Here is a 55,610-nt window from a genome sequence, read left to right on the forward strand (position 1 = left end):
GCCCTCGCTCGGTCCGACGATCTCGCGGGACTCGAGCAGGTCCATGAGGCGGCCGGCCTTCGCGAACCCGACGCGCAGCTTGCGCTGCAGCATCGAGGTCGAGCCGAACTGGGTGCTGACGACGAGCTCGGCGGCGGCGAGGAGCAGCTCGAGGTCGTCGCCGATGTCGGCGTCGATCTGCTTCTTCTCGGCCTGCACCGCGACGTCGTGGCGGTACTCCGGCCGCGCCTGCTCCGTGACGTGCTTCACGACCGCCGCGATCTCGGCCTCGGTCACCCACGCGCCCTGAGTGCGGATGGCCTTCGACGCCCCCATCGGCAGGAACAGTCCGTCGCCCTGCCCGATGAGCTTCTCCGCCCCCGGCTGATCGAGGATGACGCGGGAGTCGGTCATGCTCGAGACGGCGAAGGCGAGTCGGGAGGGCACGTTGGCCTTGATGAGCCCGGTCACGACGTCGACCGAGGGCCGCTGCGTCGCGAGCACGAGGTGGATGCCGGATGCCCGCGCGAGCTGCGTGATGCGCACGATCGAGTCCTCGACGTCGCGAGGGGCGACCATCATCAGGTCGGCGAGCTCGTCGACGACGACGAGCAGGTACGGGTAGGGACTCAGCACGCGCTCGGAGCCCGCGGGCAGCTGGATCTCGTCGGCGAGCACGGCCCGGTTGAAGTCGTCGATGTGACGGAAGCCGAACGACGCGAGGTCGTCGTACCGCATGTCCATCTCCTTCACGACCCACTGCAGCGCCTCGGCCGCCTTCTTCGGGTTCGTGATGATGGGGGTGATCAGGTGCGGCACGCCCTGGTAGGCAGCGAGCTCGACGCGCTTCGGGTCGATGAGCACCATGCGCACGTCCTGCGGCTTCGCCCGCATGAGCACGGAAGTGATCATCGAGTTGATGAAGCTCGACTTGCCGGAGCCGGTGGAGCCGGCGACGAGCAGGTGGGGCATCTTCGCGAGGTTCGCGACGACGAATCCGCCCTCGACGTCCTTGCCGAGCCCGATGGTCATCGGGTGGGTGCTCTTGATCGCGGCGTTCGAACGCAGCACGTCGCCGAGCGACACGATCTCGCGGTCCTTGTTCGGGATCTCGACACCGATCGCGCTCTTGCCCGGGATGGGCGAGAGGATCTGCACCTCGTTGCTCGCGACGGCGTAGGAGAGGTTCTTGCTGAGCGCCGTGACCCGCTCGACCTTGACGCCCTGGCCGAGCTCGATCTCGTAGCGGGTGACGCTCGGACCCCGACTGAAACCGGTCACGCGCGCGTCGACCCCGAACTGGTCGAGCACGTTCGTGATCGCCGCGACCACCTCGTCGTTGACGGCCGAGCGCGACTTGGGGGGGGTGCCGGGAGCGAGGATGGCGGCCGACGGGAGCCGGTACGGCGGCAGGGCCCGACCGGGAGCCGGCGCCGGGGCGTGCTCGTCGAAGTCGCCCGCCGCTCCCCGCTCGCTCGCGGCCTCGTGGAAACCGGGCAGCAGGCCGGGTCCGTCGTCGCGCAGGCCGGTCGCCGCCTGGTCGACCTCGCCCGTGAACCGCTGCACCGCATCCTCGGCGCGGGTGAGCTCCTCGAGCAGTTCCGTGCCGAAGCGCGGCTCCTCGACGGGAGCGGCGACGACCTCGGTGGGCTGCTCGCGACCGATGACGGGCGTGTCGAACGCGGGGTCGCCCTCGCGGGGCGTCTTGCTGCGTCGCCACCAGGGCAGCGCGGCCGGATCGGAGTCGGCGTTGAGGTCGTCGATCGTGCCGAACTCCGAGGTATCGACCTTCTTCTTGGGCTCCGCGGCCTCGGCGGGCAGCTCGGCGCCGAACAGGTAGGCGTAGAGCTCCCGCAGCCGCTGCGGCACCCGGTTCGGCGGGGTCTTGGTCAGGATGAACACGCTCAGCACGAGCAGCAGCGAGACCACAGGGTAGGCGAGGTAGACGGTGCCGACCGCGACGAGCGGTGCCGCGACGACCCAGCCGACCATGCCGCCGGCGCGGGCGAGCACCTCCATGCCGTCGGCCGGTCCGGGCTGACCGCCCGCGAGGTGGCAGAGCCCGCTCACGCTCACGAGCAGCACGACGAGTCCGATGCCGAGGCGTCCGTTGTCGTGCACGCTCGAGGGGTGCCGGAACAGCCACGCGGCGAAGATCACCATGATCACGGGGAGGGCGTAGGCCACCCGTCCGAGCAGTCCGCCGAACGTGTACGAGTCGAGCGCGATCGCGACCGGGTCGTTCGGGTTGAACCACTCGACGACGACTCCGGCCACGGCGAGGAGCACGAGCAGGAAGGGCACGCCGTCGCGCCGTTCCTCCTTCGCGAGGGACTCCTTGCCGAACAGACGGAAGGCGCCGCCGACCACGTGGGCGAGACCCAGGTACGCCTGCGCGAGCAGCCCGGGACCCTCCGGCTTGGGTACCGGTTTGGCTGCCGGCAGGCGCTTGGTCGTGGCTTGCGTGCGCGACGACGCAGCGCGCGAGCGCGACGGGGTCTTGCTGCTAGCCGGCATGGGCCCTACCGTACCCGCCGGTACCGTCGCGGCCCGGGCATCCGCCCCCGCGTGTTCAGTAGCGGATCGCGTCGATGACCTTGACGCGCACGGCCACGAGGGCGGGCAGCAGTCCGGCGAGCGCACCGACGACCGTGGCCGCTCCGAGACCGATGAGCGCGGCGTCGACGGGGAACGGCGGCACATCCTGCAGCCCGGGGGCGACGAGACCCTGCACCCAGTCGCTGCGCACGATGAGCACCGCGGCCGCGACCCCGACCGCACCCGCCACGACGGTCGCGACGACGCTCTCCATCATGACGGCGAAGAACACCCGCCCGGCCGTCGCGCCGAAACTGCGCCGGATGCCGATCTCCCGGATGCGCTGGCGCACCGTGACGAGGGAGATGTTGACGAGCCCGAGCGCTCCGAGCAGCAGGATCAGCACCGCGACCCCGGTGAGCCCGATGCGGATCGGTTCGAGCGGGTCGCCGCTGCCCCAGGCGAGGTAGTCCTGGCGGTTGATGTCGATCTGCCAGCCCTCCCCCATGCTGCCGGTGATGTCGCGGCGCACCAGCTCGGTGAGGGCGTCGGCGTTCTCCGGCGGGATCCACGCCTCCACCTGGGGCGGACCGAAGCCGAAGGCCGGGTCGAGCGCGCCGAGGGCGTCGTTCGCCTCGGTGAGGATGAACCCGCGCGGATAGTCGTCGAACGGGCCGGACGGCACGACCCCGGCGATGACCGCGGTCGTGTCCTGCTGGCCCTGCAGCACGACGGAGGGGTGCTGGGCGAGATCCGGCGAGCCGATCGACGCCATGAACGCCTCGTTGACCACGAGCAGCGGCGCGAGCCGGTCGGCGTCTTCGGGAGTGAACCACCGCCCGTCGGCGAGCTCGATGCGGTGCATCTCGCCGTAGGGCGCGTCCACCACCTGGAACTCGACCTGCTGCACACCCCCGGGCAGCTGCACGCCGCGTGTCGCCCACCCGGAACGGGTCCAGTAGCCGATGCCGTAGCGGTCCATCACCTCGCCGACCACGGTCATGAACTCGTCGGTCTGAGCGGTGCGACCGTTCGCCGGGTCGTACGGGGCGCCGATGTACAGGGTGGCCGGTCGCCCGGAACCCCGTTCGAGCTGCTCGATCTGCGCCTGCTGGGCGACACCGCCGATGCCGACCACGCTCGTCAGAGCGCACACCGCGATCGCGACGCCGATGAGACTCAGCAGCACGCGGGTGCGGTGGATGCGCAGTTCGCTCCACGCCTCGAGCAGCGACCCGACGAAGCCGGTGCCGAAGGAACGGCCGTCGCGGCGCGGCGTCCGCGCGGGAGCCGGAGCCTCCGTCGGAGCGGGCGTCGGGGACTCGAGGGTCATGCCGTCACCCCGACCCCGCCGGAGACCGCCTGGGTGAGCACGCCGCCGTCGAGACGGTAGTGCCGTCGGGCGAGCGCGGCCACGTTCGCGTCGTGGGTGATCGTGATGAGCGCCGCGCCGGATTGCTCGGCCACCTCGTCGAGCAGCGCCATGACGGTGCCGCCGGTCTCCACGTCGAGGGCGCCGGTCGGCTCGTCGGCGAGGATGAGCCGCGGTCCGCGCACGAGCGCGCGGGCGATCGCGACGCGTTGCTGCTCGCCGCCGGAGAGCCGGTCGGGGGTGGACTGCAGGCGGTGCCCGAGCCCGACGCGTTCGAGCATCGCCGTCGCGATGCTCTCGCGGCGCCAGAACTGCCGACCCCGGGCGTACAGCAGCGGGGTCATCGCGTTCTCGAGCGCCGTGCGACCGGGCAGCAGGTTGAACTGCTGGAAGATGAAGCCGATGTCGCGACCTCGCGTGCGATCACGGCGTGCGCCCGACAACTGCTCGAGCGGCTGGTCCTCGAAGAAGATCCGGCCTGAGGTGGGGGTGTCGAGCAGTCCCAGCAGGTTGAGCAGGGTCGACTTGCCCGATCCCGACCTGCCGACGATGCTGACGTGGTCGCCGACCTCGACCTCGAGGTCCACTCCGCGCAGGATGTCGAGCCGGCCACCATCGGGCAGTTCGACCGACCGGGTCACCTGGTCGAGGGTGAGCAGCGCCATGCGCTCAGCCCGCCACGACGAAGCCGCCGGGCATGCCCTCCTCGGGCGATGGTGCGGGCGCCCCGGGCACGAACTGCAGCACCGTCTCGCCCTCGGCGAGTCCCTCGGTGACCTGCACCATGGTGCCGTCGTTGAGACCCAGCTTCACGGGACGCAGTTCGGTGGACCCGTCCTCGAGTCGCAGATGCACGTTGCCGGTCTCGGCGCCGCCCTCGACCGCGGTGGTGGGGATGACGATGACGTTCTCGGCGATGCCGGCCGGGATGGTGACCTCCGCCGTCAATCCGGCGAACACGCGCACGTCGGCCGGCACGGCGCAGCGCACCGACGTGCCCGACGATCCCTCCGTCGGCATCCCCTCCGGTGTGGTGCCCGGATCCGCCGCCGCACCACCGGTCGAGATGGTGAGGTTCGTGCAGGTGAACGGGGCGGGACCGCCGGTGATCGTCACCTGCGCCTCCGTCGGCTGGGTGAGCAGGCGGTACTGCTCCTGCGGCGTCAACGACGCCGTGACGTTGAAGCTCGGCGGTGCGATCTTCGCCGCCGCCTCACCGACCGACACGGTCTGACCCTTGATGACGGAGAGCTCGGTGATCGTGCCCGAGACGGGGGCGGTGACCTTCTCGGTCTTCACCTTCGGCGAGCCCATCGTGCCGTCACCGAGGATCTCGCCGGGCGTCTCGGAGCGGATGGTGAACAACACCGCGCCGGCATCGACGTGCTGCCCGGCCGCGACCGGAAGTTCGCGCACCTCGCCGGCGAGGGTCGCCTTCACGGTGGCCGGGGCATCCGCGTTCACGGTGCCGTCGAGCACGACGTCGTTCTTGATGGTGCCGAGAGCCGCGGCGACGGTCGGCTCCTCGATCTGCCCCGTCGGCACGGCCCCCGACTGCTCGGGCGAGGTCGCCCCGTCGAGGAACGCGATCTTGACCAGCGCCACGGCGATCGCCGCGAAGATCACCAGCCGGAGGATCGGGAACACCCATTTGCGCGTGACACCCACGGCGCCTCCTGTCGCTGCTGCGACCGGGCGGAGGGGACGACGCCGGCCGAGGAAGATTGGCGCGGGACGACCGGAACCCGCCGTCCACTCCCTCTTTGGACGGCGGCGATCGCCCCGCTGCGCACCACGATAGTGGCCGCGAAATTCCCTCGGCATCCGTCTGAGGGACGATTTGCGATCGCCCTCGACGAGGTATCGGACCCGGTGCTACGCCTCGATGACGACGGGCACGATCATGGGCCGACGACGGTGCTGTGTGTTGACCCAGCGACCCACCGTGCGCCGCACCACCTGGCTGTAGGCGTGCTGGTCGCGGGTGCCGTTGGCGGCCGCCTCGCCGAGCGCCTTGATGATCTGCGGCTTGACGGCGTCGAACACCGACTCGTCCTCGGCGAACCCGCGGGACTGGATCTCCGGACCGACGATCGGGCGTCCGGTCTGCATGTCGACCGCGATGAAGATCGAGATGAAGCCCTCCTCAGCGAGGATGCGCCGGTCCTTGAGGTCCGCATCCGTGATCTCGCCCACACTCGAGCCGTCGACATACACATGGCCCAGGTCGAGCTGACCGGCGACACGGGCGACGCCGTCACGCAGGTCGAGCACCATGCCGTCCTCACCCACGAAGGTGTTCTCGGCCGGCACACCGGTCTCGATCGCGAGCGCCGCATTGGCGGTGAGGTGCCGGTACTCGCCGTGCACGGGCAGCACGTTGCGCGGCTTGAGGATGTTGTAGCAGTAGAGCAGCTCCCCCGCCGCGGCGTGACCGGATACGTGCACCTTCGCGTTCGCCTTGTGCACGACGCGCGCGCCGAGCTTGGTGAGGCCGTTGATGACCCGGTACACGGCGTTCTCGTTGCCGGGGATGAGGCTCGAGGCGAGGATGATCGTGTCGCCCTCGCCGATCTCGATCTGGTGCTCGAGGTTCGCCATCCGCGCGAGCACCGCCATCGGTTCGCCCTGCGAACCCGTGCTCATGTAGACGATGCGGTCATCCGGCAGGTCGGCGGCCTTCTTGGCGTCGATGAGCACGCCCTCGGGCACCCGGAGGAAGCCGAGCTGCTCCGCGATGGTCATGTTGCGCACCATCGAGCGCCCCATCAGCGCGACCCGACGACCGTTCGCGACCGCCGCATCCAGCACCTGCTGCACGCGGTGCACGTGGCTCGAGAAGCTCGCCACGATCACCCGCCGGGGTGCCTTCGCGATGACGGACTCGAGCACCGGTCCGATGTCGCGCTCGAGCGGGGTGAAGCCGGGGACGTCGGCGTTCGTCGAATCCGGGAGGAAGAGGTCGACGCCCTGCTCGCCCAAACGCGCGAACGCGCGGAGGTCGGTGATGCGGTCATCCAGCGGCAACTGGTCCATCTTGAAGTCGCCGGTGTGCAGCACGGTGCCCGCGGTCGTGCGGATCGCGACGGCGAGGGCATCCGGGATCGAGTGGTTCACCGCGACGAACTCGAGCTCGAACGGTCCGAGGTTCTCGTGCTGTCCCTCGCGCACCGTCAGCGTGTACGGCGTGATGCGGTGCTCCTTGAGCTTCGCCTCGACGAGCGCGAGGGTGAGCGTGGAGCCGATGAGCGGGATGTCCTGCTTGAGCTTGAGCAGGTATGGGACCGCGCCGATGTGGTCTTCGTGACCGTGGGTGAGCACGACGCCGACGATGTCGTCGAGCCGGCTGCGGATCGGAGCGAAGTCCGGCAGGATCAGGTCGACGCCGGGCTGGTGCTCCTCGGGGAAGAGCACACCCGCGTCGACGATGAGGATCTTGCCGTCGATCTCGAAGATCGTCATGTTGCGGCCGATCTCGCCGAGACCGCCGAGCGGGATGACGCGGAGGGTGCCCGGCTCGAGCGGGGCGGGGGCGAATACTGGTGTGGCCATGGGGTCCTAGCTGGGGATGGATCGGAGGGGCCGTGAGCCCCCGGTCTAACGAGTGGTGCCCGCGACCTTCGGCAGGGCGCCGCCTGCGGCGGCGTTGCGGTCGGGACGGAAGTTGCGGAAGTCGACGCCGGGCACGTCGCGCACGAGGGCGATCTCGTCCTCGATGAGGGCTGCCTCGTGCTCCTCCGGTCCGACGAGCGGCAGCCGCACGCGCGGGGAGCCGATGCGGCCGAGGCCGTGGAGGATGTACTTGGTCGCCACGGTACCGGGCACGTGCGTCATGGTTGCGCGCACGAGCGGTTCGAGCTTGCGGTGCGCATCCGTCGCCGTGTGCAGATCGCCCGCGTTCACCGCGTCGATCATGGTGCGGTACGGGCGCGGCGCGATGTTCGCGGTCACGCCGATGAGTCCGGTGCCGCCGATCGCGAGGGTCGGCAGCGCGTTCGCGTCGTCGCCGGCGAAGTACATGAGCTCCGTCTGGTTGAGCACGCGGCTCACCTCGCTCAGGTCGCCCTTCGCATCCTTCACCGCGAGGATGTTCGGGTGCTTCGCGGCGCGCAAGATCGTCTCGTACCGGATCGGCACCCCGGTGCGGCCGGGGATGTCGTAGAGGATGACCGGCAGATCGGTCGCGTCGGCGACGAGGCGGAAGTGGGTGAGGATGCCCGCCTGCGTGGGCTTGTTGTAGTACGGGGTCACGACCATGACGCCGTCGGCGCCGGCCTTCTCGCTCGCCCGGTAGAGCTCGATGGCGTGCGCGGTCTCGTTCGACCCACCGCCGGTGATGATGCGTGCGCGGCCCGCGGCGACGTCTTTGCCGACCTCGACGAGGCGCACCTTCTCGGGGTCGGTGAGCGTGCTCGTCTCCCCCGTCGTGCCCGTCACGACGATGCCGTCGGCTCCCGCCGCGATGACGTCGTCGATGTGCTTCTCCACGCCGGGCCAGTCCACTTCGCCGTCGGCGGTGAAAGGCGTGACCAGGGCGACCAGCACCTGGCCGAACGGGTTCTCGGGGTTCGACACGTGCTCCAGGGTATCGGGCGACGGCGGGGCGGCGCTCGGTGGGGGTTCGTGGGCGGGGTCGGCCCGGGCCGCGGTGGGCCGCGGCCCGGCGTTCCCGTCGTGCTTCGTCCGTCAGGGGCGGCGTCCGTCCTGCTCCGTCCGTCCTGCTTCGCGGCACTGAGAGCGGATCCCGCGGGCGACACGCCGCGTGCGGCATCCGCCACGCCGACGCGGCGCGATCCGTTCCGCGCTCAGTGCCGCCACCGGTGCAGGCCCAGGTCGATGTAGCGCCGCACGGCGGCGACCACCGAGTCCGGATCGAAGAGGATCTGCGAGTAGTCGAAGCGGAGCGTCACGAACCCGAGCGCCGCGTTGTCGGCGTCGCGTCGCAGGTCGCACACGCGATCCCCCGCCTCGTGGTGGGTGCGGCTGTCGCACTCGAGAAGCAGCCGGTCGCCGACGAGGAGGTCGGAGCGCCGTCCCCTGCCGAGCGGGGGCTGCACGCTCACCGCGATGCCCGATCGCACGAGGAGGACGCGCACGATGCTCTCGCTGCCCGACTCCGAGCGCGGGTCGACGAGGTCGCAGAGCGCACGGTGCCGAGCCGGCAGTGACCGGGCGAAACCGTCGAGATCGAATGCCGAATCCAGCCGGAAGACCGAGTCGATGGTGGCGATCGCGTGCTCCGCCGGCTCCGTCGTGAGCACCTGACTGAGCACGGTCGGCAGCGGCGCGACACCGAACGACTCACGCCTCGGCAGCCGCTCGGCGGTCCAGCGCACACGCACCTGCCCCGGTGAAGGACCGAGAGGGGTTCGGAAGTCATCCGGGTTCCGCAGCTGAGTGCCGTGTCGGGCGACCTCGACCACGAGCTCATCCTCGGGCGCGGCCCACAGCCCAAGCGCCCGCGCCGCCGAGCGCCCCGCGAGGCGTCCGCCGACCCGCGCCGCTCGCACCACGGCCGGGTCCGCATCCGGCAGCGCGTAGATGCCCGCACGCACGCGGAGCAGCGCACCGGCCGCGCACAGCCGAGCGACGCGATGTGCGCCCACCCCGGCGCGGTCGAGCGTGCTGACATGGGCGAGTCCGTGTCGCCAGGACACGTCGGAGAGCGACGCCATGCGGCGAGGATCCCGCGGTCGGGCGCTGCGGTCGCCGCTGGATTATGCCGCTGAGGATGCCCGCGGGGGTCGACGTGGTGGGGAGGAACGGCAGCGAGCGCGGAACTTCCGGGGGACACGCCGTCGAGAGACGAGCGGCACGCGACGGCCGGCCCGGATGTCCGCTCTCGCTGCCGCTCGCGGGGCGACGGAAGTCCGCTCGGGCCGCCGGCTCCGCTCCCGCTGCCGCTCGGTGGCGGCGGAGGGACCGCCGGCACTCGCCCCGGCGCGGTTCAGCGGCGCCAGGTCGTGCGGGGCTCGAGTCCGAGTCCGCGGGCCTCGAGGGACTGCGAGACGCGGGCGGAGCGGCGGATGCACGACACCAGCAGCCCGAACGCCGCCGCGGGGAACGACCCACGCCGCGGCCGACCGCGCCGGTCGAGCGGTGCGCGCACGGCGTGCGCCGCCCGGATGGTCGCCCACTCGGCGGGGAGCTGCTGCAGCATCCGTTGGCCCGCGAGGATGGCGAACGTCACACGCGCCGGGAGCCGCAGGTCCAGGTGCAGGCTCGTCATGAGGGCGACGGGGTCGACCGCGCGCAGGAAGGCGACCGAGAGGGTGCCGAGCGTCAGCGTCCGGAAGGCGAGCGCGGCGCCGACGGCGAGGCCCTCCTCCGTGACGCGCAGAGGGCCCGCCGACACGAGCAGCTCCCCCGGCCGGCTCACGGCGTTCACCAGCAGGATGCCGACGGCGAACCCGAGGAACGCGAGCTGTGCCCGGCCGAGTTCGCGCAGCGTGAGCCGGGCGCCCACCGCGCACACGGCGAGCGCCGCCACGTGGACGCCCGCGGCGACCAGCGGGTCGAAGACGAACATGAGCGCCGCGGACACGACGAAGAGCCCGATGAGCACGGCGGACGGGTTGCACCTCGACAGCGGGCTCACGCGATCGCCGTCCTCATCCGGAAGTACTCCTCGGCCGGCCCGTCGTGCACGATGCGCCCGCCGCCCAGCTCGATCACGCGGCTCGCGTACGCCTCGACGAGCGCGAGGTCGTGACTGGAGAACATCACCGCCGCGGGCGACGGCCCGCGCGTCGTCTGCAGGAGCGCGTCCATGGTCGCGAGGGCGTCTCGGCGATCGAGCCCGAACGTCGGTTCGTCGGCCAGCAGCGTCGGCCGCCGATGCACGAGCATCGCGGCGAGGCTGAGCCGGCGCTTCTCCCCTCCCGACAGGCGGTGCGGCGACCGGTCGGCGACGTGCCGCAGCCGGTGTCGTTCGAGGGCCTCGTCGACGAGTGGGCTGTTCCGTGGGAGACCGTGGGCGATCTCGTCGCCCACGGTGTGCGCGACGAACTGGTGGCCCGGATCCTGGAACACCATCCCGGGCCGCGGGCCGGTGACCGAGCCCGAGAGGGGGCGGATGAGGCCCGCGAGCGTGCGCAGCAGCGTCGACTTGCCGCATCCGTTCGGTCCCAGCAGCGCGACGAGCTCGCCGGGGTGGAGCGCCAGGGACACTGCCCCCACGACCGGCGCCGGTCGTCCGTCGCGCCGTCGTCGCGGAACGGAGGGGTGCACCTCGAGCGCACCCACGACGAGCGCCGGTGCGTCCGCGACGCGGCCACCCCACCGCCGCGCGAGACGCGGAGCGTGCGGCAGCCAGCACCCCGCCTCGGTGAGCGCGGCGGAGTGCTCGGCGAGCACCCGCTCGGTCGGGCCGTCGGCGAGGATGCGGCCCGTCCCGGTGAGGGCGATCGTCCTCCCCGGCAGTTCGCCGAGCTCGTCGAGGCGATGCTCGACCATCACGACGGCGACGGATGCGGGCAGGTTGACGAGTGCGTCGCGCACGGTCGCGACTCCCGCGGGATCGAGCATCGACGTGGGCTCGTCGAGCACGAGCACCCGCGGCCGCGCGGCGAGCGCCGCCGCGAGGGCGACCCGCTGCGCCTCCCCGCCGCTCAGCGCATCCGTCGACCGGGTGCGCAGGTGGCGGCACCCGGCCGCGGTCAGCGCCTCGTCGATGCGTCCGTCGATCTCGGCCGGGTCGACGCCGTGGTTCTCGAGCACGAGGGCGATGTCCTGTTCCACCGTGGGCAGCACGACGGCGGCCGACGGATCCTGCGCCACGAATCCGAGGGTCCGGGTGCGGGCGACCACCGGGGCGTCTGCGACGCCGCCGACGACCACCGAACCGGCGAACTCCGCGTTGACGGAGAAGGGCACGGCCCCGGTGAGCGCGTTGAGCACGGTGGACTTGCCCGACCCGGACGGGCCGATCACGAGCACCCGCTCGCCCTCGGCCACCTCGAACGAGACCTCGCCCAGCACCTCCCGCCCTCCGAACCGCACGGTCACGCCGTGCAGGGAGGCGACGGTCACCCGCGCGCCGCCCGGCCGATCGCGAAGTCGTCGACGGCTCCCGTGCGGGCGAGACCGGCGACGATCACCTTGGCGAGGAGCCCGCCGAGCACGATGCCCGAGACGACCTGCAGGACGAGGCGCACCCAGAACAGGTCGGTGTCGTACCAGCCCGAGCGGAACGCGGAGAAGAAGAACACGAGCGCCGCCCCGAGCGCCCCGGAGAGGGCGTACCGCAGCCAGCCGAAGCGCCGGTAGCGACCGAGCGCGAACGGGATCTCGCTGCCGACCCCCTGCAGCGCCGCGGCGACGATGAGCATCGGCCCGACCGCGGAGCCGAGGAAGACGACCTCGATGACCGACGCGATCACCTCGGCCGCGACCCCGGCACCCGGTCGACGCACGATCGCGAGCGCGATCGGCGCGACGAGGAGCCAGCCGCCCAGCAGCACGTGCTGGGTGAGATCCCCGAGCGGTCCCGCGGCGACGGAGAGGGCGAGCCAGCCCTGCACGAGCGCCCAGTAGAGGAAGCCGAAGACCACGCCGAGCGTGACCAGCAGCACGATGTCCTTGAGGTCCCAACGCGCGCTCCCGCGCGTCCCGACGGCGCTCACGCGACGCTCGGGCTGTTGAGCGACACGGTGAGGTGGCTCGTCACGTGCGGCACGGTCCGCCCGACGAGCACCCAGCCCGCCGCGGCCGTCGCGATGACGTCGGCGAGGTCGCCGCGCAGATTGGTGACGAAGTGCTCCGACCCGGCGAAGGTGCCGAGCTCCTTCGCGTGATCGATCGCCGCGTAGATGTCGCGCATGTGGTCGGCGCTCGGCGCGTCCGAGAGCGGATACAGCGCCCACTGGGCGAGCGCGTCCCGACCGACGCGCTCGACCGACGGCACCTCGGAGGCGCGGGCGACGGTCGGGCTGCAGGCGACCTCGCCGGGGCAGCCCCTCGAGAACGTGATCGTCGCCGACACGTGCGCCCCGCTCGCGGCGGCACGACCGGTCAGGTCGACGAGGAACCGCACGATGCTCTGCTCGTCGCCGCCGACGAACGTACTCACCGGGTCGGTGGCGACGGTGAGTCCGGAGACGTCGGTCGCGCGCAGCGCTCCGAGGATGACGTCGACGTAGTCGTCGCGCATCACCGCGAGCGTGACGCGCGCGCCGACGCCGAACTCCTGCGGAGTGGGGGCCGCGACGGGCGCGGATGTGGTGGTTGTCATGCTTCGTGCCTTCCGTAGACGGATGCACGGGCGGGCGCGCGGATGCGCACTCCCGAAGAGAAGCCTCCCTGCGCTGGCATGATCCAGATCAGGTTCGACGGTCGAAGATTGGGGATCTTCCTCTCAGCCCGGCCTACCGGACTCCCGCGTTCGAGCACGACACTAGCGCACCGTCACGCGCCGCCGGGAACCGCCCGACGAAGGCGCGACGACCGCTGCGGGCACGCGCTGACGCTACGGGGCGACGCGACCGTTCTTCTCGAAGGCGGCGTGCGTGAGGGGCATCAGATCGGCCCAGAACGTCTCCATCTGCTCCGCGACGAGCTCGATCTCGCGCTGCGGGAAGGACGGGAAGTGCGAGTCCTCCCGCTTGGTGCGCAGGGAGAGGAAGTTCATGAGCGAGCGGGCGTTGACGGTGACGTACATCGACGAGTAGATCGACAGCGGCAGCACGGTACGGGCGACCTCGCGCGCGATGCCGGCTTCGAGCATCCGCTGATACGACTCGTAGGCGTGCGTGGCGACGGCCTTGCCCTCCTCCACGGCGAGCGCGGTCTGCTCGGGGGTGCCGTCGAGGAACTCGTACGCGCCGGCCTTGCCGACCTGCACGAGCTTGCGCTCGGGGCCGGGCACGTAGAACACCGGCTGCAGCTCGCGGTAGCGGCCCGACTCCTCGTTGTACGACGCGATGCGGTGGCGCATGAACTCGCGGAAGACGAAGATCGGAGCCTGCACGTAGAAGGTCATCGAGTTGTGCTCGAACGGCGACCCGTGACGGTCGCGCATGAGGTAGTTGATGAGACCGCGGTCGCGATCGGATGCCTCGACGCCGGTCTGCGCCGCATCCAGGGTCTTCTCGCCCTGCGTCGACACCCGCGCGGCGAACAGCACATCGGAGTCGTGGGCGCTCGACCGCACGAGCTCCACGGTCATGTCGGAACGGAACTGGATCTCGCGGGGCTCAGGCACGGCCACCACCCTAGCGACGGCCGCCGGCATCGCGGGTGCGACAAGCGGGCGCCCCGCACGCTCGCCGAGGGAGTGCCGGGTGACCGTGGATTCCCCCTGCCGACCGTCAGACTCGGGCGCTAGGTTGGGCAGCGGCGAGAAGGAGGCCGACGATGGCAGTCACAAGCGAAGCAACCACCCTCTGGTTCGGAGACCTGAAGAGCGGGAAGGGGACGACCTCCCTCGACTCCTCGGACGCCGCCGAGTTCGAGGTCACCTGGGCCGCCCGGTCCGAAGGGGTCGCGGGCAAGACGAACCCCGAGGAGCTCATCGGCGCCGCGCACTCCGCGTGCTATTCGATGGCGTTCTCGAACGCGCTGGCGGAAGCGGGGACCCCGCCGGAGAGCCTGCAGGTCACCGCCGCGGTCACGTTCGTGCCGGGTGAGGGGATCACCGGCAGCCACCTGCTCGTGAGCGCGAAGATCCCCGGCATCAGCGAGGAGGACTTCGCCCGCCTCGCCGAAGAGGCGAAGGCGAACTGCCCCGTCTCGCAGGCCCTCGCCGGCATCGACATCACCCTCGAAGCCAGCCTGGCCTAGTGACCTCCGCGCACGCGCCCGGGAGCGAGGGGCGCCTGCGCGTCCTGGTCTCCGGCGCCTCCGGCCTCATCGGCACCGAACTCGTGCGTCAGCTCCGCGGGGAGGGGCACGAGGTGGTCCGTCTCGTACGCCGCGCGCCGCGCAGCGTCGACGAGGTGACCTGGGCTCCCGAGTCGCGCACGATCGACGCGACGGCGCTCGACGGCGTGGACGCGGTCGTCAACCTGTCCGGCGCCTCGCTCGCGCGCCTGCCGTGGACGGCGAAGTACCGTCGGGAGCTGCTCGCGTCGCGTGTGCAGGCCACGACGACCCTCGCCGAGGCGATGAGCACGGCGGCCACTCCCCCGCGCGTGTTCGTCAGCGGCTCCGCCGTGGGCTTCTACGGCGACCGCAGCGACGAGAGCCTCACCGAGCAGTCGGCGAAGGGCGACGGCTTCCTCGCCGACCTCGTCGAGCGGTGGGAGGCGGCGGCGCACCGGGCCCCGGAGGGCACTCGCGTCGTGACGGCTCGCACGGGCATCGTGATCGGCAAGGGCGGCGTGTTGAGCCCGATCGTTCCGCTGACCACCGTCGGGCTCGGCTCCCGCTTCGGTTCGGGCCGCCAGCACTGGCCGTGGATCAGCCTCCACGACGAGGCGGCCGCGCTGCGCCACCTGCTCACCGCATCCGCCCTCGAAGGACCGGTGAACCTCGTCGGTCCCACCCCCGCCACGAGCGGACGGATCACCGAGTACGTGGCGCGTCGCCTGCACCGCTGGCACGCGTTCGTCGTGCCCGGCCCGCTCATCCGCTTCGCCCTGCGCGACGCCGGTCGGGAGCTGCTGCTCGCGGATCAGGAGGTCGTGCCCGAACGGCTGCTCGCCGACGGCTTCCGATTCCGTCACGAGCGGGTGGAGGACGCGCTCGACGACTTCGTCGGTCGGTGACCGCGGAACGGTCACCGGGCGCAGGTCAGCGCGCGCGGCTCACGCGGATGGCGCGACGCGTCGCCCAGCGGGCGCGCCGGCGATCGCCGGAGGCGTCGTAGGCGAGCGCGAGTCGGAACCACGCGGCCCAGTCGTCCGGAGCGGCCTCGACCTCCGCCTGGTACTTCGGGAACAGCGCGTCGGCGGCCTCGCGGTCCGGCCGCCCGCTCGGTGAGAGCGGCACCTCGTCCTGCGGCACCCGGCCCTCCCGCTCGAGGCGCGCCGCGAGCCCCTCCGCCCGGAACGCGAAGAGCAGTTCGGCCACGAGCGCCCAGAGCCCGATGACCGGCAGCACGAGCAACGCGGCCCCCATCACCTTGGCGATCGGCTGCGGGTCGAGCAGCAGCCGCAGCGCGTACTGCGCCACGAACACGAGGTACAGCAACAGCAGCGCCGCCATGAGCAGCGCCGGGATGCGTCTCATCGGGTGCCGAGGTCGATGAGCTGGTCGAGTCCGATGGTGACGCCGGTGCGCTCCACGACGGCGGCGAGGGCGAGCCGGATGCCCGCGGCGTAGGCGTCCTCGCCGAACGCCTCGTGATCGAGGGTGAGCCGCTCCCCGGTGCCGCCGAAGTACACCGTCTGCCGGGCGCTCACGCCGGCCATGCGCACGCTGTGCACCGGCACGCTCGAGACCTGCTGGCCCCGGGCCCGCTGGTCGACGTGGGGTGCCTCCACCGGTCCGAGTTCGGCACGCGCCGCGCCGATGAGCTCGGCGGTGCGCACCGCCGTGCCGGACGGCGAGTCGACCTTGCCGGCGTGGTGCGCTTCGACGATCTCGATGGAGTCGAAGAACCGCGCCGCCGTGGCGGCGAACGAGCTCGCGAGTACCGAGCCGATCGAGAAGTTGGGTACGAAGATGATGCCGAGTTCCGGGTCGGCGGTGACGCGGGCCTCGACCTTGGCGATGCGGTCGCGGGACCAGCCGCTCGTCCCCACGAGCACGCGCATCCGGGAGCTCAGCGCGAAGTCGACGACGGCGGGCGAGACGGCGGGCACGGTGAAGTCGACGAGCACGTCCGCGCCGGCGGCCTGCTCGAGGGCGTCGTGGGATCCGATCCGGGAGTGCAGCTCGAACCCGTCGAGCTCCTCGACGATCTCGCAGGTGAGGCGGCCCATCCGGCCGTGGGCTCCGACGACGGCAACGCTGGTCACCCGTCGACCCTACACGCGGCCTACGCTGGCTTCATGGCGACCTGGCGTGAGGCTGCAGTGACGGATGATGCGGCCCTGGCGCTGCTGACCGAGTACTTCTCGGCGCGCGCGCAGGAGTTCCCCGCCGACCTGGGCGAGTACCGCACCGTCTTCCCCGATCCGGCGCAGTTCGTTCCGCCGCGCGGGGTGTTCCTCATCGTCGAGGGTGACGACATCGCCGGGGAGGCGGCGGACATCGGGTGCGGCGGCATCCGGGAGCTGCCCGTCGACGGCGACGCGCGCCGGTTCGAGGTCAAGCACCTCTGGATCCAGCCGCATGCGCGCAAGCGCGGCCTGGGACGGGCGCTCCTGGCCGAGCTGGAGCGCCGGGCCCGCGAGTTCGGGGCGACCGAACTCGTGCTCGACACGAACGCGAGCCTCGAGGCCGCCGGCGCGCTCTACCGTTCGAGCGGCTACGCGGAGGTGCCGCCGTACAACGACAACCCGAACGCGACCCACTGGTTCCGCAAGCCGCTCGACTGATCCTTCAGGCGGGGCAGATCAGTAGGGCTGCTCGACCGACATCCCCGTGCGGAGCTCGACGGGCAGGTGCCCGAGGTCGTTGAAGGTGATGAGCACGGGCGGCTTGGAGGAGCGCACCCGGATGATCGTCAGGCCGCAGTTGGCCTGGTTGATGCCCATCCAGCGCCACCGCGCCGCCCCGAAGGTCTCGCGCACGAACCAGCCGATCACGAAGTTGTGCGTGATGAGCAGGTCGTGCCGGTCCTCCATCGCCGGCGTCATCCACTCGGCGACCGCGTCGGCCATCTGCGCTTCGCCGGCCTCGATCTGCTCCGGGGTGACCGAGCCGAAGAACGACTCGAACGCGTGCGGCATGTCCGCCGTCGGGCCCGACGGGATGCAGTCCATGAGCAGGGCGGAGGGCTGCGGCTCGATCGAGGGCATCCGCTCGGTCATGATGTTCGCCGTCTCCATGGCGCGTTCGAGCGGAGAGGTCCAGGCTCCGGTGAAGGGCACGCCGCTCAACCGGTCGGCGATCGCGTGCGCCTGACGACGGCCGCGCGGGCTCAGCGGCCCGTCGGGGACGCCGTACTCGGCGTCCTGTTGTTCGCCATGGCGGACGAGGTAGAGGTAGTGGGGCATGGGTCCGTTCCTGTTCAGGCCGCCGGGCGCGCGTCATCGAGCGCAGCGAACACCGAGTCGTCGACGGCACCGACGGCCGTCGCGGAGAGGGGGCGGGCGCGCAGCTCCCGCGCGAGCTCGCGCACGTCGTCACGGGTCACGGCGTCGAGTCGGCGCAGACCCTCGTCGAGATCCGTGTACTCGCCGAGGGTGAGTTCGCTGCGGCCGAGTCGCGACATGCGGGTGTCTGAGTCCTCGAGCGCGAGCGCCGAGGCCCCGGCGAGCTGGCCCCGCACGCGGCGGAGTTCGTCGGCTGTGATGCCGGAGTCGGCGAGCCGGTCGAACTCCTGCAGCAGGAGGGACGCGACCCGCGGGGCGTTGGCGGGTGAGCAGCCGGCGTAGAGGCCGAGTACCCCGGCGTCCGAGTAGCTCGGCGCGAACGAGTAGACGGAGTAGGCGAGGCCGTGCCGCTCGCGCACCTCCTGGAAGAGCCGGCTCGACATGCCCCCGCCGAGCACCGCGTTGAGCACCGTGAGCGCGGACCGGCGCGGATCCGCCGCCGCGAGACCGGGCACACCGATCAGCAGGTTGGTCTGCTCGAGCGGTCGTTCGATGAGCTCCACGCCGGTGGGGGCGCCGAACGACACCCTGCCCGGCGCGCGGCGCGGCACGGGAGGAGCAGCGACGCCGAGGTCCCACCCCGCCCGCTCGAGCGCCCGCGAGACGGCGGCGACGAGGAGGTCGTGGTCGACCGCCCCGGCGACGGTCACGACGAGGTCCTGCGGACGGTAGTTCGCCCGGTAGTGCCCCCAGACCGCATCCCGCGTGGCGGCACGGATGGCCGCGGCGTCTCCGCCGATGGGCCGGCCGAGCGGATGGTCGCCGAACACCGCCTGGAAGAACTTCTCGCCGGCGACGTCGGCCGGGTCGTCGTCGGCCATCGCGAGCTCTTCGAGGATGACGCCGCGTTCGGTCTCGAACGCGTCGGCGTCGATCGTGCTCGAGGTGAACATGTCGGCGAGCACGTCGATCGCCATCGGCACGTCACGGTCACGCACCTTGGCGTAGTAGCAGGTGTACTCCTTCGCCGTCATGGCGTTGTGCTCTCCGCCCACCTCGTCGAAGGCCACGGCGATGTCGAGCGCCGACCGGGTCGTCGTGCCCTTGAAGAGCAGGTGTTCGAGGAAGTGCGTCGAGCCGAAGGCGGGGGCGACCTCGTCACGCGAGCCGACGGCGACCCAGAAACCGAGCGTCGCACTGCGTGCGGCCGGGACCTGCTCGCTGAGCACCCGCACGCCGCTCGGCAGAACGGAGCGTCTCACGACCGCACCATCGGACGCGGTGAAGGAGAGGTCGGCGAGATCGAGCGGAAGGTCGACGGCGCCGGTGATCACCGGTCGAGCCTATGCCATGCGCCCGACCGCTCCGCGGCGTGATGCACAGCGTCCCGGTGGCATCGTTTGTACCCCGAATGCAGCGGCGTACCCCGAGATCACCGCGATATGTGGCGGAATGACCCCCGTACTGGGGTCGGCGGAAGTGCGGACAAACAGACGAGTCTGTCTGTCCGCAGTGGTAACCTATGGATCACGACGCTCCGCAAGAACCCGATCGAAACGGAGCGTCGGGCACGGGCACCCGAAGCCCGTGTCGACGTCTTCGACGGGTGCACCCGCAGGGTGCACGAAGGACTCGCGGATCCCCCCGTCCGCGATGGACCGGATCCCCCCATCCGGTCGCTCCACCGGCTGTGAGGACACCTAGCCCGAGCAAGCCCGAAGGAGCCACGCTGTGTCGGTCGTTTCCCCCCATCTGACTGCACAGCGTGCTCCCGGGCCGGGGGCCAAGGCCCGCATCCTCGAGACCGTGCTCGACCTCTTCTACGAGGAGGGGATCCGCTCCGTCGGCGTCGACCGCATCATCGCGCGCGCCGCGGTGACGAAGGCCACCTTCTACAAGCACTACGGATCCAAGGACAACCTGATCCTGCAGTACATCCGCGCACGCCACGAGGCCATGCGCGACCACCTCGACGGCCTGATCGCCTCGGCCGACGATCCCGCCGACGCCATCCGCCGCCTCGTGCGCGAGACGGCGGCCGAGATCGGCCGCACCGGGTTCCGCGGCTGCCCGTTCCTCAACGCCGCCGCGGAGTTCTCCGACCCCCGCCATCCGGTGCGCCAGGTCATCACCGCCCACCGCGACTGGCTGACCGATCGGCTCGCCGACCTCCTCGCGGAGACCGGACACCGCATGCCGGGCGACGGCGCCGACGATCTGATGCTCGCCCGCGACGGCGCCTTGAGCGGCGGCAACGCCGGCGATCCCGTCGCAGCCTCGGCCGCTCTCACGCGCGTCGCCGAGCGGGTGCTCGCCGCGCGCTGACGCCGCAGCCCTCGACGCGAGGCGACCGGACTCAGTCGCTCGCGCGGTCCAGTTCGACGACCTGTTGCCGAGTGAGTCGCAACTGGGCGGCCGCCATCAGCTCGTCGACCTGCTCCGGCTCGGTCGCGCTCGTCACCGGCGCCACCACGAGCGGCTTCGCGAGCAACCAGGCGATCGCGATCGTCGCGCAGCTCACGCCGTGCGCGGCGGCGATGCGGTCGAGGGCCGCGAGGATGCGCAACCCGCGCTTGTTCAGATGCGGGGCGATTCCCGCCGCGCGGGCGCTCCCGTCGAGGTCGTTGCGTGAGCGGTACTTGCCGGAGAGGAACCCACTCGCGAGAGCGAACCGGGGCATGACGCCGAGTTCCTGCGCCCGCGCGATGTGCGCGAGGCCCTTCTCGTACTCGCCGCGGTGCACGAGGTTGTAGTGGTTCTGCAACGCCACCATGGGGGCGACACCGAGCATGGCGCACGCGACGCGGGCCTCGATGAGCCGGTTGCCGGTGTGGTTGGAGGCCCCGAAGTAGCGCACGGCGCCACTGCGGATGAGCTGGTCGACCGCCATGAGCGTCTCTTCGAACGGCACCTGCTCGTCATCGACGTGCAGGTAGAGCAGGTCGATGCGGTCCGTGCGCAGCCGGCCCAGCGACGCGTGCACCGCATCGACGACAGCCCGCGACGAGAGTCCGGGATGATCGGCGCTCTTGCCGATCTTCGTCGCGATGACGAGGTCGTCGCGACGCCCGCGTCGACGCAGCCAGTTGCCGATCATGATCTCGCTGCGACCGCCTGCGTAGGAGTCGGCGGTGTCGATGAAGTTGCCGCCGAGGCCCGTGTAGCGGTCGAGCACCGCGTCGGTCGCCGTCGCATCCGCTGTCCAGCCGAAGACATTCCCGCCGATCGCGACGGGGTACACCTTGAGGTCGGACTGCCCGAGTCGGCGCAGCACCGGAGTCTGCAGGGGCGCGGTGGCCGGCAGGGTGGGAACCGGACGTTCAGCGACGATGTCCGTGTCGGTCATTCCGCCTCCCTTCCACACCGAGACGACGCGCGGCCGAGACCGTCGGGTGCGCGTGCTCGAAGACTACGACCGACCTGTGACTTTCGCGCGCACGACCCTCCCAATCGTTACCTTTCGTTCATAGACGGCGTACCGTGGCGCCCGCCCGCGACGAGGACCGATCCGCCGACGAGAGGACGACCGTGGTCAACCACCCCAATTGGCGCCTGCCCGAGGTGCCCGCTTTCGAGCTGACCAGCCCCGACTTCCGCGACGGCGGCATCCTGCCGATCTGGGCTCGCGCCGCCGACGCCGGCGGGGAGGACCGCTCCCCCACCCTGCACTGGACCGGAGCGCCACGGGAGACGCGGAGCTACGCACTGACGGTGTACGACCCCGACGCGCCCACCGGGAGCGGTTTCTGGCACTGGGCCGTGTACGACCTGCCCGCCGAGGTGGAGTCGCTCCCCGCGGGAGCGGGCGACCCGCAGAACGGGCGACTCCCCGCCGGGGCGGTCACCCTTCCGAACGAATACCGCCAGCCCCGGTTCACCGGTGCCGCCCCGCCCGCCGGACACGGCGAGCACCGTTACGTGTTCACCGTGAGCGCGCTCGACGTGCCGCACCTCGACGTGCCGGCCGACGCGACCCCCGCGGTGCTGGGCTTCCTCATGCGCGAGCACGTCCTCGCGCGCGCTCAGCTCACCGGCGTGCAGGAGACGCCTTCCTGATGCGCGAGCCCGACCCCACACGCGTGACGGATCAGGCGGCGCTCACCACCGCATCCGGACGCACCTGGCTCGTGGTGGGAGGCATCACCGCGGCGATCGCCGTCATCATGCTGATCGCACTGCGCGACCTGCGTCCGGCCGGCGCCGCGACGACCGGCCTCGTGGCCGTGGTGACGCTCTTCCTCGCGATGGTGGCCGTGCGCTACGGCGTGCCATCGGGGCGAGTGCGGCTCGCCCTGCTCGCGGCGCTCACGATCGCGATCTTCCTGGCATTCGCCGTCTGCGCGGGCACGATGGTCGTCGTCGAATCCACGGTGCCGCTGCCCGGTTGAGCGTCAGGCGGCCGAGACCTCGTCGAGCCGCCGCACGTCGTGGCGGGTGAGAGTGAGCCGCGCCGCGGGCAGCAGCGAGGCGAGCTGCTCGCCGTCGCGCGCGCGGACGATCGCGGCGGTGACGCCTGGCCTGCTGAGCACCCAGGCGAGCGCGACGGCCCCGGGGGTGGTGTCGTGCTGCTCGGCGATCTCATCGAGCACCGCGAGGATCCGGGTGCCCCGACGCCCGATGTGCTGCGCCGCGGCGGCGAACATGACCGATTCGGGAACGGTGTCCCGCGTGCGCATCACGCCGGTGAGGAAGCCGTTCGCGAGGGGCAGCCGGGCGAAGAACCCCATGCCGAGCTCGCGTGCTGCCGGCAGCACGTCGCCCTCCGCCGGCTCGCGTCGCATCAGGTTGTACTCGAGCAACGCCGTCTCGAAGCGGGGGTACGCGGCCGGCTCGGCGACCGACCGGAACTCCCGCAGTCGGGTGCCCGTGTAGTCGGAGGCGGAGAGGAAGCGCACCTTGCCGGCCCTGATGAGCCGATCGGCCGCCTCGAGGCTCTCGTCGGCCGGCGTCTCGGGGTGATCGCCGTCGAAGGAGAGGAAGTCGATGTAGTCGGTGCCGAGGCGCTCGAGGGAGGCTTCCGCGGCACGCACGAGGGCGCGGGCCGAGAGGCCGGGGTTGTCGGGGTGACGTCCGACCTTGGTGGCCACGAGCACGCGACTGCGATCGAGCAGGGAGCGCAGCCAGGTGCCGATCATGACCTCGCTGCGGCCACCGCTGTAGTGGTCGGCGGTGCTGACCAGCGTGCCTCCGGCATCGGTGAACTCGTTGAGCACCTCCGCGGTCGCTTCGACTCCCGCGGCCCAGCCGAACACGCTGCCATCGACACCGACGGGCATGGTGGTGAGTCCGGTGGATCCGATGGCCCGGCGAGGCAGCTGCTCCGCGGATGACGTCATGTCCACCACGTGCCCCCTCTGGCCTCACTTCCTCGACGACTGTCCTCTGTCACCCTAAACGACCCCCGCGATCGACCACGGGGCCTTGCGCCGGCCGTCGGGAGCGGCTATGCGGAGCCGACGACGAGGTGCTGGATGGCCGTGGCGGCCGCCCCACGCGACCAGCGGTCGAACCCGGGAGGGGAGATGCGCACGTCGACCGGCGCGGCATCCGGATGCCGGTATTCGGTCGTTCCGGCGGCGACGACCGGTCGCATCGCCTCGGCGAGCGCCACGCCCTCCCCCGCGAGCACGACCGTGTCGACGACGGCCAGGGAGGAGACGAGGCCGATGAGCCGTCCGAGACCCCGGGCCGGTGTCTCGAGCGCGGCGCGGGAGGCCTCATCGCCGCGCGCGGCGGCCTCCATGACGTCGTCGTAGCCGATGTCCACGCCGAGCGCGTCCCGCGCCCGTCGTTCGATGGCGCTCGACGACAGGAGGGTGCCCGCGCAGCCGCGGTGACCGTGGTCGCACGGGGGCTCGTCGGCATCGAGGGGCACGTGACCGGCGAGACCCACGCCCGCGTCCGGGCGGTCGACGACGCGATCGTCGATGACGAGGGCGTACCCGACGCCGACGCCGATCGTGATGACCGCGAGGTCGCGACGACCGCGGCCCTCCCCGAACCAGTGTTCCGCTCGGGCGAGTGCGACGACGTCGTTCTCGACCACCACGGGGACCCGCAGCCGCTCGCCGAGCAATCGCTGGAGCGGCACGTCGGTCCAGCCGAGGAACGGCGCCTTGCGCACGACGCCGTGACGGTCGACGCTGCCGCCGAGGCTCACACCGACCGCGTCGACGGGCCTGTCGCCGGATAGTTCGGACACGACACGGGCGATGGTGTCGACGGTCGCGGCGACACTGCGGCCGCCGAGCGGGCGGATGGCCTGCGCGCGCGGATCGGCGCGCAGGTCGGTGAGCACGCCCGAGACGTCGTCGCCCGAGACCTTGAGACCGACGACACGCGCGGTGTCCGCGCGGACCGCGAGCGGACGGGCGGGTCGGCCGTTGCCGGTGCCGGCACGGGACTCCTCGACGAGGAATCCCGAGGCGAGCAGCGGTTGCGCCAGCCGGGTGAGACTCGCGAGCGACAGTCCGAGGCGCCGGGCGAGTTCACCTCGCGAGAGCGGTCCGTGGACGAGCACCTCTCGGGCGAGTGCTCGCGACGAACCACCGGTGATCATGCGGTCCATTCTGACCTGCCTCTTGACTCCGCGTTCCTTCCGTCACAAAAATATCGGCATGCAGCGTTGCACGGCGGACCGGTCTGTCTCCCTGAGTGGTCGCCGACCGCGCTTTACGAGGTCGCGCCTGCCGGTGTTGTATCCGGGAAGCAGCGTGCTGCGGCGGTCCCGGCTCGAGCGCGAGGAGGCGCGATGACCATGCCCCGACCCTTCCGACGCGCCGCGACGGCGGTGATGGCGACGGTCCTCATCGGCGGCGTGCTGAGCGGATGCGCGGGCAGCGGCGGCGACGGGGAGGTCGTGACGCTCGACTTCTTCCAGTTCAAGCCCGAGGCCGTGCAGGACTTCGCCGACATCATCGACGACTTCGAGGCCGAGAACCCGGACATCCGCGTCGTACAGAACGCCGTGCCCGACGCCGACACCGCCATCCGCACCCTCCTCGTGAAGGACAAGGTGCCCGACGTCCTCACCCTCAACGGGTCGGGCAACTTCGGCCGGCTCGCTCAGGCCGGCGTGTTCCACGACTTCACCGGTGATCCGCTCGTGGACGAGCAGAACCCGGCCGTGCTCGAGATCCTCGACGCTCTCGGCACCTATGAGGGCGAGGAGATCAACGGCCTCGGCATGGCGAACAACGCCGACGGCATCATCTACAACAAGCAGATCTTCGCCGAGCAGGGCCTGACCGTGCCGACCACGTGGGACGAGTTGATCGCGGTGTGCGAGAAGCTCGAGGCCGCCGGGATCCCGGCCTTCTACGGCACCCTGACCGACGCGTGGACGGCCATCCCGGCATGGAACGCCCTCGGCGGCCAGCTGCAGCCGGAGGACTTCTTCGACCGGATGCGCGAGGAGGGCGGAGACGTCGGTCCGGACGCGGAGGTCTCGTTCAGCAAGGACTACCCGGAGGCGATGGACAAGCTCCAGCAGCTCTACTCCTTCGCCCAGGACGACTATCGCAGCCGCGGATACGAGGACGGCAACCTCGCGTTCGCGAACGGGGAGTCCGCCATGTATCTGCAGGGCATCTGGACGATTAACCCCATCCTCGCCAACAACCCCGACATCGAGCTCGGCGTCTTCCCCTACCCCGCGGGCGACGACCCGGCGGATGTGCGACTCACCTCGGGCGTCGACGTCGCGGTCACGATCGGGCGCACGACGCCCCACCTCGAGGAGGCCAGGCGCTTCGTGGAGTACCTGCTCTCCCCCGAGGTCGTCGACGCGTTCGTGGAATCCCAGGTGATGTTCTCCACCCTCGCGGACGCGGCGCCGAACCCGAATCCGGTGCTCGCCGAGCTCGTGCCCTACTTCGAGGAGGGCCGCCTGATCGGGTTCATCGACCACCAGATCCCGCCCAGCATCCCGCTGCAGCCGATCGTGCAGGAGTTCCTGCTCGGCGGCTCGCCGGAGGCGGCGCTGCGGGAACTCGACAACGAGTGGCGCAAGGTCGCGCTGCGCACGACGGTACGGGAGTGACGCCATGACGACATCCACCGCCGCCCCGAAGGCCGCCGCCCCGGCGACCCCGGCCGGGTCGCCGCCGACCGTCCGCCGCAAGCGGTCCCGGCTCGGACGCACCCCGGCCGCGCACTACTGGATGGTCGTGCCCGCGCTCGTGCTGTTCTTCGTGCTGCACACCGTGCCGGTGATCGTCGGCGTTTTCTTCAGCTTCACCGACTACGCCGGATACGGGGTGTGGGACTTCGTGGGGCTGCGCAACTACGGCGCACTGTTCCAGGACGACCGGGTGATCGAGGCCTACGGGTTCACCTTCGGCGTCGCGATCGCGTGCACGGTGCTCGTGAACGTCATCGCGCTCGGCATCGCGCTCGCGCTCAACGCGAGGATCAAGTTCCAGGCGCTGTTCCGCGGCATCTTCTTCGTGCCGTACGTGCTCTCGATCCTCGTCGTCGGCTACGTGTTCCAATACATCTTCGCCAACTCGCTGCCGCAGCTGTTGAACGGCATCCCGGTGTTCCGCGACAACATCCTCGCCAATCCGGACTGGGCATGGACGGCGATCGTGTTCCTCACCGTCTGGCAGGGCGTGGCGTTCTCGACCATCCTCTACCTGGCCGGGCTGCAGACCATCCCGCAGGAACTGTACGAGGCGTCCTCGATCGACGGGGCGAGCAAGCGGCGGCAGTTCGCCTCGATCACCTTCCCGCTCATCGGCGCGTTCTTCACCATCAACATGGTGCTCGCGATGAAGACGTACCTGCAGGTCTTCGATCAGATCATCCCGCTCACGAACGGCGGGCCCGGCACCTCGACCGAGTCGATCACGCTGCTCATCTTCCGCGGCGGGTTCCAGGGCGGCGAGTACGCGTATCAGACCGCGAACGCGGTCATCTACCTGATCGTGATCATCCTGGTCTCGATCTTCCAGTTCAAGGTGCTCTCTCGTCGGGAGGCGGAGTTCTGATGGCGATCTCGACCCAGGGCGCGACGACCGCGCGCGCCGCCCTGCCCCGCACCCGGCGCTCCCGCAGCGGGATCGGCGAGGACAGCCGGCGGGTGAACTGGTGGCTCACGGCCCTCATCGCCGTGCTGTCGCTCACCGTGCTCATCCCGCTGTACTTCGCGATCGTGACCGCGCTGAAGACCCCGGACCAGTTGGCCGGCACCGGATTCGAGCTGCCCGCCCCGGTGGACCTGCAGAACTTCGCCGACGCGTGGAACCTCACCGACTTTCCGCGCACGCTCGCCAACACGGCGTTCATCACGGCCGGCGCGGTCGTGCTCACGCTGCTCACGAACTCGCTCGTGTCGTACGCGGTGGCCCGGAACATGCACAAGCCGTTCTTCAAGGGCGTGTACTTCTACGTGCTCACGGCCCTCTTCGTGCCGTTCCCGATCATCATGCTGCCGGTCGTCAAGGAGACGGCGGTGCTCGGCCTCGACAACCAGGCCGGGCTCATCCTGCTGTACACCGTGTACGGACTCTCGCTCAACGTGTTCATCTACGTCGCGTTCATCCGCTCGATCCCGATCGAGCTGGAGGAGGCCGCCCGCACCGACGGCGCGGGCACGTGGCGGGTGTTCTGGCGGGTCGTGTTCCCGCTGCTCGGCCCGATGAACGCGACGGTGGGCATCCTCACGTGCGTGTGGGCGTGGAACGACTTCCTGCTGCCCCTCGTGGTGCTCTCCGACCCGGCGGCGCGCACTCTGCCGCTCGCGCAGTACATCTTCCAGGGGCAGTTCAACACCGACTACACGACCGCCTTCGCCTCGTACCTGATGGCAATGGCACCGTTGCTGCTGGTCTACGTCTTCGCGCAACGCTGGGTGATCTCCGGCGTCATGCGCGGCTCGATCAAGTAGCCGCAACGCCGTTCCGACGCCCCGGAACGACGGATGCCCGCCCCGCGCGAGCGGGACGGGCATCCGGAACCGGGTGGATCAGACCTCGACGGTCTCCTCGACCACGTCGGCCGCACCCTCGGTCTCCTCGACCACCGGGGCGAGCGAGAGCTTGCCGCGGTCGTCGATCTTGGTGACCTCGACCTGGATCTTCTGGCCGACTCCGAGCACGTCTTCGACGTTCTCGACACGCTTGCCTCCGGCGAGCTTGCGCACCTCAGAGATGTGCAGCAGGCCGTCGCGACCCGGCATGAGCGACACGAACGCACCGAACGTCGCGATCTTGACGACCGTTCCGAGGTAGCGCTCACCGATCTCCGGGTTGTGCGGGTTGGCGATCGCGTTGACTGCGGCGCGGGCGGCCTCGGCCGAGGGGCCGTCGGTCGCACCGATGAACACGGTGCCGTCGTCCTCGATCGAGATGTCGGCGCCGGTGTCGTCCTGGATCTGGTTGATCGTCTTGCCCTTCGGGCCGATCAGCTCGCCGATCTTGTCGACCGGGATCTGCACGCTGATGACGCGCGGCGCGGTCGGCGCCATCTCGTCGGGCGCGTCGATCGCCTGGTTGAGCACGTTGAGGATGGCGACACGCGCCTCCTTCGCCTGCTTCAGCGCGCCGTCGAGCACCGACGACGGGATGCCGTCGAGCTTCGTGTCGAGCTGGATGGCGGTGACGAACTCGCTCGTGCCGGCGACCTTGAAGTCCATGTCGCCGAGCGCATCCTCGGCACCCAGGATGTCGGTGAGCGCCGCGTAGCGGGTCTCACCGTCGACCTCGTCGGAGACGAGACCCATCGCGATACCGGCGACCGGGGCCTTGAGCGGCACACCGGCGTTCAGCAGCGACAGCGTCGAGGCGCAGACCGAACCCATCGAGGTCGAGCCGTTGGAGCTGAGCGCCTCCGAGACCTGACGGATCGCGTAGGGGAACTCCTCGCGGCTCGGCAGCACCGGCACGAGCGCGCGCTCGGCGAGGAAGCCGTGCCCGATCTCGCGACGCTTCGGCGAACCCACGCGGCCGGTCTCACCGGTCGAGTACGGCGGGAAGTTGTAGTGGTGCAGGTAGCGCTTCTTCGTGACGGGCGACAGCGAGTCGATCTGCTGCTCCATCTTGAGCATGTTCAGCGTGGTGACGCCCAGGATCTGGGTCTCGCCGCGCTGGAAGATCGCCGAACCGTGCACGCGCGGGATGACCTGCACCTCGGCGTCGAGCGCACGGATGTCCGCGAGCCCACGACCGTCGATGCGGACACCGTCGGTGAGGATGCGGCCGCGGACGATCTTCTTGGTGACGGCCTTGTACGCCGCGCTCACCATCGGGGGCACGTCGCCGCCGAGCTCGCCCGACTCGACCTTCTCCTGGATGGCGGCCTTGACGCGCTCCTTGAGCGCGTCGTCGGCGTTCTGACGCTCCTGCTTGTCGGCGATCTGGTAGATCGCGGCGAGCTCGTCGTGCGCGAGGGCGTCGACGGCGGCGAAGGCCTCGTCGCTGTACTGCAGGAAGACCGGGTAGTCCTGGATCTCCTTGGCCGACTGCGCGGCGAGTTCCGACTGGGCCTTCACGAGCTGCTTGAGGAACGGCTTCGCCGCCTCGAGGCCCTGGGCCACCACGGTCTCGTCGGGCTTGGTGGCGCCGGCGCGGATGAGCTCCCAGCTGCCCTCGGTCGCCTCGGCCTCGACCATCATGATGGCGATGTCCTCGTTGCCGTCCTTGTCGGTGACGAGGCGGCCGGCGACGGTGAGGTCGAACACGGCCTCGGCGAGCTGCGAGTGCTTCGGGAAGGCGACCCACTGGTCGCCGATGAGGGCGAGGCGGATGCCGGCGATCGGGCCGCTGAAGGGCAGGCCCGAGATCTGGGTCGATGCCGACGCCGCGTTGATCGCGAGCGCGTCGTAGAACTCGTCGGGCGCGATGCTGAGCACCGTGATGACGATCTGCACCTCGTTGCGGAGGCCGTCCACGAACGACGGGCGCAGCGGCCGGTCGATCAGACGGCAGACGAGGATCGCCTCGGTCGAGGGGCGGCCCTCGCGGCGGAAGAACGAACCGGGGATCTTGCCCGCGGCGTACGAACGCTCTTCGACGTCCACCGTCAGGGGGAAGAAGTCGAAGCCGTCACGGGGGTGCTTGCCGGCGCTCGTGGCGCTGAGCAGCATGGTCTCCTCGTCGAGGTACGCGGCGACCGAGCCCTGCGCCTGCTGGGCGAGGCGGCCGGTCTCGAAGCGAACCGTACGAGTGCCGAACTTGCCGTTGTCGAGAACGGCTTCGGCGAACTTGATTTCAGGACCTTCCATCGAGGTCTGTCTCCTTCACTGCCGCGCGCTGAAGCACGCGACGAACGCGGGACGTCGACGACGCCCCATCTCGCGGAGCGGGAGCGGGCAGGAAGAACGGGGCGCGTTCGGCGCGCCGGTCGTCTGCTCTGGCCAACAGTAGAAGTGCTCCGACTCCGTGTTCGGAAGACCACCACCGGTGACCAGCTTCGTGCCGGCCTGCTCCGTTGTGTTGCTCGGTTCGTGGGAACCGACAACGATTCTAACAGGCGGGCCGCTCGGCACCTAGGAACGGCGCGTCATCCGGTCGGCAACCAGCGGGGCGTGCCCGGACACGCCGCGGCGATCGCGGCCTGCTCCGGGGCGCTCAAGACGTCGAGTCCGCTTGCGGAGTAGAGGAAGAAGACGCCTTCGGGACGCTTCTGCTGCTGGGCGAAGGGCACCGGCTCGGGCACGTCGAGACCGAAGCGCTCGAGGCACTCGGCTGAGCGCACGTGATGCAGCCAGACGGCCTGGAGTTGCGCGTCGCTCCACACCCACTCGAGCTGGGACTCCGGCACGATCGCGCTCCAGCACGCCACGTTCGCCACCTCGAACGGGGTACCGCCCTCGGGTGCCTCGGGGAACTCCATCCCCCCGTTCAGCTGCACCCTCACCTCGATGCCGAGTCCGGTGAAGCACGCCTGACGTTCACGTAGCTGCTCCCCCTCCGTGACCACGGCCACCCGGGGAGCGACACCCAGTCCGAGTTCTGGATAGGCGCGGCTGACGTCCTCCCACTGCGTGTCGACGTCCTCCTGGAGCTGGGCGATCTTCTCCTCGCGCGTCAGCGGGCCGGGCTCGGGCTGCGCCGCGCATCCGGCGAGTGCCGCCAGGGCGACGAGCGCCACGGCGATGCCCGCACGTGCCCTCACGGTTCCTCCCGCTGCGCCTCGGGTTCGGGGTAGGGCGGGCATCGGGAGATGAGCCGGCCGAGCAGCGCGGCGTCGCCGCGCACCGGCGGGGCGATCTCCGACAACGGATCCCAGCCGACGGCCGCACCGCTCAACACCGCGGCGAGGGGCGGTGGTTGGGGCACGCGGTGCCCTGCGCGTTCCAGACACGGCAGAGTGATGTAGGTCTGGTGTGCCCACGTCGCCGCGAGCTCCCGAGGGCCGGGCACCCATTGGAGTTGCTCCTCGCTCACGATCCGGGCGAAGCACAGCGCGCCGAGGTTCTCGCTCGGCACGGTCGTCGCGGGCTCCTCGTTCCACGAGTAGCTGCCGTCGGCATGGGCCGTCGCGTCGAATCCGAGTCCGCGCAAGCACTCGACGACGGTGTCGACGAGCTCATCGTCGGGCACCACGACGATGCCGCGGCCGACGAGGTCGTCCATCGGAGGATCCTGCGCCGTGGCGCTGGCCCAGTACTCGTCGAGGGAGCGCTGGAGGTAGGAGATTCTCTCCTCGCGCGTCGACTCGGGCAGCCCGCTCGCGATGCATCCGCTCACCAGCAGCGGCAGGCACAGCAGGGCCAGGACCGCCGCTCCCGTCCGCCTGCGCACGGCGCCAGTGTAGGCCCGTGCGCGGCGGAACGGGTGGCGTCAGTTCGCGCCGAACGCGCCGATCGGGTTGAACCCGGCGGGGAGCCGGAACGGGTCGTTGAGCCCGTCCCTGGTGCTCTCCCGCACGAGCGCGGCGAACTCGCGCGCCGCACGGCCGATGCGGTCGGGCAACGACGACTCGCCGCCCGCGCCCCAGTCCTCCGACGCCGCGAAGACGCCCGTCGGAGCGACGACGGCATGCAGATAGGTGAACACGGGCCGGATGGCGTAGTCGAGCGCGAGCGAGTGCCGCGACGTGCCGCCCGTCGCGCCGATGAGCACGGGAAGGTCGGTGAGCGACTGCGGGTCGAGCACGTCGACGAACGACTTGAACAGGCCGCTGTAGCTCGTCGTGAAGATCGGGGTCACCGCGATGAGCCCGTCCGACCCCGTCACCGCATCGAGCGCCTGCTGGAGCTTCGGGCTCGGGAACCCGGTGAGCAGGTTGTTCGTGATGTCGTGCGCGAGGTCGCGCAGCTCGATCGCGGTGACCTCGACGCGCACGCCGTGCTCGCCCATCCGCTCGACCGTCGCATCCGCCAGCCGATCCGCCAGCAGTCGCGTCGACGACGGCTGGCTCAAGCCGGCGGCCACCACGGCGATGCGTTTGACCGTCGGGAATTCAGGAGTCGCGCCGGCCACGGCCTCGGCGGGTGATGTCGGAAATTCAGGAGTGCGACCGTCGATCCCGCTCATCGGGCGCCTCCGGCCGCGATCACGGAACCGTTCCCCTGAATTTCCGACGCGGCGTCGGCGGAGGAGTCCTGAGTTTCCGACACGCCGCCGGCGGAGGAGTCCTGAGTTTCCGACGCGGCGCGCGCGGCAGCGACGCGGGAGGCGTGGGTGGGCGCGTCGGGCACGTGTGCCGGGCGGCCCTCGGCGAACTCCTTGCGGAGCACGGGCACGACCTCGCCGCCCAGGATCTCGAGCTGCTCGAGCACGGTGCCGAGCGGCAGGCCGGCGTGATCCATCAGGAAGAGCTGGCGCTGGTAGTGGCCGAAGTGGTCGCGCATCGCCGCGTAGCGGTCGATGACCTGCTGCGGGCTGCCGACGGTGAGGGGGGTCATCTCGCTGAACTCCTCGAGCGACGGGCCGTGTCCGTACACGGGCGCCTCGTCGAAGTAGGGGCGGAACTCGTTGACCGCGTCCTGCGACTTCGCCCGCATGAACACCTGACCGCCGAGGCCCACGATCGCCTGGTCGGCGCGGCCGTGGCCGTAGTGTTCGAAGCGCTGCCGGTAGAGGTCGATGAGGCGCATGTAGTGCTCCTTCGGCCAGAAGATGTTGTTCGCGAAGAATCCGTCGCCGTAGTAGGCGGCCTGCTCGGCGATCTCGGGCGAGCGGATGCTGCCGTGCCAGACGAACGGGGGCACGCCGTCGAGCGGCCGCGGCGTGGACTGGAAGCCCTGCAGCGGCGTGCGGAAGCGTCCTTGCCAGTCGACGAAGTCCTCACGCCAGAGGCGGTGCAGCAGCGCGTAGTTCTCGACGGCGAGCTCGATGCCCTGCCGGATGTCCTTGCCGAACCACGGATAGACGGGGCCGGTGTTGCCGCGACCGAGCGTGAGGTCGACGCGACCGTCGGCGACGTGCTGCAGCATCGCGTAGTCCTCGGCGATCTTGACGGGGTCGTTCGTCGTGATGAGCGTCGTCGCGGTCGACAGCTGCAGCGTCGTCGTCTTCGCCGCGATGTAGCCGAGCATCGTCGTCGGCGACGAGGGCACGAACGGCGGGTTGTGGTGCTCCCCCAGCGCGAAGACGTCGAGGCCGACCTCCTCCGCCTTCTGCGCGATGGTGAGGATGTTGCGGATGCGCTCGTTCTCGGTCGGCGTGGTGCGCGTCGTCGGATTCGCGGTCACGTCGCCGACGGTGAAGATGCCGAACTGCACTTGAGCCATGGTCCCTCGCTTTTTCATGCGTTTGTATGAACATCGTATCGAACGGCACGTCGGTCGTCGCTATTCCCGCTCCTCTACTCTGGACTGCCGTGGAACCTCGACGCGATACCGTGACCCTCCCCGACGGCCGATCCCTCGCCTGGAGCGAGTGGGGCGCCCCCACCGCCCGGCCCGTGCTGTTCTGCTCGGGAGCGGGTATGAGCGGGTCCCTCGGTTTCGGGCTCGACGACCTCGACGAGCTCGGTCTGCGCCTCGTCGGGATCGACCGACCGGGCTTCGGACGTTCGAGCGGGCATCCCGAGCTCACCCTCGACTCGTGGGTCGCCGACGTGCGGGCACTGCCCGCCGTGCGCGACGGCGAGCGCCCGCTCGCCGTCGGGTTCTCGCAGGGCTCGCCGTTCGCGCTCGCCCTCGGGGCGTCCGGCGTCGTGGACGCCGTCGCCGTCGTCGCCGGGCTCGACGACGTGCAGGAGGCGCGCGAACGGCTGGTGCCGCAAGTGGCGGGCATGGTCGAGGAGGCGACGGCCGATCCGGCGGGCTTCGAGCGCCGTTTCGCCGAGATGGCCGACGCGGACGGGCTCTGGTCCCTCGTGCTCGGCATGAGCGGCGACGCCGATCGGGCCTTCTACGCAGGCGCGCTCGCCGAGGGGTATCGCCGCAGCCTCGAGGAGGGCTTCGCCCGAGGCGCCGCCGGATACGCGCGCGAACTCGCCGTCACCTACGCGCCCTGGCCGTTCCGCGTCGAGGACGTGCACGTGCCGGTGCAGCTCTGGTACGGACTCCTCGACACGAGCCCCGTGCACTCCCCCGACTTCGGGCAGACGCTCGAACGACGCCTCCCGCGCGCCCGTCGCTTCGCGATCGAGGATGCGGGCAGCTCACTGCTGTGGACGCGCGCCCGCGACATCCTCTCGACCCTCGACGCATCCGCGCCGCGCTGACCCGTGCGCCATCCGCTCGACCGACCGGAGGGCGCGAGTCAGCTCCGTCTGCGCGCCCGGTCGTGCAGTTCGCGCATGACGCGGTCGTAAGGCGGGACCGGACCGTCCACGGGCACCCCCGGAGCGATCTCCGAGATCGGGCGCACAGCGACCGGTCCGGGTGCGAGCCCCCACCCCGCACGCCATTCCGCGAGTTGCGCGCTCGACGCCGCGAACACGACGCGACCGAGACCCGCCCAGCCGTGCGCCGCGGCGCACATCGGGCAGTGCTCCCCGGAGGTGTAGACGACCGTCTCCGCGCGATCCGCGTCGGTGAGGTGCGCGACGGCCCACCGCACGAGCTCGAGCTCGGGGTGCGCGGTGGGGTCGTTGCTCGTGGTCTCGCGATTCACCGCCTCGGCGAGCACACCGCCGTCCGCCGCGACGAGCACCGACCCGAAGGGGTCGTCGCCCGCGTCGAGCGCGTGTCCGGCCAGTTCGACGCAGCGCTCCAGGTGCACCCGGTCGCGGGCGGATGGACTGAAGGACATGAGGCTCCCCGTTCCCAGCGGGCCGCGCGACGTCGCGGAGCCCGGCAACGCCCCCTACCGTAGGCGTCGCGGAGGGGGTGCGCCAACCGTCTTCCCGGCGTGCGGCCCGGACCGCGCCGCGGGCGCGTCACGGGCCACCCCGAGCGCGACGACGAGAACGGCGAGCAGCAGGAACGCGACGAGCACCGGAGCGAGCGTTCCGACGAGCGCCGCGTAGCCCGCGGGACCGGATGCGTCGAGGAACGGATACGGGTACCAGCCGATGACCGCTCCGCGCAGCAGGGTGATCCCGAAGTACAGCACCGGCACGACGAGCGTCGCGAGCGGATGCCACCAGCGCACGCCCGCTCGTCCGCGCACGAGCAGCCAGTCGAGCAGCGCGAGGGCGGGCACCACGTCGTGCAGCAGGGCGTTCAGCACGGGCCCGGATGCTCCGGCCGTGCCGATGAGCAGGTGGAACAGCACGCTCGTGGCGAGGATGGCGACGACGGCCGACGCCCGCGCGAGTTCGGCGCCGCGGCCGGGCCGGAGCGCACCGAGCAGGAACGAGGCCGCCACGAGCAGGTTGCTCACGATCGTGAACTGACCGAAGTAGTTGCCGATGTCGAACGCGGGGAGGGCGCCCGCGACGAGCCCGAGGTCGACCGCGACGATCGCGAGCACGACGACGCCGAGCACGCCGCGCAGCACCCGCACCGGGCGCAGCGACGACGGGAAGGGCGGACGAACCCGCCGAGGACCGGACGAGCCGACGTCGGGGCCGCTCACGCCGCGTCCGCCGCCCGCAGCGCCGCGAGCGCGGCCTGGTGGAGTGCGCGACCGTAGGAGCGGCCGTGTCCGGCGGCATGCACCGCGAGCGGATGGAGCTGGTGCACCGGCACCCGCTCGCGCCAGCCGTCACGCAAGGGTCGCTCGGCGTCGTACGCGTCGAGCACGTCGTCGAGGTGAGGGCAGCCGAACAGCTGCAGCATCGCGAGGTCGGTCTCCCGGTGTCCGCCGTGCGCCGCCGGGTCGATGAGCACCACCCCGTCGTCGCTCCACAGCACGTTGCCGGTCCACAGGTCGCCGTGCAGCCGCGCCGGCGGCTCGTCGTCGTCGAACGCGCCCTCGGAGACGACATCGCAGGCCCGTCGGACGTCGCGCTCCTCCTCCAGCGTCACGGTGCCGGCCGACACGGCGATCTCGAGGAACGGGAGCACCCGGTCGCGGGCGTAGAACGCACCCCAGGCGTGCGAGTCCGCTCGCGCCATCGGCCGGCGTCCGATGAACAAGGGCCCGTCCCACCCCTCCGGAGGGGCGCCGAACGCCGTCGCGCCCGCGGCGTGCAGCCGGGCGAGCTGGGCGCCGAAACGGCGGGCGGCCGCGCGGGAGGGCGGCACCTCGTCGATGCGCTCCAGTTCGATGCGCCCCGCCGCGACGTCGACCACGTGGGCCACGCGCACGGCCCGTGCCTCCGCGAGCCAGCGCAGGCCGGCGGCCTCGGCCTCGAAGAACGCCCGCGGGGCGTCCGGCCGCGACTTGGTCAGCGTCCGCACGGTCAGGCGGCGTCGTGCGGCCGGCGGAGCAGCCACATCACGAGCGCGACGATCACGGCCGCGATGATCACCGTGAACACCGCCTTGAGGGCGAACACCACGACACCGAAGAGAAGCTCGACGAACCACCAGGCGACGACGAGAGCGAGCACGGCCACGATGACGGCGATGAGGGTGAGTCCCGCTCTGCTGCGCATGAGTCCAGCGTAGGCACCGTTCAGCGGGTTCGCTCCGTGCTCTCAGCGGGCTCGGATGGGTGCCCGCCTAGGCTGGAGCGATGGCTACCGTCGAACTGACCATGGAGAACTTCGAGGACACGGTGCTCGAGGGCGGGATCGTCCTCGTGGACTTCTGGGCCGACTGGTGCGGCCCGTGCAAGCAGTTCGCCCCCACCTACGACGCGGTGTCGGAGCAAAACGAGGACATCGTCTTCGGCAAGGTCGACACCGAGGCGCAGCAGCAGCTCGCCGCCGCGTTCGACATCCGCTCCATCCCGACGATCATGGCGTTCCGCGACGGCATCGGCATCTACCAGCAGCCCGGCGCCCTGCCGCGCCCGATGCTCGAGGAGATCATCACGCAGGTGCGGGCGCTCGACATGGACGCGGTGCGCGCCGAGGTGTCGAAGCAGCAGCACTCCGAGCTCCAGTAGCGCTGCGGCGCCCAGTGCGCCCCCTCCTCGACGGCCCGGCGTCAAACCCACTGACCGTTGCCTGGACGCGTGACGGGCGATCCCCTCGGACGGCGAGGATGGACGGATGTGGGTCGTGCTCGAATCGTCGGTGTTGCGCGCGGTGCGCTACGACGATGCGACCCGCAGTCTGCGCGTGCGGTTCACGAGCGGTGCGATGTACGAGTACTACGACGTGCCCCGCGAGGTGTACGACGCCCTGCTCGACCCGCCCGACGGGTCGCACGGCCGGTACTTCTCGACGCACGTCCGTGACGCGTTCGACTACGACGAGTTGAAGAGGCGTTGACCACGCTGCAGGAGGCGCGCTAGCCTCGCCGACAATGTGGACACCATCCACCGAGGAGGCGCCGGTGCACGATATCGCGGTGGTCGCACGGCACGCACAGCACGCGGTCGCGATCTCGACCGAAGTGACGATGCCCGACTTCGCCCCGGCGATCAGCGCCCATGACCGCATCCTGGGCTGGCTGGCCGAACGCGGGATGAGCCCGGCGGGCGCGCCGTTCTTCCACTACGCGGTTGTCGACATGCCGCGACTGGTCGTCGTCGCCGGGTGGCCCGTCGACCGCGACGTGGTGGGAGATGACGACGTGCAGCCGCTCACGCTGCCGGCGGGACGGTTCGCGACGCTCCGTCATCGTGGCCACCCCGACGAACTCGAGGCCGCCACCGGCGAACTGCTGGCGTGGGCGGATGAGCGGGGGCTCGCCTTCGACCGAGCCGAGTCCGCGCGCGGCGAGGAGTGGGCGTGCCGACTGGAGATCTACGAGACGGACCCGGCCGAGGAACCCGACTTGAGCCGGTGGGAGACCACGCTCGTGTTCAAACTCCGCGACTGACCGCGTCGCGCTCGCGGTTCAGCGGGTGCGACCCATCAGCAGGTCCACGCGGTAGCCGTTCTTGGTCTTCACGACGGCCACGGGGATACGCGCCTTGTCTCCGCGGTTCTCGAGGCGCGAGAGCGCCTCGTCGACGATCGACTCGAGCCCGCGGGGAACGGTGCCGACGACACCGCTCACGCGACGTCCCGTGAACAGCCGCACCTCGATGGGGGCGTCGACGCCCTCCTGCTGACTGCTACGACGGCTCATCGCCGTCGTGATCTCGTCTTCGCCGGCCGAGGCGATCGTCTCGAGCTCCTGCTGGTACGGGTCGCTGCCCGCGAGACGGATCTTGACGTCCTTGTTGTTCGGGATGAGGTCGAACTTGTAGTTGTCGAACGACCCGGATCCCCGGTCGGTCTTGGGCAGCGGGTTGTCGTCACGACGCCAGAAGGGCATGAACGGATGCTACCCGCGCTGCGACGCGGGAATGACGAAGGGCCGCCACCGGAACGGTGACGGCCCTCCGCAAGAAGTTCGCGGTATCAGCGACTAGCGACGCAGACCCAGGCGCTCGATCAGGGAGCGGTAACGCTCGATGTCGATGTCCTGCAGGTACCCCAGCAGGCGTCGACGCTGACCGACGAGCAGGAGCAGACCACGACGCGAGTGGTGGTCGTGCTTGTGCTGCTTGAGGTGCTCGGTCAGGTCCTTGATCCGGCGGCTCAGCATGGCGACCTGGACCTCAGGGGATCCGGTGTCACCGGGGTGGGTCGCGTACTCTTCGATGATCGCCTTCTTGACATCAGCGGGCAGTGCCATAGGTGGGATCCCCTTCCTCTCGTTGCGCGGTGCCCCGACCTGATGCCGGAGCGCTCTTTATCCGCGGCCGATATGACGGCAACCGGAGTAGCTTACCAGACCCCCGGCCGCGCGCGGACTGGCAGACTGCCGTCGTGATCGACCGCAGCGGGCTCGTGCTCGACCTCGACGAACGTTTCGATGTGGCCTCCCTCGACGAGACGGTGTGGCTCGCGCACTATCTGCCGCACTGGACGACACCGGAGCGCTCCGCCGCCCGCTACCGACTGCGTCACGGACGGCTCGAACTGCGGATCGAGCAGGATCAGCCGGAGTGGGCGCCCGACATCGTCCGAGGGATGCGCGTGTCGAACCTGCAGACCGGACACGTCGCCGGCCCGCTCGGCTCGGCGATCGGGCAACACCGCACGGACGAGCGGCTCGTCGTGCGCACGGAACACCCCTCCCGCACGCTGCGGCTCGTGCGGCACGGGGTCGTGGAGGCGCGGATCCGGGTCTCCCCCGATCCGAGCTGCATGACCGCGTTGTGGATGATCGGCGTCGAGGACGAGCCGGAGCGGTCGGCCGAGATCTGCATCATGGAGGTGTTCGGTCGTGAACTGGATGCGCGCGGAGGTCTCGTCGGCGTCGGCGTGCATCCCCATCACGACCCGCGGGTCACCGACTCCTTCCGCAAGGTGCGCCGGCACGACGACCTCTCCGCGTGGCACGACTACGCCGTGGACTGGGCCGCGGACCGCATCCGCTTCTTCATCGACGGCGACCTCGTGCACACGGTCGACGAACGCATCGACTACCCCATGCAGCTCATGCTCGATCTGTTCGAGTTCCCGGAGAACGACGACCGGCCGGCCGACGCCTATCCGAAGACGGCGTCGGTCGACCGGGTCGAGGTGTGGCGGCGGCCCTGACCGGGCCGCTCATCACCAGGCGACGACCACCGAGGGCCACCTCGTGCGCGAGGGCAGCACCTCGCTCGAGCCCTCGTAGCGGGCCGTCAGCAAATGGACGCCGCGCGCGAGCGTGAGCTTCACCGACCCGCGCCCGGCGTCGGAGCCGTCGAGCTCGACCGTGCCGACCACGCGGCCGCGGTCGAGCACCTCGACGGTGCCGGTCGGGACGGTCTCACCGGCCTGCACCCGGAACGAGTAGGTCACCGCGCCGCCGCTCTTCACGAGCAGCCGGTTCGCCGATCCCGTCGTCGTGCTCCCGACGGGGTCGGGCGCCTGGGCCTCCGTCAGCACCGCGACGGTGCGGGCGGGCACCGTGACCGTGCCGGTCGCGGCATCCCACGTGGTCGCCTTCACGCCGGCGTCCGCACCGGCCTGCTGCACCGCGCTCAGGGCGAGGTCATGACCGACGAGACCGTCGATCGGCAGCGACACGGGCTCCGGGCTCGCGTTGAACACGGTGAGGAGGCCGTCCAGGGCGGGATCGACGTCCACCCCCACCGTGTCGTCGATGTGCATCGCGATGACGCCGGGCGCGGCATCGGGTCCGCTGCCCGGGAAGCTCAGCTTCTCCCGGATGAGGTCGGCCGAGCCGAGCCGGAAGAGCTTCGTCGACTGCTTCAGTCGCAGCAGGTCCTGAGCGGCCGCGGTCGCCGCCGCGATGTCCGCCGGGGCGGGACGCAGCGCCGGGTCGGCGAGCAGCGGTGCCTGGATCGGCCACTGGTCCTCGTTGTCGGCCGCTTGTGGCAGCCCGACCCCGAAGTTGTTCGACTGACCGGTCCAATCGATGCGGTTGAACCAGTCGCCGGAGTCGTAGCTGTTGCGGTCGAGCGACTTGGACCGCAGCAGGTCGGTACCGGCGTGCCACAGCGAGGGCGCCTGCGACAGCGTCACCGTGGCGAGCGAGAGCGTGTTCATCCGCACCCGTTCGGCCATCGGCGTATCCGCCGGCAGCTTGAGGGCGAGCAGGTCGAACAGCGTCTCGTTGTCGTGCGCGTCGACGTAGTTGATCGTCTCCTCCGGCTCATCGGCATAACCCGCGGGAGAGCCGTTGTAGTCGAGCTCGTCCCCACGCTTCACCGTGCCGTCGGAACTGACGAACGAGAAGGCGCGCAGATTGCCGGCGAGGCCGATGCGCACGAGATCGCTCTGCACCGCGAGGCGGGCGAGCGCCTCCTCCGTCGTGCCGTTGATCGGCGCCCCGTTCGGGTCGGTGCCGAGGCCGGTGCCGAAGCCCTGCTGCTGGATCGTGCTCGAATCCACCGGGCTGCCGCCGTGCACCGCATCCCGCAGCCGATCGTTGAAGGTGCCGATCCCCGTGCCGCCGAGCTGCCCCTGCGTGGCCTGCTCGAAGAGGGCGTTGTCGGCGACCTCCCCGAAGTTCCAACCCTCGCCGTAGAGGTAGACCGCGGAGCCGTCGACACTGTCCCGCTTCACCGTCAGCTCGTCGAGGGCGGCGCGCACCGCGAGCATGTTCTGCTTCGAGTGGTGTCCCATGAGGTCGAAGCGGAAGCCGTCGACCTTGTAGTCGCGTGCCCACAGCACGACGGAGTCGACCATGAGCTTCTCGGCGAGCGCGTGCTCGGTGGCCACGTTCTGGCAGCACGTCGAGGTCTCGACGGCGCCTTGCGCGTTGAGCCGGTGGTAGTAGCCCGGCACCACACGTTCGAGCACCGACTTCTCGCCCTGCCCGCTCTGCGCGGTGTGGTTGAACACCTGGTCGAGCACGACCTGCAGTCCGAGGCCGTGCAGCGAGCCGACCATGCCGCGGAACTCCGCCGTGCGGTCACCGCCGCGGGCATCGACGGCGTAGGAGCCCTCCGGGGTGGAGAAGTGAAGCGGGTCGTAGCCCCAGTTGAACCCGTCGTCTTCGCGGATCTGCGCGATGCACGCCTGCTGTTCGGGCGAGTCCGGCGCGAACGACGCGAGGTCGCACGGGGGCACCGCTTGGGCGGCCCGATCCTCCTCGATCGTGGCGATGTCGAAGGTGGGCAGCAGGTGCACGGTGTTGAGGCCCGCGTCGGCGAGGGTGCGCAGGTGGCGGGTGCCGGCGCTGTCGACGCCGAAGGCGCCGTAGGTTCCGCGCAGCGCCTCGGGCACCGAAGCGTCGCCGATCGAGAAGTCGCGCACGTGCAGTTCGTAAATCGAGCGGTCGACCGGGTCGGCGATGCGCGGAGCGGCGGTCTTCTCCCACGCCTTCGGGCGATGCTCCTTCGCGTCGAGGTCGACGAACACGGACCGCTCCGAATTGAGCGTGAGCCCGACCGAGTAGGGGTCGGTCACGAGGTTCGTCTCGATCGCATCCGTGCTCGGCGCGTAGACGACGACCTCGTACAGGTACGACGCGTCACGCCACTGCTTCTCACCCTCGGCGGTCCAGGTGCCGTCGCTCTGGCGTTCAAGGGTCACGCGGGTCGGGTCCGCCGCGTCGCCGTCGGCGTAGACGAGCAGGTCGACGGATCGCGCGGTCGGCGCCCACAGGGCGACGCTCGGCCGCTTCTTCTCCCACGTCACGCCGAGCTCGCGATCGGCGGCGTCCTCGGCGAAGAGGTCGTCGAGCACCCCCGGGAGCTGCACACCGGTGAACGCGGTGAGCTCGTCGCCGTCGAACTGGGCGACGCGCAACTGGGTGGTGAGCAGTCGCTCGATCGCGGCACGATCGACTCCCGCGGGGCGGAGAGCCACGTACTCGGCGAGCGCCGGGAACCGGTCGCGTTCCGCTTCGGACAGCCCGGCCGGGTCGTACTCGAGCTCGATGGCCTCTCCCCCGGTGACCGCTCCGTCGACCACCTCGAGGGAGGCGTCCTCGGAGGAGTGCAATTCGAAGCGCAGGTCCGCCGGATCGGCGTTGACCGGCAGCAGCTCGCGCGGCCAGGCGAGCGTGGATGCGCTCACCCAGTGGGCGCGCTGCTGACCGGTGCCGGGGAGCGGCGGGTCGGCGACGTCGATCTGAAGCACATGCGTCGCGAGGTCGTAGCGGAACGTGGTCGCCTTGCCCTCGGTCACGGTGAACGGGATGTTGGCGCCGTTCGGCGCTCCCCCGGCCCCGTAGTTCTCGTCCCAGCTCAGGCCGTGCGCGACCTTCGCCTCGTAGGCGCCGGTGGGCAGCGCATCCGTCGTCCAGGTGAGCACGCCGTCGCCGTCCGCGTCCTGCAGCCAGGTGCGCAGGCAGTCGGGCTGCCAGTCGCCCGGGCAGCCGGCCTCGCTCTGGAAGGAGCCGACCGCGGTGACGATGGGGCCCTGCTCGCTGTTCTGCGCGAAGTTCGTGCGCGGGTCGAAGTAGAACGTCACCGGGCCCCCGTCGGTCGTGAACGCGATGTTCGCGCCGTCGCGGACCCCGCCCGCTCCGTAATTGATCGCCCACGACCCGTTGATCGCGACCTTGTACTCGTAAGCGCCGGCCGGCAGGTCGAAGGTGCCCGCCCAGACGCCGTCGGCACGCAGCTCGAGCGCGGCCGCCTCGCACCCGGGCTGCCAGTCGCCCGCACATCCCATCTCCGAGTTGAGCGACCCGGGCACGGTCACCATGTCGATCTCCGGCTCCGGTTCGGAGACGTCCTCGAGCGAGACGGTGTTGCCGACCGACGCGTACGTGGACGCCGCGGCATGCTGCCCGGCGGCGTCGACCGAGACGGCGCGGTACTCCAGGAGCGTGCCCGCGGCGAGGCCGGCGACGTCGTGGAAGACCCGGGGGGAGGTGTCCTCCGCGGTGCCGAGCGGCGTCCAGGTGTCGTCGCCGACGACGCGCCACGCGAAGCTCGTCTCCTGCCACACCGAGTCGGCGACGTCGGCCGCGACGGGAGCGAGGCCGCCCAGTCCGGCGCCCGGCTTGGGCGCGTCGACGGTGATCGCCGCTGCGGCATCCGGAGCACCGACCGGGCGGTCCGCGGCGAGCACGACGGCCCCGAGCGCGGGCACGGTGACCGAGAGCGCGCCGCCGGCGTCGGCGGTGCCGCCTCCATCCCCGTACACGGCCGAGAAGGTCGCGTCGGGGGTCAGCGTCGGCACGGTCACCGTGACGGGCGCACCGGTGTTGTTGGTGGCGACGAGGTGCTCGACCTTGTCGTCGCGGTGCACGCGGCTGAACGCGTAGACGCCGCCCTCGGCGAAGCGCTCGATCTGCGCACCGTCCTCGAGGGCCGGGATGCTCTCGCGCAGGTCGGAGAGCGCGGCGATGTGCTCGTAGAGCGGGGCGGCCGGGTCGAAACGGTCGACCGAGCCGGCCTGCTCCCCGGTGATGAGCTGCTGGTCGACGTACTCGGGCACCTGGCTCGCGAAGAGCGACTGCCGTGCGCTCTGGTCGTTGCCGGCTCCCGCGCCGGTGAAGCCCTGCTCGTCGCCGTAGTAGATGACCGGTTGCCCGCGGCTGAGGAACATGAGCTCGTGGGCGAGTCGATCGCGCTCGAGCGGGGCGTCCGTCGACCGCAGGAAGTAGCCGACGCGCCCCATGTCATGGTTGCCGAGGAAGGTCGGCAGCGCGCTCGCGCTCTTCTGCGGCGTCGTGTACAGGTCGTCCGAGGCGAAGAGCTGGGCGAGGTTCGTCGAGGAGTTGCCCGCGGCGTAGCTGATCGCGCTCGACTGGAAGGCGAAGTCGAGCACCGAGTTCATGTCGGTGTCGCGCACGTATGGGGCGAGCTTCGCCGCATCCGCGTCGTACACCTCACCGAACATGAAGAAGTCGTCGTTGCCGATCGTGTGGGCGTGATCGAGCACCTCGGCCGACCACTCCTCCCAGAACTCGCGGTTCACGTGCTTGACCGTGTCGATGCGGAACCCGTCGATCCCCAGGTCGACCCACGACTCGTAGACGTCGACGAATCCGTCGACGACCCGCGGATGCTCGGTCATGAGGTCGTCGAGTCCGGCGAAGTCGCCGTCGAGCACGCTCTCGCCCTCGAAGGTCGAGTCGCCGCGGTTGTGGTACAGCGTCGGGTCGTTGAGCCAGCCGGGCACCTTCAGGTCGGCGTCGTCGGGGGCGATGACGGGCGTGTACGGGAACGACGAGCTGTCGAGTTCGGGGAAGTCGTCGCCGCCGGCGTAGTCGGCGGGGTCGAACGGCTCGCCCGCGGCGGTCGTGTACGGAGAGGTCGCCTTGTCGATGTAGTCGTACTGCTTCTCGGCGTAGTCGATCACATCCGCCGTGTGGTTCGTGATGATGTCGAAGTAGACCTTGATGCCGCGGGCGTGCGCGTCGTCGATCAGCGCCTCGAGTTCGGCGTTCGTGCCGAGGTGCGGGTCGATCTGCGTGAAGTCGGTGATCCAGTAGCCGTGGTAGCCGGCGGAGGCGTTCTCACCGGCGCCCTGGACGGGCCGGTTCTTGAACGACGGGGTGAGCCAGATGGCGGAGGTACCCAGCCCCTCGATGTAGTCGAGCTGCGAGCGCAGTCCGGCGAGGTCGCCGCCGTTGTAGAACCCCTTGCGCGTCGGGTCGTAGCCGGAGACGAGCGGATCGGTGCCGAGCCCGGCGGTGTTGTTCGCCGGGTCTCCGTCACGGAAACGGTCGGTCATGACGAAGTAGAACTGCTCGCCCGAGCCCGGTTGACGCACCGGCGGCGCGACGATCGCCGCATCCGCTTCGCCGTACGGTCCGGCCAGGTCGAGCGCCTCGAGCCCGACGCGCTCCTTCGCGAGGTCGAAGGTGAAGCGCAGCGTGGTGGTGCCCGCCACGGTGAGCGGGATGTTCGCATCGCCGCCGTCGAGGCCGTACGCCTCGTCCCACGAGTCGTCGAGGGCGACCTTGTACTCCCACGTGCCGGCGGGCACCTCGAACTCGGCGGACCAGACGCCGGGCGTGGCGGTCGGCGCGAGTTCGGTCTGCTCGCAATCGGGCGCCCAGTCGGCGGCGCAGCCGAGCTCGGACTGCAACGATCCGACCAACGCGACGGTGCTGTTCTCGTCCGCGGCGGCCGCGGGTTGGGCGACGGACAGTCCCGTCGCGAGGAGAGCCAATGCGGCGAGCACGGCGGAGAAACGGGGGGCGGCGGAACCAGGAGTCATCTTCGACCTTCACCGTCGTGCGCGTCATCGCGCGGGACCTCGACGGACCGACTGTAGACCCGCGACGACGAGACTGCAATCGCTTACATGCCCTCCGCGCCGCCACGGCACGATGGCACCGATTTCACCCCCGCCCGGGGGTCGAATGCGCCCCTTTACTCGCGTAAGCGCTTCCAGGATCGCCGCGCCGGTGTCGGCGCACGCCCGCGCGCCCCCGTCTCGCGCGTGCGTCGCGAATTCAGGAGATCCGCTCCCCGGGAGCCGATCCCGCCCGTCGGAAACTCAGGAGCGGGCACCGCCCGAGCCCGGGCTGGGATGTCGGGAATTCAGGACTGGCCGCAGCGTCTCCCCCGGTTCGGCTGGATCGACGGGCCCGGGCAGCACCGGAGTCCTGAATTCCCGACGCCCGTGCCCGGAGCGCTCCGCTCGCGACTCCTGAATTTCCGACGGCGGGGCGCGGGACGCCGATGCCCGGGACTCCTGAGTTTCCGACGTGCGCGGGCCGTCGCGAACGAACCAGCGGGGACGAGCCGGCGCGAACGAATCAGCGCGGACGAATCAGCAGGGGACGAGCCGGCGCGAACGGATCAGCGGGGACGAATCGGCGGGAACGGATCAGGGGAAGCAGGCGTGGCAGGGGGCGAGCCGGTCCTGCACCTGCGTGGAGACGACCGGATGCACGGGGAACACGTCGCCGAGCCGTTCGGAGGTGAGCCGCTCGGTCGGGCAGTTCAACGACGCGTGGAAGGCGCGGCCGCTCGCCGAGATGTAGACGATGAGCGGCAGCTCCGTCGGCGGGGTCCAGCACGACGCGCATGCCGCCGCGACCACTCCGTGCCGGCACTCCTGCGTGACCTCGACCATCGGTCCCTCCTCGATGCCGATCCCCCCGACATCGATCCCAGTCTCCGCCTTCCGGAGCGGCGCGGGCAGCCCCAGAACGAGCCACACGGGCACCGCGGCTAGGTTGGGCGGATGACCGGCGACGAGGTGGTGCGACTGCTCGCGACCCTCGCCGATGACGGCATCCGCGTGTGGGTGGCCGGCGGATGGGCGGTCGATGCGCTCGTCGGCCGGACGACTCGACCGCACGGGGACCTCGACGTCGCGGTCGACGCCGCCCAGCTGCCGCAGTCGCTCGACCTGCTGCGGCGCGCCGGCTTCGCCGTGACCGTCGACTGGTCGCCCGCGCGGCTCGAGCTGCGCCATGCCGACGGGAGGTGCCTCGACGTGCACCCCGTCGAGTTCGCCGCCGACGGCGGTGGGGTGCAACGCGGCCACGAGGGACCCGACTTCGACTACGCGCCGGACGGATTCACGAGCGGCACGATCGCGGGGGCGTCGGTGCCGTGCCTCTCGGCCCGGCAGCAACTCGCGTTCCGCCGGGGCTATCCGCCACGGCCGGTCGACGAGCACGACGTCGCACTCCTGCGCCCTCTGGCCGCCTCGGCCGGTTAGGAACGTCACCGGACGTCATGCCCCTGGCGCGGCCGGTGCGCGGCGTGTCAGGGTGGATGCGCAGCGGGCACGCGAAGCCTCGCGCCTGTCATGGGCACCGCTGCGACAGCCCGCGGCGGATCCCCGCCCATCCCCATGACGGAACGAGGCCCCATGCTCGACAGCAGCGAACGCATCCAGACCAGCCACGCCGGCAGCCTGCCGCGCACCCCCGAGCTCATCGCCGCCAACGACGCGCGCCGGATCGCCGAGGACGGGTTCACCCTCGAGCGCACCGAGGAGTTCGACGGACTGCTCACCGACGCCGTGAGCGACCTCGTGCGGCGGCAACGCGAAGCCGGCATCACCGTGCCGGGCGACGGAGAGTTCGGCAAGGCCATGACGAGCGCCGTCGACTACGGCGCGTGGTGGTCGTACTCGTTCCAGCGCGTGGCGGGCCTCTCGCTCACCGGAGCGGACATCTTCACCCAGGAGCCCGTGCGGTCCGAGCCCGGCACCGTGCGGCTCACCACGTTCCCCGACCGGCGGGACTGGACCATCTTCCGGGACGCGTACACCGACCCCACGAGCGGCATCTCGACCGGGAAGACGGCGACCGCCTTCCCGGCCACCACCGGGCCGCTGCAGTACGTCGGGCACGACGCGATCCGCTCCGACATCGCGAACCTCAAGACGGCACTCGCCGCCCAGGGGTACGAGGAGGGGTTCATCACCGCCCTCTCGCCCGGCTCCGGCGCCAGGATCCCGAACGAGTTCTACGCCACCGAGGAGGAGCACATCTGGGCGTGGGCGGATGTGCTGCGCGAGGAGTACACCGCGGTCATCGAGGCGGGACTCGTGCTGCAGATCGACGACCCGTCGATCGCCGAGAACTGGGACCAGATCAACCCGGAGCCGAGTCTCGAGGACTATCGGGCCTTCACCCGCATCCGGGTCGAAGCGCTCAACTACGCCTTGCGCGGCCTGCCGCAGGACCGCATCCGCTTCCACCTGTGTTGGGGCTCGTGGCACGGACCGCACACGACCGACATCGAGTTCCGCCACATCGTGGACCTCATGCTCGGCATCGACGCCGGCGCGTACAGCTTCGAGGCGGCCAACGCGCGTCACGAGCACGAGTGGAAGGTGTGGGAGGACGTGACGCTGCCGGACGGCAAGCTGATCCTTCCCGGCATCGTCGGGCACGCCACCAACGTGGTGGAGCACCCCGAGCTCGTCGCCCAGCGCATCGAACGCTTCGCCGCCCTCGTCGGGCGCGAGAGGGTGATCGCGTCGACCGATTGCGGTCTCGGCGGACGCATCCATCCGCAGATCGCGTGGGCGAAGCTCGAGAGCCTCTCGCGCGGCGCCGAGCTCGCGACCGAACGGCTGTGGGGACGCCGAGTCGCCTGAGGCCTCCGAGGTTCCCCGTCGGAGTCGGCTGCTAGCGTGCAATCCCGGACCCGACCGGAGGAGGAGCCGTGCCCGGATCGCTCGTGCTCGACGTGCTCCTCGTTCTCCTGCTCATCGGCGGTTTCGTGTACGGCATCCGCCGGGGCCTACTGCACAGCGTCGCCGCGGTCGCCGGACTCGTCGCGGGCGGGATCGGCGCGTTCTTCGCCGTACCGCTCGTCACCGGATGGGTGGGGTCGCCGGCGTGGCGTGGTCCGGCGGTGCTCGCCGTCGTGCTCCTGCTGGTGGTCGGCGGATACGGCGTGGGCGCGACGATCGGCGGCGCGCTCAGCCGCGGGGTCGGTCGACGCGGTCCCCTGCGGGTGCTCGACCGGCTGCTCGGCGGGGTGGCGAACCTCGCCGTGTCGGCCGCGGTGCTCTCGATGGTGGCGTTCAGCGTCGTCGCCCTCGGCGTGCCCATCCTCTCGCCCGGGATCGCGTCCTCGACCGTGGTGCGCTCGATCGACTCGGTCACGCCGGACCCGGTACGTGCCTTCCTCGCCCAATTGCGCGCCGCCGTCGTCGACGAGGGTCTGCCGCGCATCACGGAGGCCCTGACCGGCGCCCCGCCCGAGATCCCCGACCTCGACACCGCGAGCCCGGCTCTGCGCGAAGCGGCGCTCTCGGTGGCCCGCATCACCGGCAACGCGTTCGCGTGCGGTCAGGGTCAATCGGGTAGCGGCGCCGTCATCGCCGAGGACCGGGTCATCACGAACGCGCACGTCGTGGCCGGAGTGGAGGAACCGTTCGTCGAGTTGCCCGGACGCGGGGCGGTGCCGGGTCGGGTGGTGTACTTCGACCCGTCCGACGACCTGGCGGTCATCCACGCCCCGGGGCTGGACGGCACACCGCTGCCGACGGGCGCCGCGCTCGCGACGGGCGACGCGGCCGTGGTCGACGGCTATCCCTTCGGGGGGCCGTTCCGTTCCGGGCCGGCCGAGGTCATGGCGCGGGGACCGATCATCGCCGGCGACGTGTACGGCACGGGCAGCGCACCCCGCGACGTCTACACGCTCGCCGCGGACATCGAGCAGGGTAACTCGGGCGGCCCGCTGCTGGACACCGCGGGAGCGCTCGTCGGCATCGTCTTCGCGAAGTCCGCGGAGGTCGAGGACGTGGGCTACGCGCTCACACTCGACGAGGTGGGTCCGGTCATCGACCGGTCGGCGTCGCTCGAGCAGTCTGTCGACTCCGGAGCGTGCGTTCACGGTTGAGCCGGATGGCGGCGGGCGTCGTCACGATGAGGGCGCCGATCACCCCGATGAGTGCGCCGACCGAGTTGGCGACCAGGTCCCGGGGGTCGGAGACCCGATCGGGCAGCGAGAGCTGCACGGTCTCGATCGTGACCGTCAGTGCGACGCCCAGCAGCACGGCGATCCACCACCGGCGGCGTCCGAACAGCAGCAGGAAGAACAGTCCGATCGGCACGAACATCGCCACGTTCGCGGCGAACTCGACCTCGGCGTAGCCGACCCAGTCGAGCGAGGGGTGCCGGGCGGTCCACTCCAGGATGCGGAAGACGATCGAGTCGGTGCCGTCGTCGATCGGCTGCGGGCCGAGCGTCAGCCAGCCGACGACCCCGAGGTACACGAAGGTCACGAGGCTGAGCAGGGGGTGCTGTCGGAACACTCATTCTCCTTCCGGGCACCGGCCTCCGGCGGGCCGGTCGGTGAGGCGACGAGCTCCCGACAGTAGCGGCGCAATCCCGGGTCGCGGTGCGAGAACCCTGGACGGAGGCGGCGAGACGCGACGAACCCGGCACCCCTGAGGGCGCCGGGTCCGTTGCGATCAGATGATCAGAGGGCGCGGATGTTCGCGGCCTGGAGGCCCTTCGGGCCCTCCGCCGTGTCGAACTCCACACGCTGGTTCTCGACCAGGTTGCGGTATCCGTTCCCCGTGATGGCGGAGAAGTGGGCGAACAGGTCGGCGCTTCCGTCATCGGGAGCGATGAAGCCGAAGCCCTTTTCGGAGTTGAACCATTTCACGGTGCCGGTGGGCATGTGTCCTTCTTCTTTCTTTCTGGGTGACGGCCCGGATTTCGGGGCGCGTCGCGGTGTTCCTGATCCGCTCCACAGAAAGGCGCGCATCACCTGTCGGCGATGGGCGTGCCCGACGACGTGCGCAACATGACTACCGATTGCAACGCTAGCCCATCCTGGCCCGTGAGGGAACAGTTGAACCTCAGGCGCGTGAATCGAACGCCGGCGTCGACCAGAAGATCATCGCGACGAGCGCCGTCGCGGCGATCGACACGGTGAGGGCGTTGCGCCCGCGGCGCACGGTGCGCTCGATGGAACCGGGACCACGATGACGGGCTCGGCTGAACGCCCATCCGTCGCGACGATGACGTGCCATCGCTTCCCCTTCCCTCGTTGCTGGGAGAAGTCTCACCCTGTGCTTGACATTCGATGCGACGACACACCGAGAAAGCGGTGAGATGCGACAGAACGTCTATTTCACTACCCGCGGCCTGGTGGCCGCCCTAGACTCGCCCTCGGCCGTGCGCTCGTCCCCCCGAGCGCAGGTCGTGACGTCCGGCTGGTTACCGGACGTCGGGGCTGTTCCTGATCCACAGCCCCGCGGCGGGCCGCCCGTTCGGGGCGGCCCGCCGCTTTCCTGATACCCCTTGACGACCTCCAGGAGACGGGTGCACCCTGAGAAAGAACAAACTCGTCGCCCAGTTGAGCCGCAGGCAGTGCCGCGCCACTGGGCGATGAGTCTTTTCACGGGACCGCTCCAGCGCGGCGGATGCCCGGCACCCCAACCCGCGAGGACGCCCCAGCCGTGAGCACCATCGACTACGCCCCGCTGTCCGCACCGGTCACCCGGGAGGAGGCGCGGGCGTTCCGTCGGGAGAGCCGGGCCCGGTCGGGCGGGCTTCTCTCCGGGGGCATCGTCGCGGTGATCGCCCTGGTTGTCGGAGTCGTCGGCGGCGCCGCTGCGCTCCTCGTCGTGATCGCTCTGGGCGTCGCCGTGTGGACCGCACCCGGTGGGCCCGACGGGGGCATGGTCCTCCTCACGCTCGCTCTGCTGGTCGTCCTGGGCCTCACGGCCTGGGGCATCGTGGCGGGCACCGTCGGCACCCTCGGCACGTGGAGCAGGTGGCTGCGACTCACCCGTTTCGCGACCGCGAATCGGATGACGTTCTCCGCCTCCTCCCCCGACCCTCGGTATCCGGGGGCGATCTTCACTGTCGGCAGGGACCGACGCGCCGTCGAGCACCTGCGCTCGACCGAGGGCAGGTACGTCGACTTCGGCAACTACCGCTACGTGACCGGGTCGGGCAAGAACCAGACGACGCACCACTGGGGCTTCCTCGCGCTCAAGCTCGACCGTCGCCTGCCGCACATGGTGCTGGACGCGCGCAGCAACAACGGACTCTTCGGGGCGACGACCCTTCCGACCGCGTTCTCCCGCGACCAGGTGCTGAGCCTCGAAGGCGACTTCGACCGGCACTTCACGCTGTACTGCCCCGCCGAGTACGAGCGGGACGCGCTGTACGTCTTCACCCCCGACCTGATGGCCCTGCTCATCGACGAGGCGGCGCCGTACGACGTGGAGATCGTGGACGACTGGATGTTCGTCTACTCGCCGACGCGGTTCCCGCCGGCGGACGAGGCGACCTATCGACGGCTCTTCCGCATCGTCGACACCGTGGGCGCGAAGACCGTCGCTCAGACCGGACGGTACGCGGATGACCGCGCGGGCGTCGACCGCACGGCGAACCTCGTGGCGCCCCAGGGGCGACGCCTGAAGCGAGGCATCTCCGCCGGTGCCGTCGTGTTCATCGTCGTGTTCGTGCTCGGCTTCGTGTGGAATCTCGTCGGCGGGGCGTTCGGCTACTGAGGCTCAGCCGCCCATGAGGGCACGGCGGGCGGCGGTGACCGCGCCGAGCAGTCGCGCCTCATCGGCCTGGGCGCCGATGCGCCCCCGGCCCGTGATCACCCGCTGGCGCGCGAACGCGAGCCGGGTGGCGTCACGGATGTACCGCTTCATGATGCGCCCCGCGCCACGCTGTCGCGCCCACGCGAGAGCGACCCTCCGGCCCGCCGGCGTCGCCAGCGCGGTCACCTCGCCCGGCGCGATCCAGCCCGCCGCGGCGTATTCGTTCAAGCGTGCGTAGGTGAGCGCGGCCTCCTGGCGACGCAAGGCGACGACGAGCACGACGGCGAGGATGAACAGGGGCACCTGCACGATGGCGTAGTAGCCGTAGAAGTCGGTCACGAAGAACAGCGCGCCGTTCCAGAGCGCGTGCAGGAGCACGGCGGGGATGAGCCCGAGCACGAAGAAGCCGATCGCTCCGAACGCGCCGGCGCGTCGCGCGGCGACGCCCAGCAGCAGTCCCGTCATCGCCGTGAACATGACGTGGGCGAACGGCGACATGAGCCCGCGCACGGCGAAGGTGCCGGCGACGCCGGCGATGCTGCCTTGCGATTCGGCGATCGCGATGCCGAAGTATTGGATGTTCTCGGTGAACGCGAAACCGCCCGCGACCCACGCGGCGTAGACGATGCCGTCGACGGGCCCGTCGAAGTGACGGCGGTTGAACCAGAGGATCAGGAGTACCCCGAGCCCCTTGCCGAACTCTTCGACGATCGGAGCCTGTACCGCGCTCTGGAAGAGCTGCACCGCGGGGGCGTCGCGATCGACGGCGCCGAGCACGTTCTGGATCTCGGAGTCGACGAGCAGGGCGATGAGCACCGAGACGCCGGCGCCCCAGAGGAACGCGAAGAGCAGGGCCCCGCGCGGCTCGGGCTCCCAGCGGTCGATCCAGCGCGCGCCGAGGAACACGATCCCGAGCGGCACGAACGCGAGGATCGCGGCGGTGAGCACCGTCCCGGTGCCGAGGAAGGTCAAGAGGTACACGAGCACGAACAGCAGCGCGCCGCCGGCGATCGCGATGCCGATGATCGCGGCCACGACGGCGCCCGCGCGACCGCGTCGCGGGGGCGGCGTCGGGCCGCCGTACGACACGGCGGTCTCCTGACGCACCTCGGCGGGAGCGGATGCGGGGGCGGCATGGCCGGGTTCGACGCGGGCGGCGTACCCGTCGGGAGCGAGGCTCGACATGCGCATCACCCTAGCGGCGGGCCGACGGACGCTCGTCACCGTCGGCGTCACCACCACCGGGTGTTCAGGGTTGCTGTTCGCGCAGGATGGCGAGTGCCCGGGCGACGCGGTCGCCGAGCCCGGGGACGCGACGGCCGCTTCGACGCTCGGCGTCGTCGAGGGCCAGTGCAAGACGCTCGCGGTGACGGTCGGCGACGCTCGCGCGCAGCACACCCACGTCGCGCTCCCGACGGATGGTACGCACGCCGACCACGAGCGACACGACGGTCAACACGAGACCACCGGCGGCGACCACCCACCAGGCGGCGCCGTCGGTCGTGGCGAAGAGCGCGGCGCCGACGGGAACGAGCGAGAGCGCGGCGGGCAACAGCGGTGTCGCCCCGGGCCACGCCGAGGCGCGACGACTCCGTTCGTCGAGCGCACGCGCCTGCCGGCGCCACTCCGCGACGAGTTCGGGCGCAGGCCGCCCGGCGCCCTCGTCGATGACGCGCAACCGCAGCTCCGCGTAGTCAGCGGCCGATCCCACGAGGCCCGCTCCCCCGCCGGACGCGCCCGGGTCGAGGTGGGTGCGAGCCTCACGACGCAGATCGGCGAGCCGCGCAAGGAGCGCACCCAGCGCGAAGAGGGTCGCGACGAGACCCGCCGTGAAGACGATCATGCCGGTCGCACTCATGCGAACACCTTGCCCGGGTTGAGGATGCCGCGCGGATCGAAGACCTGCTTGATCCGCCGTTGCAGCTCGTACTGGGTGGTGCCGAGCTCGTCCTGCAGCCACCGCCGCTTGAGCAGTCCCACCCCGTGCTCGCCGGTGAGCGTGCCACCCAGGCGCAGCGCCGTCGTGAACAGCTCGTCCGCGGCCGCCCACACCGCATCCGGCACCTCCTCGCCCTGGAACAGGAAGTTGGGGTGCAGATTGCCGTCGCCGGCATGCGCGACGGTCGCGATCACGACATCGTGACGCCGCTCGATGTCGGTGATGGCGGCGAACATGGCCGGCAACTGGCTGCGCGGTACTGATACGTCCTCGATGAGCACCGTGCCGAGGCGTTCCATCGCCGGGTGGAAGGCGCGGCGGATGGCGAAGAGGCGCTCTCCCTCTTCGGCGTCGCGCGCCAGCTCGACACTCCCGCCGAGCGATTCGGCGATCGCCCTGGCGGACGCCGCGTCCGCCTCCGCTCCGGCGCCGTCGAACTGCACGAGCAGGTGGGCGCCGCGGCCTCCGAGGTCGACGCCGACGTGCGCACTGATGGCGTCGAGCGCTCGCGCGTCGAGCAGCTCCATGATCGCCGGGCGCAGCCGGGATGCCGTGATGACCGCCGACGCGCGGGCCGCCTGCTCGACGGACTCGAAGGACGCCCCGAGCGTCGCGACGGGGCCCGCGGGCAGCGGGCGGAGCTTGAGCGTCGCTTCGACGATCACGCCGAGGGTGCCCTCCGAGCCGATCATGAGCGCGGTGAGGTCGAGACCCGTGACTCCCTTGACCGTGCGGTGCCCGAGGCTGAGTAGCTCGCCGTCCGCGGTGACGACCTTCAAGCCGAGCACCGCCTCCCGCGTGACGCCGTACTTGGCGCACAACAGGCCCCCGGCGTTGGTGGCGATGTTGCCTCCCACCGTGGAGATCGCGCGGCTCGCCGGATCGGGGGCGAACCAGAGTCCGTGGGCGAGCAGCGCCGCGTTCAGGTCGGCGTTGATGATTCCCGGTTCGACGACCG

56 protein-coding genes and 1 riboswitch (2 of these 57 running past the window's edge) are annotated in these 55,610 nt (G+C 70.8%); of the genes, 18 read left to right on the forward strand and 38 right to left on the reverse strand.

The window, feature by feature from the left end; translation table 11 throughout:
* From CLV46_RS10375 to thyX, 12 genes are all read right to left on the reverse strand, one after another.
* A protein-coding gene (locus tag CLV46_RS10375; protein ID WP_100364698.1) for an FtsK/SpoIIIE family DNA translocase crosses the window boundary here: on the reverse strand, positions 1 to 2,496 show its 5' portion. 225 nt of this gene lie to the left of the window's left edge; only the first 2,496 of its 2,721 coding nucleotides appear in the window; its start codon is at positions 2,494 to 2,496; its stop codon lies off the left edge, out of view.
* A 55-nt stretch (positions 2,497 to 2,551) separates the two neighbouring features.
* The gene (locus CLV46_RS10380; protein WP_100364699.1) at positions 2,552 to 3,850 is read right to left on the reverse strand and encodes an ABC transporter permease; all 1,299 of its coding nucleotides are present in this window, start codon (positions 3,848 to 3,850) and stop codon (positions 2,552 to 2,554) included.
* Positions 3,847 to 4,554 carry an ABC transporter ATP-binding protein gene (locus tag CLV46_RS10385; protein ID WP_100364700.1) on the reverse strand — a complete coding sequence of 236 codons (708 nt, stop codon included), beginning with the start codon at positions 4,552 to 4,554 and terminating at the stop codon, positions 3,847 to 3,849. Before CLV46_RS10385 ends, CLV46_RS10380 begins: the two co-directional genes overlap by 4 nt.
* Positions 4,555 to 4,558: 4 nt before the next feature.
* Entirely contained in the window at positions 4,559 to 5,557 is a 999-nt protein-coding gene (locus CLV46_RS10390) for an efflux RND transporter periplasmic adaptor subunit (protein ID WP_100364701.1), read from the reverse strand.
* A 207-nt stretch (positions 5,558 to 5,764) separates the two neighbouring features.
* Positions 5,765 to 7,441, reverse strand: a complete 1,677-nt coding sequence (locus tag CLV46_RS10395) for a ribonuclease J (protein ID WP_100364702.1) — start codon at positions 7,439 to 7,441, stop codon at positions 5,765 to 5,767.
* Positions 7,442 to 7,486: 45 nt separating this feature from the next.
* The gene (dapA, locus tag CLV46_RS10400) at positions 7,487 to 8,464 is read right to left on the reverse strand and encodes a 4-hydroxy-tetrahydrodipicolinate synthase (RefSeq protein WP_100364703.1); all 978 of its coding nucleotides are present in this window, start codon (positions 8,462 to 8,464) and stop codon (positions 7,487 to 7,489) included.
* Between the two features lie 230 nt (positions 8,465 to 8,694).
* Positions 8,695 to 9,564: a type IV toxin-antitoxin system AbiEi family antitoxin domain-containing protein gene (locus CLV46_RS10405; protein ID WP_100364704.1), complete on the reverse strand. Its 870-nt coding sequence runs from the start codon at positions 9,562 to 9,564 to the stop codon at positions 8,695 to 8,697.
* A gap of 272 nt (positions 9,565 to 9,836) precedes the next feature.
* Positions 9,837 to 10,487: an energy-coupling factor transporter transmembrane component T family protein gene (locus CLV46_RS10410; RefSeq protein WP_100364705.1), complete on the reverse strand. Its 651-nt coding sequence runs from the start codon at positions 10,485 to 10,487 to the stop codon at positions 9,837 to 9,839.
* Entirely contained in the window at positions 10,484 to 11,920 is a 1,437-nt protein-coding gene (locus tag CLV46_RS17065) for an ABC transporter ATP-binding protein (protein WP_100364706.1), read from the reverse strand. Before CLV46_RS17065 ends, CLV46_RS10410 begins: the two co-directional genes overlap by 4 nt.
* A complete protein-coding gene (locus CLV46_RS10420) occupies positions 11,917 to 12,513 on the reverse strand; it encodes an ECF transporter S component (protein WP_100364707.1) in 597 nt (198 codons plus the stop codon). The genes CLV46_RS17065 and CLV46_RS10420 overlap by 4 nt, the downstream gene beginning before the upstream one ends.
* Positions 12,510 to 13,121, reverse strand: coding sequence for a YkoF family thiamine/hydroxymethylpyrimidine-binding protein (locus CLV46_RS10425; protein WP_100364708.1), 612 nt, complete (start codon positions 13,119 to 13,121; stop codon positions 12,510 to 12,512). Before CLV46_RS10425 ends, CLV46_RS10420 begins: the two co-directional genes overlap by 4 nt.
* Before the next feature lie 48 nt (positions 13,122 to 13,169).
* Positions 13,170 to 13,278, reverse strand: a riboswitch (TPP riboswitch).
* A gap of 77 nt (positions 13,279 to 13,355) precedes the next feature.
* A complete protein-coding gene (thyX, locus tag CLV46_RS10430; RefSeq protein ID WP_425430425.1) occupies positions 13,356 to 14,054 on the reverse strand; it encodes an FAD-dependent thymidylate synthase in 699 nt (232 codons plus the stop codon).
* Positions 14,055 to 14,242: 188 nt separating this feature from the next.
* Between thyX and CLV46_RS10435 the strand changes: the two genes are divergently transcribed.
* Positions 14,243 to 14,668, forward strand: a complete 426-nt coding sequence (locus CLV46_RS10435) for an OsmC family peroxiredoxin (protein WP_100364710.1) — start codon at positions 14,243 to 14,245, stop codon at positions 14,666 to 14,668.
* Entirely contained in the window at positions 14,668 to 15,594 is a 927-nt protein-coding gene (locus CLV46_RS10440; RefSeq protein WP_245866725.1) for a TIGR01777 family oxidoreductase, read from the forward strand. The genes CLV46_RS10435 and CLV46_RS10440 overlap by 1 nt, the downstream gene beginning before the upstream one ends.
* Positions 15,595 to 15,619: 25 nt before the next feature.
* Here the strand turns inward: CLV46_RS10440 and CLV46_RS10445 are convergent, their stop codons facing one another.
* Positions 15,620 to 16,057: a hypothetical protein gene (locus CLV46_RS10445; RefSeq protein ID WP_100364711.1), complete on the reverse strand. Its 438-nt coding sequence runs from the start codon at positions 16,055 to 16,057 to the stop codon at positions 15,620 to 15,622.
* Entirely contained in the window at positions 16,054 to 16,788 is a 735-nt protein-coding gene (gene dapB / locus CLV46_RS10450; RefSeq protein WP_245866728.1) for a 4-hydroxy-tetrahydrodipicolinate reductase, read from the reverse strand. Before dapB ends, CLV46_RS10445 begins: the two co-directional genes overlap by 4 nt.
* A gap of 33 nt (positions 16,789 to 16,821) precedes the next feature.
* Between dapB and CLV46_RS10455 the strand changes: the two genes are divergently transcribed.
* Entirely contained in the window at positions 16,822 to 17,310 is a 489-nt protein-coding gene (locus CLV46_RS10455) for a GNAT family N-acetyltransferase (protein WP_100366009.1), read from the forward strand.
* An 18-nt stretch (positions 17,311 to 17,328) separates the two neighbouring features.
* Here CLV46_RS10455 and CLV46_RS10460 read toward each other — a convergent pair whose 3' ends face one another.
* Positions 17,329 to 17,931 carry a histidine phosphatase family protein gene (locus CLV46_RS10460; protein ID WP_100364713.1) on the reverse strand — a complete coding sequence of 201 codons (603 nt, stop codon included), beginning with the start codon at positions 17,929 to 17,931 and terminating at the stop codon, positions 17,329 to 17,331.
* A 14-nt stretch (positions 17,932 to 17,945) separates the two neighbouring features.
* A complete protein-coding gene (locus tag CLV46_RS10465; RefSeq protein WP_100366010.1) occupies positions 17,946 to 19,301 on the reverse strand; it encodes a M16 family metallopeptidase in 1,356 nt (451 codons plus the stop codon).
* 400 nt (positions 19,302 to 19,701) lie between these two features.
* On the opposite strand from CLV46_RS10465, the gene CLV46_RS10470 reads away from it, so the two are divergent.
* Positions 19,702 to 20,295, forward strand: coding sequence for a TetR/AcrR family transcriptional regulator (locus CLV46_RS10470; RefSeq protein WP_100364714.1), 594 nt, complete (start codon positions 19,702 to 19,704; stop codon positions 20,293 to 20,295).
* Positions 20,296 to 20,326: 31 nt separating this feature from the next.
* Here CLV46_RS10470 and CLV46_RS10475 read toward each other — a convergent pair whose 3' ends face one another.
* Positions 20,327 to 21,316, reverse strand: a complete 990-nt coding sequence (locus tag CLV46_RS10475; protein WP_211282178.1) for an aldo/keto reductase — start codon at positions 21,314 to 21,316, stop codon at positions 20,327 to 20,329.
* A 134-nt stretch (positions 21,317 to 21,450) separates the two neighbouring features.
* Between CLV46_RS10475 and CLV46_RS10480 the strand changes: the two genes are divergently transcribed.
* Positions 21,451 to 22,026 carry a YbhB/YbcL family Raf kinase inhibitor-like protein gene (locus tag CLV46_RS10480; protein ID WP_425430409.1) on the forward strand — a complete coding sequence of 192 codons (576 nt, stop codon included), beginning with the start codon at positions 21,451 to 21,453 and terminating at the stop codon, positions 22,024 to 22,026.
* Entirely contained in the window at positions 22,026 to 22,358 is a 333-nt protein-coding gene (locus CLV46_RS16700; RefSeq protein WP_157802296.1) for a hypothetical protein, read from the forward strand. Before CLV46_RS10480 ends, CLV46_RS16700 begins: the two co-directional genes overlap by 1 nt.
* 3 nt (positions 22,359 to 22,361) lie before the next feature.
* Here the strand turns inward: CLV46_RS16700 and CLV46_RS10485 are convergent, their stop codons facing one another.
* On the reverse strand, positions 22,362 to 23,306 hold the full coding sequence (locus CLV46_RS10485; protein ID WP_100364715.1) for an aldo/keto reductase: 945 nt from the start codon (positions 23,304 to 23,306) through the stop codon (positions 22,362 to 22,364).
* Positions 23,307 to 23,413: 107 nt separating this feature from the next.
* On the reverse strand, positions 23,414 to 24,529 hold the full coding sequence (locus CLV46_RS10490; RefSeq protein WP_245866731.1) for an ROK family transcriptional regulator: 1,116 nt from the start codon (positions 24,527 to 24,529) through the stop codon (positions 23,414 to 23,416).
* 192 nt (positions 24,530 to 24,721) lie between these two features.
* Between CLV46_RS10490 and CLV46_RS10495 the strand changes: the two genes are divergently transcribed.
* From CLV46_RS10495 to CLV46_RS10505, 3 genes are read left to right on the forward strand one after another with little or no spacing between them, the layout of a single operon-like run.
* Positions 24,722 to 26,011 (forward strand): ABC transporter substrate-binding protein, encoded by a 1,290-nt coding sequence (locus tag CLV46_RS10495; protein WP_100364717.1) that lies wholly within the window; start codon positions 24,722 to 24,724, stop codon positions 26,009 to 26,011.
* A gap of 4 nt (positions 26,012 to 26,015) precedes the next feature.
* Complete coding sequence (locus tag CLV46_RS10500) at positions 26,016 to 26,960, forward strand: carbohydrate ABC transporter permease (RefSeq protein WP_100364718.1); 945 nt, start codon at positions 26,016 to 26,018, stop codon at positions 26,958 to 26,960.
* Positions 26,960 to 27,859, forward strand: coding sequence for a carbohydrate ABC transporter permease (locus tag CLV46_RS10505; protein WP_100364719.1), 900 nt, complete (start codon positions 26,960 to 26,962; stop codon positions 27,857 to 27,859). The genes CLV46_RS10500 and CLV46_RS10505 overlap by 1 nt, the downstream gene beginning before the upstream one ends.
* 78 nt (positions 27,860 to 27,937) lie before the next feature.
* Here CLV46_RS10505 and CLV46_RS10510 read toward each other — a convergent pair whose 3' ends face one another.
* From CLV46_RS10510 to CLV46_RS10530, 5 genes are all read right to left on the reverse strand, one after another.
* Positions 27,938 to 30,193 carry a polyribonucleotide nucleotidyltransferase gene (locus CLV46_RS10510; protein ID WP_100364720.1) on the reverse strand — a complete coding sequence of 752 codons (2,256 nt, stop codon included), beginning with the start codon at positions 30,191 to 30,193 and terminating at the stop codon, positions 27,938 to 27,940.
* A gap of 278 nt (positions 30,194 to 30,471) precedes the next feature.
* Positions 30,472 to 31,086, reverse strand: coding sequence for a hypothetical protein (locus tag CLV46_RS10515; protein ID WP_100364721.1), 615 nt, complete (start codon positions 31,084 to 31,086; stop codon positions 30,472 to 30,474).
* Positions 31,083 to 31,715: a hypothetical protein gene (locus CLV46_RS10520; RefSeq protein WP_100364722.1), complete on the reverse strand. Its 633-nt coding sequence runs from the start codon at positions 31,713 to 31,715 to the stop codon at positions 31,083 to 31,085. The genes CLV46_RS10515 and CLV46_RS10520 overlap by 4 nt, the downstream gene beginning before the upstream one ends.
* Positions 31,716 to 31,754: 39 nt before the next feature.
* Positions 31,755 to 32,450 carry an FMN reductase gene (locus CLV46_RS10525; RefSeq protein WP_100364723.1) on the reverse strand — a complete coding sequence of 232 codons (696 nt, stop codon included), beginning with the start codon at positions 32,448 to 32,450 and terminating at the stop codon, positions 31,755 to 31,757.
* Entirely contained in the window at positions 32,447 to 33,649 is a 1,203-nt protein-coding gene (locus CLV46_RS10530; RefSeq protein ID WP_425430410.1) for an LLM class flavin-dependent oxidoreductase, read from the reverse strand. The genes CLV46_RS10525 and CLV46_RS10530 overlap by 4 nt, the downstream gene beginning before the upstream one ends.
* 110 nt (positions 33,650 to 33,759) lie before the next feature.
* Between CLV46_RS10530 and CLV46_RS10535 the strand changes: the two genes are divergently transcribed.
* Positions 33,760 to 34,590, forward strand: coding sequence for an alpha/beta fold hydrolase (locus CLV46_RS10535; RefSeq protein ID WP_100364724.1), 831 nt, complete (start codon positions 33,760 to 33,762; stop codon positions 34,588 to 34,590).
* 38 nt (positions 34,591 to 34,628) lie between these two features.
* Here the strand turns inward: CLV46_RS10535 and CLV46_RS10540 are convergent, their stop codons facing one another.
* From CLV46_RS10540 to CLV46_RS17120, 4 genes are read right to left on the reverse strand one after another with little or no spacing between them, the layout of a single operon-like run.
* Positions 34,629 to 35,120, reverse strand: a complete 492-nt coding sequence (locus CLV46_RS10540; RefSeq protein ID WP_100364725.1) for a nucleoside deaminase — start codon at positions 35,118 to 35,120, stop codon at positions 34,629 to 34,631.
* Between the two features lie 54 nt (positions 35,121 to 35,174).
* Positions 35,175 to 35,888 (reverse strand): Pr6Pr family membrane protein, encoded by a 714-nt coding sequence (locus tag CLV46_RS10545; RefSeq protein WP_100364726.1) that lies wholly within the window; start codon positions 35,886 to 35,888, stop codon positions 35,175 to 35,177.
* Positions 35,885 to 36,646 carry a fructosamine kinase family protein gene (locus tag CLV46_RS10550; RefSeq protein ID WP_342746127.1) on the reverse strand — a complete coding sequence of 254 codons (762 nt, stop codon included), beginning with the start codon at positions 36,644 to 36,646 and terminating at the stop codon, positions 35,885 to 35,887. The genes CLV46_RS10545 and CLV46_RS10550 overlap by 4 nt, the downstream gene beginning before the upstream one ends.
* A gap of 11 nt (positions 36,647 to 36,657) precedes the next feature.
* The gene (locus CLV46_RS17120) at positions 36,658 to 36,852 is read right to left on the reverse strand and encodes a hypothetical protein (RefSeq protein WP_342746113.1); all 195 of its coding nucleotides are present in this window, start codon (positions 36,850 to 36,852) and stop codon (positions 36,658 to 36,660) included.
* Positions 36,853 to 36,932: 80 nt separating this feature from the next.
* Between CLV46_RS17120 and trxA the strand changes: the two genes are divergently transcribed.
* The 3 genes from trxA (at position 36,933) to CLV46_RS10565 (ending at position 38,188) form a co-directional block, all read left to right on the forward strand.
* Positions 36,933 to 37,307: a thioredoxin gene (gene trxA / locus CLV46_RS10555; protein ID WP_100364728.1), complete on the forward strand. Its 375-nt coding sequence runs from the start codon at positions 36,933 to 36,935 to the stop codon at positions 37,305 to 37,307.
* Between the two features lie 106 nt (positions 37,308 to 37,413).
* Positions 37,414 to 37,635, forward strand: a complete 222-nt coding sequence (locus CLV46_RS10560) for a KTSC domain-containing protein (protein ID WP_100364729.1) — start codon at positions 37,414 to 37,416, stop codon at positions 37,633 to 37,635.
* Between the two features lie 64 nt (positions 37,636 to 37,699).
* On the forward strand, positions 37,700 to 38,188 hold the full coding sequence (locus CLV46_RS10565) for a GyrI-like domain-containing protein (protein WP_157802297.1): 489 nt from the start codon (positions 37,700 to 37,702) through the stop codon (positions 38,186 to 38,188).
* 18 nt (positions 38,189 to 38,206) lie between these two features.
* On the opposite strand, the gene CLV46_RS10570 is transcribed toward CLV46_RS10565, so the two are convergent.
* The gene (locus CLV46_RS10570) at positions 38,207 to 38,629 is read right to left on the reverse strand and encodes a hypothetical protein (RefSeq protein ID WP_100364731.1); all 423 of its coding nucleotides are present in this window, start codon (positions 38,627 to 38,629) and stop codon (positions 38,207 to 38,209) included.
* Positions 38,630 to 38,722: 93 nt separating this feature from the next.
* On the reverse strand, positions 38,723 to 38,992 hold the full coding sequence (rpsO, locus tag CLV46_RS10575; protein WP_100364732.1) for a 30S ribosomal protein S15: 270 nt from the start codon (positions 38,990 to 38,992) through the stop codon (positions 38,723 to 38,725).
* 134 nt (positions 38,993 to 39,126) lie between these two features.
* On the opposite strand from rpsO, the gene CLV46_RS10580 reads away from it, so the two are divergent.
* Positions 39,127 to 39,903 (forward strand): glycoside hydrolase family 16 protein, encoded by a 777-nt coding sequence (locus CLV46_RS10580; RefSeq protein WP_100364733.1) that lies wholly within the window; start codon positions 39,127 to 39,129, stop codon positions 39,901 to 39,903.
* A 12-nt stretch (positions 39,904 to 39,915) separates the two neighbouring features.
* On the opposite strand, the gene pulA is transcribed toward CLV46_RS10580, so the two are convergent.
* Together pulA and CLV46_RS10590 are read right to left on the reverse strand one after the other, a co-directional pair.
* Complete coding sequence (gene pulA / locus CLV46_RS10585) at positions 39,916 to 45,939, reverse strand: pullulanase-type alpha-1,6-glucosidase (protein ID WP_100364734.1); 6,024 nt, start codon at positions 45,937 to 45,939, stop codon at positions 39,916 to 39,918.
* 615 nt (positions 45,940 to 46,554) lie between these two features.
* Positions 46,555 to 46,803: a hypothetical protein gene (locus CLV46_RS10590; protein WP_157802298.1), complete on the reverse strand. Its 249-nt coding sequence runs from the start codon at positions 46,801 to 46,803 to the stop codon at positions 46,555 to 46,557.
* Positions 46,804 to 46,914: 111 nt separating this feature from the next.
* Between CLV46_RS10590 and CLV46_RS10595 the strand changes: the two genes are divergently transcribed.
* The 3 genes from CLV46_RS10595 to CLV46_RS10605 all read left to right on the forward strand — a co-directional run bounded on the left by CLV46_RS10595 (position 46,915) and on the right by CLV46_RS10605 (position 50,042).
* Complete coding sequence (locus CLV46_RS10595; RefSeq protein WP_100364736.1) at positions 46,915 to 47,397, forward strand: nucleotidyltransferase domain-containing protein; 483 nt, start codon at positions 46,915 to 46,917, stop codon at positions 47,395 to 47,397.
* 153 nt (positions 47,398 to 47,550) lie between these two features.
* Positions 47,551 to 48,789: a cobalamin-independent methionine synthase II family protein gene (locus tag CLV46_RS10600; protein WP_100364737.1), complete on the forward strand. Its 1,239-nt coding sequence runs from the start codon at positions 47,551 to 47,553 to the stop codon at positions 48,787 to 48,789.
* 68 nt (positions 48,790 to 48,857) lie between these two features.
* Positions 48,858 to 50,042, forward strand: coding sequence for a MarP family serine protease (locus tag CLV46_RS10605; RefSeq protein WP_100364738.1), 1,185 nt, complete (start codon positions 48,858 to 48,860; stop codon positions 50,040 to 50,042).
* Here the strand turns inward: CLV46_RS10605 and CLV46_RS10610 are convergent.
* From CLV46_RS10610 to CLV46_RS16705, 3 genes are all read right to left on the reverse strand, one after another.
* Positions 49,981 to 50,457 carry a VanZ family protein gene (locus CLV46_RS10610; RefSeq protein ID WP_245866738.1) on the reverse strand — a complete coding sequence of 159 codons (477 nt, stop codon included), beginning with the start codon at positions 50,455 to 50,457 and terminating at the stop codon, positions 49,981 to 49,983. The genes CLV46_RS10605 and CLV46_RS10610 overlap by 62 nt on opposite strands.
* A 167-nt stretch (positions 50,458 to 50,624) precedes the next feature.
* Entirely contained in the window at positions 50,625 to 50,828 is a 204-nt protein-coding gene (locus tag CLV46_RS10615; RefSeq protein WP_100364739.1) for a cold-shock protein, read from the reverse strand.
* Positions 50,829 to 51,009: 181 nt separating this feature from the next.
* Positions 51,010 to 51,183: a hypothetical protein gene (locus CLV46_RS16705; RefSeq protein ID WP_157802299.1), complete on the reverse strand. Its 174-nt coding sequence runs from the start codon at positions 51,181 to 51,183 to the stop codon at positions 51,010 to 51,012.
* A gap of 429 nt (positions 51,184 to 51,612) precedes the next feature.
* Between CLV46_RS16705 and CLV46_RS10620 the strand changes: the two genes are divergently transcribed.
* Positions 51,613 to 52,674 carry a hypothetical protein gene (locus tag CLV46_RS10620; RefSeq protein ID WP_100364740.1) on the forward strand — a complete coding sequence of 354 codons (1,062 nt, stop codon included), beginning with the start codon at positions 51,613 to 51,615 and terminating at the stop codon, positions 52,672 to 52,674.
* A gap of 3 nt (positions 52,675 to 52,677) precedes the next feature.
* On the opposite strand, the gene CLV46_RS10625 is transcribed toward CLV46_RS10620, so the two are convergent.
* The 3 genes from CLV46_RS10625 to CLV46_RS10635 form a co-directional block, all read right to left on the reverse strand.
* Positions 52,678 to 53,898 (reverse strand): PrsW family intramembrane metalloprotease, encoded by a 1,221-nt coding sequence (locus CLV46_RS10625; RefSeq protein ID WP_211282180.1) that lies wholly within the window; start codon positions 53,896 to 53,898, stop codon positions 52,678 to 52,680.
* A gap of 64 nt (positions 53,899 to 53,962) precedes the next feature.
* Positions 53,963 to 54,571 (reverse strand): hypothetical protein, encoded by a 609-nt coding sequence (locus tag CLV46_RS10630; protein WP_100364742.1) that lies wholly within the window; start codon positions 54,569 to 54,571, stop codon positions 53,963 to 53,965.
* Positions 54,568 to 55,610: the 3' portion of an FAD-binding oxidoreductase gene (locus CLV46_RS10635; RefSeq protein WP_100364743.1), read on the reverse strand. The gene runs 316 nt beyond the window's last position; only the last 1,043 of its 1,359 coding nucleotides appear in the window; its start codon lies off the right edge, out of view; the stop codon is at positions 54,568 to 54,570. Before CLV46_RS10635 ends, CLV46_RS10630 begins: the two co-directional genes overlap by 4 nt.

It is taken from the genome of Diaminobutyricimonas aerilata (assembly GCF_002797715.1).
GTDB lineage: Bacteria > Actinomycetota > Actinomycetes > Actinomycetales > Microbacteriaceae > Diaminobutyricimonas > Diaminobutyricimonas aerilata.

Excerpts from the sequence above, each read along its gene's own strand:
- CLV46_RS10380 (WP_100364699.1), bottom strand. The coding sequence starts at position 3,850 with ATGACCCTCGAGTCCCCGACGCCCGCTCCGACGGAGGCTCCGGCTCCC.
- CLV46_RS10385 (WP_100364700.1), bottom strand. The coding sequence starts at position 4,554 with ATGGCGCTGCTCACCCTCGACCAGGTGACCCGGTCGGTCGAACTGCCC.
- CLV46_RS10395 (WP_100364702.1), bottom strand. The coding sequence starts at position 7,441 with ATGGCCACACCAGTATTCGCCCCCGCCCCGCTCGAGCCGGGCACCCTC.
- CLV46_RS10405 (WP_100364704.1), bottom strand. The coding sequence starts at position 9,564 with ATGGCGTCGCTCTCCGACGTGTCCTGGCGACACGGACTCGCCCATGTC.
- CLV46_RS10425 (WP_100364708.1), bottom strand. The coding sequence starts at position 13,121 with ATGACAACCACCACATCCGCGCCCGTCGCGGCCCCCACTCCGCAGGAG.
- thyX (WP_425430425.1), bottom strand. The coding sequence starts at position 14,054 with ATGACCGTGGAGCTCGTGCGGTCGAGCGCCCACGACTCCGATGTGCTG.
- CLV46_RS10435 (WP_100364710.1), top strand. The coding sequence starts at position 14,243 with ATGGCAGTCACAAGCGAAGCAACCACCCTCTGGTTCGGAGACCTGAAG.
- CLV46_RS10445 (WP_100364711.1), bottom strand. The coding sequence starts at position 16,057 with ATGAGACGCATCCCGGCGCTGCTCATGGCGGCGCTGCTGTTGCTGTAC.
- CLV46_RS10455 (WP_100366009.1), top strand. The coding sequence starts at position 16,822 with ATGGCGACCTGGCGTGAGGCTGCAGTGACGGATGATGCGGCCCTGGCG.
- CLV46_RS10460 (WP_100364713.1), bottom strand. The coding sequence starts at position 17,931 with ATGCCCCACTACCTCTACCTCGTCCGCCATGGCGAACAACAGGACGCC.
- CLV46_RS10475 (WP_211282178.1), bottom strand. The coding sequence starts at position 21,316 with ATGACCGACACGGACATCGTCGCTGAACGTCCGGTTCCCACCCTGCCG.
- CLV46_RS16700 (WP_157802296.1), top strand. The coding sequence starts at position 22,026 with ATGCGCGAGCCCGACCCCACACGCGTGACGGATCAGGCGGCGCTCACC.
- CLV46_RS10485 (WP_100364715.1), bottom strand. The coding sequence starts at position 23,306 with ATGACGTCATCCGCGGAGCAGCTGCCTCGCCGGGCCATCGGATCCACC.
- CLV46_RS10490 (WP_245866731.1), bottom strand. The coding sequence starts at position 24,529 with ATGATCACCGGTGGTTCGTCGCGAGCACTCGCCCGAGAGGTGCTCGTC.
- CLV46_RS10495 (WP_100364717.1), top strand. The coding sequence starts at position 24,722 with ATGACCATGCCCCGACCCTTCCGACGCGCCGCGACGGCGGTGATGGCG.
- CLV46_RS10500 (WP_100364718.1), top strand. The coding sequence starts at position 26,016 with ATGACGACATCCACCGCCGCCCCGAAGGCCGCCGCCCCGGCGACCCCG.
- CLV46_RS10505 (WP_100364719.1), top strand. The coding sequence starts at position 26,960 with ATGGCGATCTCGACCCAGGGCGCGACGACCGCGCGCGCCGCCCTGCCC.
- CLV46_RS10510 (WP_100364720.1), bottom strand. The coding sequence starts at position 30,193 with ATGGAAGGTCCTGAAATCAAGTTCGCCGAAGCCGTTCTCGACAACGGC.
- CLV46_RS10525 (WP_100364723.1), bottom strand. The coding sequence starts at position 32,450 with ATGAGCGGGATCGACGGTCGCACTCCTGAATTTCCGACATCACCCGCC.
- CLV46_RS10530 (WP_425430410.1), bottom strand. The coding sequence starts at position 33,649 with ATGGCTCAAGTGCAGTTCGGCATCTTCACCGTCGGCGACGTGACCGCG.
- CLV46_RS10540 (WP_100364725.1), bottom strand. The coding sequence starts at position 35,120 with ATGTCCTTCAGTCCATCCGCCCGCGACCGGGTGCACCTGGAGCGCTGC.
- CLV46_RS17120 (WP_342746113.1), bottom strand. The coding sequence starts at position 36,852 with ATGCGCAGCAGAGCGGGACTCACCCTCATCGCCGTCATCGTGGCCGTG.
- trxA (WP_100364728.1), top strand. The coding sequence starts at position 36,933 with ATGGCTACCGTCGAACTGACCATGGAGAACTTCGAGGACACGGTGCTC.
- CLV46_RS10560 (WP_100364729.1), top strand. The coding sequence starts at position 37,414 with ATGTGGGTCGTGCTCGAATCGTCGGTGTTGCGCGCGGTGCGCTACGAC.
- CLV46_RS10570 (WP_100364731.1), bottom strand. The coding sequence starts at position 38,629 with ATGCCCTTCTGGCGTCGTGACGACAACCCGCTGCCCAAGACCGACCGG.
- rpsO (WP_100364732.1), bottom strand. The coding sequence starts at position 38,992 with ATGGCACTGCCCGCTGATGTCAAGAAGGCGATCATCGAAGAGTACGCG.
- pulA (WP_100364734.1), bottom strand. The coding sequence starts at position 45,939 with ATGACTCCTGGTTCCGCCGCCCCCCGTTTCTCCGCCGTGCTCGCCGCA.
- CLV46_RS10590 (WP_157802298.1), bottom strand. The coding sequence starts at position 46,803 with ATGGTCGAGGTCACGCAGGAGTGCCGGCACGGAGTGGTCGCGGCGGCA.
- CLV46_RS10595 (WP_100364736.1), top strand. The coding sequence starts at position 46,915 with ATGACCGGCGACGAGGTGGTGCGACTGCTCGCGACCCTCGCCGATGAC.
- CLV46_RS10600 (WP_100364737.1), top strand. The coding sequence starts at position 47,551 with ATGCTCGACAGCAGCGAACGCATCCAGACCAGCCACGCCGGCAGCCTG.
- CLV46_RS10615 (WP_100364739.1), bottom strand. The coding sequence starts at position 50,828 with ATGCCCACCGGCACCGTGAAATGGTTCAACTCCGAAAAGGGCTTCGGC.
- CLV46_RS16705 (WP_157802299.1), bottom strand. The coding sequence starts at position 51,183 with ATGGCACGTCATCGTCGCGACGGATGGGCGTTCAGCCGAGCCCGTCAT.
- CLV46_RS10625 (WP_211282180.1), bottom strand. The coding sequence starts at position 53,898 with ATGTCGAGCCTCGCTCCCGACGGGTACGCCGCCCGCGTCGAACCCGGC.
- CLV46_RS10630 (WP_100364742.1), bottom strand. The coding sequence starts at position 54,571 with ATGAGTGCGACCGGCATGATCGTCTTCACGGCGGGTCTCGTCGCGACC.